Below are 55,201 nucleotides of genomic sequence, written 5' to 3' on the forward strand. Positions count from 1 at the left end.
GGCGAGTCCTCGAACGCCGCGGGCGTTCGAGCCCGACGTGAGGGCGGATCCCGGCCGGGATCCGCCCTCACGTCACGATGTCCGCGGTTGCTGGGAGGATCGACGCATGGGGCGTGGTGACGGAACCGGCCGGGTCGTCTCCCCGGAGGATGCCGACGACACCGGCGCGGGCATCCTGCACGTCGACATGGACGCGTTCTACGCGTCGGTCGAACAGCTCGACGACCCCTCGCTGCGCGGCAAGGCGATCATCGTCGGCGCGCCCGAGAGCCGCTCCGTCGTCTCGAGCGCGTCGTACGAGGCTCGCCGCTTCGGCGTGCGCTCCGCGATGCCGGTCGCCCAGGCGCTGCGTCTGTGCCCGCACGCGATCGTCGTCCGCCCGCACTTCGAACGGTATCTCGAGACGTCGTCGCAGGTCATGCGCATATTCCGGGACGTGACGCCGCTCGTCGAGCCGCTGTCGATCGACGAGGCGTTCCTCGACGTGAGCGGAGCGCGCCGTCTCTGGGGGAGTCCCGGGCGGATCGCACGGATGCTGCGCCACCGGGTCCTCGAGGAGACCGGCCTCACCTGCAGCATCGGCGTCGCCGCGACGAAGCACGTCGCGAAGATGGCCTCCACCTTGAGCAAGCCCGACGGTCTCCTGATCGTCGCGGAGGCGGACACTGCCGCGTTCCTCGCCCCGCGATCGGTGCGCGCCCTGTGGGGCGTCGGACCGAAGGCCTCCGAGGCGCTCGAGGCACGCGGCATCCGTACCATCGCCGACGTGATCGACACGCCGCGCGACCTGCTCGATCGCGCTCTCGGCCCCGCGATGGGGGACCGCATCTGGCACCTTGCGCGGGGGATCGATGCACGCGAGGTCGACACGAGTCGGGTCGAGAAGAGCGTGGGGCACGAAGAGACCTTCCACGAAGACATCGGCGACACGGCGATCCTGCGCTCCGAGCTGCGTCGCCTCGCAGATCGGGTCGGGGCGCGGCTGCGCAGCAGCGGATGGGAGGCGTCGACCGTCGCGATCAAGGTGCGCTACGCGGACTTCACGACCATCTCCCGATCGCAGACGCTTCCCGAGCCCACCGCGGTCGGGCAGCGGATCGGCGACGCCGCCCATGAGCTGTTCGCCTCGGTGGATCGCACGCTGCCCGTTCGGCTCATCGGCGTGCGGGCGGAGAAGCTGCGTCCGGCGGGGGCGGCGATGCCGACGCTGTGGGACGACGACGAAGGATGGCGACGCATCGAGGATGCGCTGGACGGAGCGACGGCGAAGTTCGGGCGAGGAGCGGTCACCCGCGCGACCCTGCTCGGCACCCGCGGCGGCGGCACCCTTCCGTCGAGCCCGCCGGCGCCGCGACTCGACGAGGGCTGACTCGGCGCATCACGGCCGTCATGACCCGTCGGTCTTCGTCGGCGCGCTGTGCCAGGGGCGCGGCGGCGGGTACGTTGGACGCATGCCCAACATCGCACTCGAACTCGGCAAGCAGTCGGCGTCCTTCGGCGTGAAGAGCGCATACGGCGAGCAGCAGGACGTCGACGGCGTCCGCATCATCCCCGTTGCGCTGACGTGGTCCGGTTTCGGCGGGGGATCGGACGAAGCCGGCAACGGCGGTGGTGGCGGAGGCGGTTGGGCCATCCCGGTCGGCGCATACATCCGCCAGGGCGACGGCCTGCGGTTCGAGCCGAACATCATCGCGCTCGTGACGGTCGCGATTCCGCTCGTCTTCTTCGCCGGTCGCGCGCTCAGCCGTGTCATCCGCACCCTCAAGAAGTAGCCCGGACGCCGTCGGCAACTCGCTCGGGATCGCGGTCGACGAGATCATCGCGGCGATCGGGCGGATCGCGGCATCCAATCCGGTCGTCCTCATCGACGGGCGAAGCGGTGCCGGCAAGACGACGCTGGCGCGCACTCTCGTTGCCCGGTGGCCGTTGCGCGGCCGCGTGCAGGTCGTGGCGCTCGATTCGATCTACCCGGGCTGGGACGGTTTGGACGACGGCGTCGAGCTCGCGAAGGAGCTGATCCTGACCCCCCACGCCAAGGGACTCGTAGGGGTATGGCAGCGGTGGGACTGGGCCGTCGGAGAGCACGCCGAGGCGCACGCGGTGGACCCCGCCCTGCCGCTCATCATCGAGGGCGCGGGACTGCTCACTCCCGCGACGGCGCGCCTCGCCGACGTGCGCGTGTGGCTCGAGTCGCCGGCGACGTCGCGCAAACAGCGCGCACTGGCCCGTGATGGCGAAACGTACCGCCCGCACTGGGACCGCTGGGCGCGCCAGGAGCACCGGCACGTCACCCGCGACGATCCCATGAGCCTCGCGACCCTCGTGATCGCCGTACCGTGATCGCGGATCAGTCCTCGCGGTCGAGGGCGGCCACCAGTCCGTCGAGCCGGTAGCCGATCCAGTCGTAGACGCCGAAGCGCGGGTCGTCGTGGTCGTGGTCGTCCTCTTCGACGACCCCCAGCCGCGTCGCCAGCACCAGGCGGACGGCCGCGAGCGTGCGCAGCCACGCCTGCGCCGTTTCGGGGTCGAGCCTGATCTCGACCGGTTCCAGCAGAGCCGGGTCGTCGGGGTCCTCGGGGATCTGAGCCGCGCCCTGGAGGGACGCCAGCACGAGACCCGCGTCGGACTCCCGCCGACCGAGCAGATCGGCCTGTGTGAGCGCCCGGAACTCCCGCGCCGCCTCCTCGTCGTCCGCGTACGCGGATGGCACGAGCCGGGCGATCGCCGGGTCACCGTTGTCGGGCGCGGACTCGCGCAGAAGTTCGGCGAACTGGCCGACGAGTCCGGCGAGATGGGCCGCCTCTAGGCGCGCGACCTCGAGCACGACGATCCGGGCCGTCATCGGGGCTCCTGCCTCACGGTCGCCCACAGGCCGTAGTCGTGCATCGCCTGTGCGTGCATCTCCATCTGCTCGCGCGGGCCCTGCGAGACGACCGCGTGCCCCTCGTTGTGCACGGCGAGCATCAGCCGCTCCGCGTCGGCGCGCGCCAGGCCGAAGTACTCACGGAAGACGTGGGTGACATAGCTCATGAGGTTGACGGGGTCGTCCCAGACGACCGTCTGCCACGGGCGCGCGGGAGCGACGTGCTCCGAGGCCTCGACGTCCTCGTCGACCGATGGTGTCGCGAGCGCGGCCATCATGCCCACCCCAGCTCGTGCAGGCGGTCGTCGTCGATTCCGTAGAAGTGTGCGATCTCGTGCACCAGCGTCGTATGCACCTCTTGGCGCAGCTCGTCCTCGTCGCCGCACACCGCCAGGTGCGGCTCGCGGTACACGAGGATGCGGTCCGGCAGCTCGCCGATCCCGTAGCGCTCCCGCTCGGTCAGCGCCCAGCCGTCGTACAGCCCCAGCAGGTCGAGGCTGCCGTCCTCGGGCCGGTCCTCCACGACGAACACGACGTTGTCGAGGCCCTGGACCATGTCGTCGGGGAGGGCATCCAGCTCGTCGATCACGAGCGTCTCGAAGGTCGCGGCATCCATCTCCATCATGATGCCCCGCTTCTACGCGAATGGGGCGCGTGAGACGCGCCCCATTCGATTGATCTGGGGTGAGTAACGGGACTTGAACCCGCGACCCCCTGGACCACAACCAGGTGCTCTACCAACTGAGCTATACCCACCATGTCTCCCGCTCGCGCGGGCAACCAGACGATTCTCTCACACCTCCGGAGCAAACGACGACACGACGGCGGCAGCAGCTGCGCGCGCGCCGTCGCTCGTCGGCCCGGGCTCCGGAACGAACACCGCCTGACGGTAATACGCGAGTTCGCGGATCGACTCGAGGATGTCGGCGAGGGCGCGATGGCCGCCGTCCTTCGCGGGTGCGTGGATGTACGCGCGGGGGTACCAGCGGCGCGAGAGCTCTTTGATGCTCGACACGTCGACGTTGCGGTAGTGCAGCCAGCGGTCGACGCGCGGCATGTACTTCGCGAGGAACATGCGGTCAGTGCCGATGGTGTTCCCGGCGAGAGGAGCCTTGCCCTCGAGCGGGACGAAGCGCTGGATGTACTCGAGCACCTGGAATTCGGCGTCCGCCAGGCTCACGCCCTGCGGGATCTCGTCGAGCAGCCCGGAGGTCCGATGCATGTTCGTGACGAACTCGTTCATGTTCGCCAGCGCCGAGTCGTCCGGCTTGATCACGACGGAGAAGCCCGGATCGAGCGTGCGCAGCTCGAAGTCGGTGACGACCACTGCGATCTCCACCAGTTCGTCCACGCCGAGGTCGAGCCCGGTCATCTCGCAGTCGATCCACACCAGACGGTCGTTCTCGGATGCCCCCACCATGTGCTCCATCCTTGTCGCAAGTCCAGACATCCCACAGGCCTGAACGCGGGTGCCGACTCCCACGCCGGACCCGTTCGCCCCTCCGGGAGGATTCGAACCCCCGACCTGGCGGGTAGAAACCGCTCGCTCTGTCCCCTGAGCTACGGAGGGAAGGGTTCTTCCACACTACCGGGTCGCACCACGCCGTCGCGGACGCTGGCGGATGACGGAGTCTCGGCGTAGCGTCAGCAGCGGAGGCATCGAAAGGAGTTCACCGATGAGCACCACGGAGACGCACCACCCTCTCTGGGTCGCCTATGGAGCATCCGGCGTCGCCGGAAGCATCCGAAAGGACGAAGACGGCTACACGGTCACCATGGCCGGTGCGAGCGAAGCGACAGGCACGTACCCGACGATGGAGATCGCGAAGAGCGCGTTGCACGCGCACATGACGCCAGGCAGCGACTGGCCCATGTTCCGCGAGCACTGACCCGCGCTGCGCGCCCGGTTCCGGGGGTCACCGGGTGGCGCGCGTCACGCCGATCCTTCGGCCCTGACGCGCGCCGGCGTTGCGCGCGTCGAGCAGGGGCAGCGCGATATGCACCAGCGGGCCGATCAGGACGGCGAAGAGCACCGTGCCGATGCCGACCGTGCCACCGAGCAGCCAGCCCACGAGCAGCACCGAGATCTCGACGAAGGCCCGGCACACCCAGATCGGCCAGCCGAGGCGGGCGTTCATGCCCGTCATGAGTCCGTCGCGCGGGCCCGGGCCGAAGTGGGCGCCGATGTAGAGTCCTGACGCGACCGCGACCAGGACGATGCCGCCGAGGAGTGTCGCGAGCTGGGCGGCGAAGCCCGACACGGGCGGCACGACGGCGAGCACGATCTGCATGCTCGTGCCGACGAGGAGGATGTTGGCGATCGTGCCGATGCCCGGCTTCTGGCGGAGGGGGATCCAGAGCAGCAGCACGAAGAATCCCACGATGTTGGTGATCCAGCCGATCCCGATGCCTGTGCGCACGGACAAGCCCTGCGCGAAGACCGTCCAGGGATCGACGCCCAGTCCGGCTTCGACGGTGAGCGCGCAACCGGCTCCGTAGAGGAAGAGACCGACGAGCAACTGGACGATTCGGCGTGGCATGAAGTCCATCCAATCTCATGATTGGCCCGCTGACTGCAGTCCAATATGGGTACGCTGGCCCTATGGACTCCCGCATTTCCGCGCGCGCCCTCGCCGCTGCACTCGGTGGCTGGCGCACGCGCGAGCCGGCGTACGAGGCGCTGGCCGACGGCATCCGACTGCTCTGTCTCGACAACCGGCTCGCGCCGCGCACCGCGCTGCCGGCCGAGCGAGAGCTCGCGAGCGCGCTGCACGTGAGCCGCAGCACCGTCGCCGCGGCCTACCGGAGCCTGCGCGCGACCGAGCACATCGCGAGTCTGCGCGGATCGGGCAGCGTCACCCTGCCGCTCGGGCGCCGAGATCCGGGACGCACCGACGCCGGGGAGGGGATGATCGACCTTCAGCAGGCGAGCCCACCCGCCTGGCCGGGGCTGGCGGGAATCATGGCCGAGACCGCCGGCGGCGCATCTGCGCTGGTCTCGCGCGTGGGGTACGACGTTCTGGGTCGGATCGAGCTGCGTGAGGTGGTCGCTGAGCGGTACACCGCGCGGGGAATTCCGACGCGTCCGGACGAGGTGCTCGTCACGACCGGAGCGCAGAGCGCGATTCACCTCGTGTCGACGCTGCTCATCGGGCGAGGAGACCGCGTGCTCGTGGAAACGCCCACATATCCGCACGCGGCGGACGCGCTGCGACGGGCTGGGGCGCGTCTCGTGGGTGTGCCAGTGACCACCGAGGACGGCTGGGATCTCGATCGGGCCGAGCAGGCGTTCGCCCGGACTCTCCCGGTGATGGCGTACCTGATGCCCGACTTCCAGAATCCGACGGGCCGGAGCATGAGCGTCGAGGAGCGCGAGGTGATGCTCGCCGCGGGGGAGCGTTCGGGGTCTGTGCTGGTCCTCGACGAGACGACCGCGGATCTCGACATCGACCGCGGATCGTTCGCGCCGGGGTTCACGGCATCCGAGCCCGGCACAGTCGTGCGGATCGGGTCCCTGGGCAAGACCGTGTGGGGTGGGCTGCGGCTCGGGTGGGTGCGCGCCGACGGGGATCTCATCCGCAGACTCGTGGCGGCGCGGCCGGCGCACGACCTAGGCACCCCCGAGTTCGAGCAGGCGATCGCCACCCGCCTGCTGTCGCACTTCGACGACATCGTCGTCCAGCGCTCGGAGTTGCTGCGCTCGGGACGCGACGCGCTCGTACGGGCACTGCGGGAGCGGCTGCCCTCGTGGGATCTGCCGAGTGCTCACGGCGGCGTCTCGCTCTGGATCGAGCTCGGCGCCCCACTCAGCTCGGCTCTGGTCATCGAAGCCCGATCACGCGGTGTGCTGCTGAGTGCAGGCCCGCGGTTCTCCGTCGATGGTGGGCATGAGCGACACCTCCGGGTGCCCTTCACCGCACCCCCCGAGGAGATGGTGCGTGCCGCGGACGTGCTCGCGGACGCCTGGTCGTCGGTGCGGGCCGGAGCGCCGTCGACGATCGTGGAGCAGGTCGGCGCGGTCATCTGAGACCACGGTGAAGATCCTGGCCGGGCGTGTCTCAGCGGGCGGACGTCAGGCTTTCGACCGCATCGTCGGCGCTCCAGAAATCGCCGAGATCGCGGAATGCGTGAGTCGCTGGGTTGTAGCGTCGCGCACGGAAGCGGAGGCCGCCCGCCTGGGCGACCGTTTGGAGATGACCGATCACGCGCCCACCCGGCTCCAGCACCCGCCAGAGAGCGGGCGCCGCGGCGACGAGGCGCATGCGGGTGCGCGGAGCGAGGAGCGGCGTGGCCGATGTGCGGGCTTCGATGACAGCTGACATGTTGCCTCCCTTTCCTTCGAACATACCTACGTGCTCCGACATTCCGGCTTCGCGGTTCTTCCGGCGTTTCCTCCCCAGCGGCGCGGGGGCGACCGCTATCCACAGATCGCTACGCCGGTGCGCGCCGAACACCCGCACGGGGCGACGCTGAATCCACTGCCGGCGTCCTCGGGCACGGGGCGCCGGCAGTACCGGGGACGGTCCTCGGGACGACAGAGAGGATGAGCCATGAGCGACACAGGCGACACGATCACGATCACCGGCAACGTGGCGACACCGCCCGAACTGAAGCAGACGCCGGCCGGAGTCGCGATCGTCACGTTCCGGGTGGCGAGCGGTCAGCGGCGGTACAGCCGGGAAGCCGGAGGCTGGACCGACGCTGGAACGAACTGGTACACCGTCTCGCTGTTCCGCACGCTGGCCGAGCACGCCCACCGATCGCTCCAGAAGGGCGATCGCGTGATCCTCACGGGTCGCCTGCGACTTCGCGAATGGGACAACGGCACCCGCAGGGGCACGGCCATCGAGATCGACGTCGACGCCATCGGGCACGATCTGCGCTGGGGGACGACGACGTTCCAGAAGGACTCGCGGGCCGCGACGACCGACACATCGCAGACCTGGTCGACGGCGCCCGCCGGCGATGTCTGGGCGGCGCCCGGCGTCGACGGAGCGCACGAGCCCGGAGAGGGGGAAGAAGTCGCCAAGCCCGTGCTCGTGGCGGTCGGATCGGGCGACGACCGCGCTGGTGTGGATGCGGAGACGCCGTTCTGAGGCGTTCAGCGTGTGCGGGGGCGGCGGCCCTAAACTCTCCCCGTGGCCCGAGACCTCCCGCCCCGCGCTCGCTCCGATGTCCGTTCGAGGCGCGCCTCGCGGGCGATCGCCGTCATCGCGCTCCTCGGCGCGCTCACCGCCTGCAGCCCTGACGGCCCGGAGCCGACCCCGGCGCCCACGGTCACGACGACGGAAAGTGCACCTCACCCGAGCGCCACGCCGACCGCGCCGGCCGCACCCACGCTCGTGCCCGACGGCACCGCGGAGGACAACCTCCCGCTGTTCTCGTCGGTCACCGCCGCCGTGTGGGCGACCGATGCCCGCGTCACCGGGCGCGCGTACGTCGATGCGCTCACGGCGGCGGGGTTCGACAAGGCCGCGATGCAGGTCACGCAGGACACATCGACGGTGGGCAATCCCGCCGAGAGCATCCAGTTCTCGGTGCGCTGGAACGATCAGTGCCTCATCGGCCAGGTCGGCCCCGCGACGGGAGAACCCGTCACGGTCGTGGTCCCGGTGCTCGCGGAGGGAAACTGCCTCGTGGGGCAGACCCGCCCGATCGACTGGTGAGGTCGGACCACCCGACGCGCGGTGGCGGACGCGGGACGAGCTCACGCCGCTCACCGCGACGCCCGGTAGGCTGGGACGCTGACGTCTGAAGTCCAAGGAGAGCAGAAACCCGCATGGCTGAGTACATCTACTCGATGGTCCGAGCCCGTAAGGCCGTCGGCGAGAAACTGATCCTCGACGACGTCACGATGGCGTTCCTCCCTGGCGCGAAGATCGGCATGGTGGGCCCGAACGGCGCCGGAAAGTCGACGATCCTCAAGATCATGGCCGGTCTCGACACCCCGTCGAACGGCGAGGCGAAGCTCAGCCCGGGCTTCACCGTCGGAATCCTCATGCAGGAGCCGGAGCTCGACGAGACCAAGACGGTTCTCGAGAACATCCAGGACGGCATCGCCATCAAGGCCAAAGTCGACCGGTTCAACGAGATCTCCGGCCTCATGGCCGACCCCGACGCCGACTTCGACGCGCTGCTCGCGGAGATGGGCGTCCTCCAGGAGGAGATCGACGCCGCCGACGCCTGGGACCTCGACTCCCAGCTGGAGCAGGCGATGGACGCTCTGCGCACCCCGCCGGGCGACGCGGAGATCGGGCCCCTCTCGGGTGGTGAGAAGCGCCGCGTCGCGCTCACCAAGCTGCTGCTGCAGAAGCCCGACCTGCTGCTCCTCGACGAGCCCACCAACCACCTCGACGCCGAGAGCGTGCTCTGGCTCGAGCAGCACCTGCAGAAATACCCCGGGGCGGTGATCGCGATCACGCACGACCGGTACTTCCTCGACAACGTGGCCGAGTGGATCGCCGAGGTCGACCGCGGCCGCCTCATCGGATATGAGGGCAACTACTCGACCTACCTCGAGAAGAAGGCGGAGCGTCTGGCGATCCAGGGCAAGAAGGACGCCAAGCTCGCCAAGCGGCTCGCCGAGGAGCTGGACTGGGTCCGCTCGAACCAGAAGGGGCGCCAGGCGAAGTCGAAGGCTCGACTCGCCCGTTACGAGGAGATGGCGGCCGAGGCCGACCGGACCCGGAAGCTCGACTTCGAGGAGATCACGATCCCGCCGGGTCCGCGCCTGGGCAGCGTCGTGATCGAGGCGAAGAAGCTGCAGAAGGGCTTCGACGGCCGGTCGCTGATCGACGGGCTGAGCTTCACGCTCCCGCCGAACGGCATCGTCGGCGTGATCGGCCCGAACGGTGTCGGCAAGACCACGCTCTTCAAGACCATCGTGGGCCTCGAGTCCCTCGACGGCGGCGACCTCAAGGTCGGCGAGACGGTCAAGATCAGCTACGTCGACCAGTCGCGCGCGAACATCGACCCGCAGAAGAGCCTGTGGGAGGTCGTCTCGGACGGGCTCGACATCATCACGGTCGGCAAGACCGAGATCCCCTCGCGCGCGTACGTGTCGAAGTTCGGCTTCAAGGGACCGGACCAGCAGAAGAAGGCCGGCGTGCTCTCCGGTGGTGAGCGCAATCGTCTCAACCTCGCATTGACGCTCAAGGAGGGCGGCAACCTGCTGCTCCTCGACGAGCCCACCAACGACCTGGATGTCGAGACGCTCCAGTCGTTGGAGAACGCGCTGCTCGAGTTCCCCGGCTGCGCGGTGGTCATCACGCACGACCGCTGGTTCCTCGACCGCATCGCGACCCACATCCTCGCGTATGAGGGCACCGACGAGAACCCCGACCAGTGGTACTGGTTCGAGGGCAACTTCGAAGCGTACGAGGCGAACAAGATCGAACGCCTCGGAGCGGAGGCTGCGCGTCCGCACCGCACCGCGTACCGCAAGCTCACGCGTGACTGAGACGGGCGACGTGGCGGTCGCAGCCACGGGAGGCGACCGCCGCGTGCACATCCCCATCCACCTGAGATGGGGGGACCTCGACGCGTTCAACCATGTCAACAACACGTCGATGCTCAAGCTCCTCGAAGAGGCGCGCGTCCGGGCGTTCTGGCTGCCCGAGCCCGGCGAGGATGCGCCAGCCACGGCCGTACTCGATTCGAGCATCTTCAGCGGGATGCTGACGCTCATCGCCCGTCAGGAGATCGAATACCTGGCCCCGGTGCCGTACCAGCGACATCCGCTCGACGTGCAGATGTGGTTCGGGAAACTGGGCGGCTCGAGCATCGAAGTCTGCTACGAGGTGTACAGCCCGGTCGAGTCCGCGGCAGGCGGCCGAACCCTGTACGCACGCGCCACCACGGTGATCGTGAAGGTGGACGCCGAGACCGGTCGTCCGCTTCGACTCACGAGCGAGGAGCGCGCGGCGTGGGGGCCCTACGTCGGCGAGCCGATCTCCTACACCCACCGTCGCTGAAACCGCCCACCGGCGCCCACTCAGCCGACATCGTCGCCTGCACCGGGGACGCGGATCATGATCTCCTGCGCCACACTGGCCATCAGCGTCCCGTCTGCGGCGTAGATCCGTCCTGACGCGAGGCCGCGGCCACCGCGGGCGCTCGGCGATTCCTGGACGTACAGCATCCATTCGTCGACGCGTCCGAAGCGATGCCACCACATCGCGTGGTCGAGGCTCGCGACCTTCAGGCCCGGCGTCGCCCACGAGACTCCGTGGGCACGGAGGATCGACTCCTGGATCGTCAGGTCGCTGAGGTATGCCAGCGCGGAGCGGTGGACCGCAGGATCGTCTGGGATCGGTCGGCGCACGCGCATCCAGACCGCCTGGCGCGGAGCCTTCTCGGCCCCGGCCGTGAGGTAGATGGGCGCCGGTATGTGCCGCAGATCCACCGGCCGGTCGGTGAAGAGCCGCTTCGACATCGGGTGGAGCCCACCGAGATGCGCCTCTATGTCGGGGAGGTCCTCCGGCGCCGGAACGCCTTCGGGCATGGGCTCCTGGTGGTCGAATCCCGGGTCCTCGTCTTGGAACGACGCGATCATCGAGAAGATCGGGACGCCCTCCTGGAACGCCTGCGTGCGCCGGGTCGAGAACGAGCGTCCGTCGTGGATGCGATCCACGGAGAAGGTGATGCCCTCTGTCGAGTCGCCCGGACGCAGGAAGTACCCGTGCATCGAGTGCACGATCCGCTCCTGCGGGATCGTGCGCGACGCGGCGACGATGGACTGCGCGAGCACCTGCCCGCCGTACACGCGGCCGAGCGGCATCGACTGCGATCGGCCGGTGAAGATGTCTTCCGTGGTGCGCGCGTCGGACGCGCTCAGATCGATGACCGACAGCATCGACGCGACCGGATCCTTCTCCGGCGCCGTCTCGGCGTTCGGCTCGGCATCCACGGGTGCTCCTCTCCGGGGCGGCGGCCGCCCGTAGGTCCGCTTGGTAGCTTAGAGGGCGATGTCACCGCGCCTGTTGCTCGCCGATCCCGAGTCCGCCGCCGACGCCCTCACCTTCGCGGGTAGGGCAGCGCGCTTCACCGTCGAAGGCGTCCGGCTGCAAGCGTCGGGCGGGGTGCTGGCGATGACCGCCGCCCCCCTGGCGCCGCGGGGCTTCGGTGATCCGACGCCGACCGTCCTCGCTCTGCGCTCGCTCGGCGCAGACCCCGAGCTCGTATGCGACCTCGTGGTCGAGGCATCCGCTCTCTCCGCCACGACCGACGATCCGCGAGCTCTCATGCTCCCCGAGACCGCCCTGTCGCCGGCGTGGGCCGGGATCACCCCGCCGCGCGGCGGCTGGCATGCACGGCCGGGCATCGAGGCGTCGACGCTCGCCGCCAAGGCGCAGGGCGGGATCGCGCGCGTCGCCGACACGGTGCCGACCGATGCCGGCGAAGACGTGGTGCGCACGGTCCGCGCCGCGGTGTGGGGCGCGCCCGACGAAGAGCTGGGAGGCCTCCCGCTCGGCGTCGCGTTCGCGGCGTTGAGCCTCGGCTTCATCAGCGGCGGCGAGACCGCACGGGTGTTCGCGAGCGGGCCGTGGACGCGTGTGAGCCTGTCCCGAGGGCACGTTCTGGTGCGCGGTCCGGTGGCGACCGGCCTCACGCCCGTGCGGCGGACGGGATCATCGGCGAGCTGAGTCGGCAGCCGGACTGAGCGGACGGTGAACGATTCCGGCCTAGACGGCCGTGGCCGCGGCGCGCCCGGCGACCCGTCCCGAGAAGAGGCATCCGCCTACGAACGTTCCCTCGAGTGCGCGATAGCCGTGGACGCCGCCGCCGCCGAAACCGCTCGCTTCGCCCGCGGCGTACAGTCCGGGCACGGGCTCGCCCGCGGCGCCGAGCGCGCGTGCTGACAGGTCGGTCTCGATGCCACCGAGGGACTTTCGGGTGAGCACGTGCAGCTTCACGGCGATGAGCGGACCCGACTTCGGGTCGAGGATCCGGTGCGGGCTCGCGGTGCGGATGAGCCGATCGCCGCGGAACGCGCGCGCTGAGCGCAGCATGGCGATCTGGGCGTCCTTGGTGAAGTCGTTGTCGATCTCCCGGTCGCGGGATTCGACCTCGAACCGCACCCGGTCGGCGTCGAGCACGTCGCCGCCGGGGAGCGCCTGCATCCCTGCGATCAGGTCGTCGAGGCTGTCGCGCACGACGAAGTCGGCGCCGCGATCCATGAAGGCCTGAACGGGACCGGCGGCGCCCTTGCCGAGGCGGGACTTCGCAAGGAGCTTGACGTCCTTCCCGGTGAGGTCGGGGTTCTGCTCACTGCCCGAGAGTGTGAACTCCTTCTCGATGATCTTCTGCGACAGCACGAACCATGAGTGGTCGTGGCCGGTCGCCCGCAGATGCGCGAGCGTGCCGAGCGTGTCGAAGCCGGGGAACAGCGGCACCGGCAGCCGGCTGCCGGTCGCGTCGAGCCACACCGACGAGGGACCGGGGAGGATGCGGATGCCGTGATCCGGCCAGATCGGATCCCAGTTCTGGATCCCCTCGACGTAGTGCCACATGCGGTCGCCGTTGATCAGCCGAGCACCGGCCGCCGCCAACACCGGCTGCATCGACCCGTCCACGTAGGCGGGCACGCCCGTCACCATCGTCGCCGGGGGAGTGCCGAGGCGCTCCGGCCACCACTGGCGCACGAGGTCGTGGTTGCCGCCGATTCCCCCCGACGACACGATCGTCGCGGCTGCGGTGACGGTGAATGTGTCGACGGCCTCCCGCGAGCTCGCGACGCCGCGTGCGGCTCCGGAGGGCGCCAGGACATCGCCGGCGGCGCCCGTGACGACCCCGCCGTCGACGGTGAGCGACGTGACCCGGTGACGGGGCAGGATCGTCACGCGCCCGTCGGCCTCACCGGCCTCCACCGCCGCCTGGAACGGTGCGACGATCCCCGGGCCGGTTCCCCATGTGATGTGGAAGCGCGGCACCGAGTTGCCCGGTCCGGTCGCGGTGTACCCGCCGCGCTCCGCCCAGCCGACGATCGGGAAGAAGCCGACGCCCTTCTCGCGCAGCCACGCCCGCTTCTCCTCGTGCGCGAACTGCAGGTAGGCCTCGGCCCACCGTCGCGGCCAGAGGTCGTCGTCGCGGTCGAATCCCGCGTTGCCGAACCAGTCCTGTCGCGCCAGCTCGAGCGAATCCCGTATGCCCAGCCGGCGCTGCTCGGGCGAATCGATGAAGAACAGCCCGCCGAACGACCACCACGCCTGCCCACCGAGGTTCGACCGCGGCTCCTGGTCGACGATCGTCACGCGCTTGCCCGCGGCGACCGCCTCCGCGGTGGCGACGAGGCCGGCGAGCCCCCATCCGATGACGAGGATGTCGGTGTGGTGGGAGGGCATGTCGACTCCTTCGTCGGCGGCGGGGTGGAGCCGAGTCGGGTGACTCAGCGAGCGGGGTCGGCGTCGGCCGGCGGTGCCGCCGTGACGGGGAGGGATGCCGCAGCCCTCGCTCCTGCGGCGGGTCCGATGCCCGAGGGCTCGAAGGTGTTCACCATGGCATACGCGGCGCGCTGGAGGTAATCCCAGAGCGTCGCCTCGTGCAGCGGCGGGAGGTGGAGCTCGTCCACGGCGACGCGCATGTGCCCGAGCCACCGGTCGCGCGCGTCGGGGTCGACATGGAACGCCGCGTGCCGCATACGCAGCCGGGGGTGGCCGCGCTCCTGGCTGTACGTCGTCGGACCGCCCCAGTACTGCTCGAGGAACAGCGTGAGGCGCTCCTTCGCGGGCCCGAGGTCCTCCTCGGGATACATGGGCCTCAGCACCTCGTCGTCGGCGACGCCCCGGTAGAACGCGTCGACCAGCCGCACGAACGTGTCGTGGCCGCCGACCTCGTCGTAGAAGCTCAGCGGGGTGGCGGAGTCGGTCATGGGGTTCCTCCGGTGGTGGTGCCGGATTCGTCGCCCGTGGGCGCTGTCGACGGCTTCTTGGGGGTTCGCTTGGGCTTCCACACCGCGCGCTCGGGCGCGGAGGCGACAGGCGTGGGCTTCGTCTTCGGCGGGTTGGCACCGCGCACGCGCTGGGCACCCTCGAGCCCGCTCGGCATGACCGCGGCGAGCGCCGGGAGCGTGATCCCCATCTCGTCGATGGCGTGCTTGAGGCGCATGCGCAGCTCGCGGGCGACGTCGTCCTTGGCGTTCGCGCGGGTCTTCATGACGAGACGGATCACGAGCGCATCGCCCGAGATCGACTCGAGACCCCACACCTCGGGCTGCTCGAGGATGCGTGTGCGCCACTTCGGATCCTTCGCGAGCGCCTTCGCGGTGTCGAGCATCACCCTCTCGACCTCGCCGATGTCGGAGTCGGTCGCCACCGAGAGGTCGAGGATGACGCGCGACCAGCCCTGCGACAGGTTGCCGATGCGCAGGATCTCGCCGTTGCGCACGTACCAGAGGGTGCCGTTGACGTCGCGCACGTGCGTGACGCGGACGCTCACGTACTCGACGATGCCGGTCGCCAGGCCGAGGTCGACCACGTCGCCGATCCCCACCTGGTCCTCCGCGACGATGAAGATGCCGTTGAGCACGTCTTTCACGATGTTCTGCGCGCCGAAGCCGAGGCCCGCGCCGATGGCGGCGGTCAGGAGCGTGAGCGAGCCGAGCGCGGTCGGCGCCAGCACGTTGATGATCAGCAGCAGCGCGATGATCACGACGGTCACGTTGACGATGTTGCTGAGGATCGACCCGAGGGTGCGCGTGCGCTGGACGAGCCGCACCGACGCCAGCGGCGACCTCTCGAGCGCCTGTGTGTCGTCGACATTCGCCTTGTTCTTGGCTCCGTTGACGATGCGCCCGACGACGCGGTGGATGACGAAGCGCAGGATCCACACGACGAGCACCGCGCCGACGATGATGCCGGCCACCGCCAAGAGGTTCCAGCCTGCCATGACGAAGAAGTCGCCGACGTCCCGCCAGAGCCCGACGTCGGTGAGGTCGGGGGCTTGCGGGGCGGGAGTGGGTTCGAGGGGGACGCGGATCATCGTCACGATCCTAACGACGTCGAGCTGCGCTCAGCCTGGGCGGCGCTCAGGGCGTGGGTGACTCGTCACCAACCGAAGGCAGGGGCACGGACGCATCCACGAGTCGGTGCCGGTGGGCGAGGATCACCGCGTGCACGCGGTCGCGTGCCCTGATCTTGCCCAGCACCCGGCCGACATGCGTCTTCACCGTCGATTCGCTCAGGAACAGGTGCCGCGCGATCTCGGCGTTGTTCATCCCCTGGGCGATCGCGATGAAGACGTCCCGTTCGCGTTCGGTGAGCTCCGTCGTCGGGTCGGACGCTGACGACGCATGCGGTGCCGCCGCCGGGGGCGCCGCATGGAGCCTGTCGATGAGTCGCCGTGTGACCGAGGGCGCCAGCACGGCATCGCCGCGATGCAGCGCGCGGATCGCGGCGGTCAGCTCGGAGCGCTGCGCATCCTTGAGGAGGAACCCGCTCGCGCCGGCATCGAGGGCCCCCAGCGCGTACTCGTCGAGGTCGAACGTGGTCAGGATGAGCACGCGCGTCCGCGGGTGAGCGGCGACGATCGACCGGGTGGCGGCGATGCCGTCGGTACGCGGCATCCGTATGTCCATCAGCACCACGTCGGGGGCGTGCGCGGCGGCGGCGCGCACCGCCTCGTCGCCGTCGGCCGCTTCGCCCACGACGGCGACGTCCGGCTCTGCCTCGAGCACGAGGCGGAACCCGAGCCGGATCAGCTCCTGATCGTCGACCAGGAGGACGCGGATGGGGGTGGTCATGGTCGGTTCTCCTTTGCTGCGGTCGTCGCGCTCGCGTGCGCGGGCAGTGGCAGCGAGGCCCGCACCGCCCACCTCCTGCCGGCGACCGCTCCCGCCTCCAGCGTCCCTCCCACGTGGGCCGCGCGCTCGCGGAGTCCGGGGAGACCGAACCCGGCGCGTGCCGGCGGGTCCGCAGCATCCGTGCGGGGCCGCACCCCGTCGTTGACGATGGCGAGGTCGACGGCGTCCGCCCGAGCGGCGATCCGCACCTCGATCGCGGTGGCGAGCGGTGCGTGCCGCATCGCGTTCGTGAGCGACTCCTGCACGATGCGCGCCACCGCGAACCGCACTTCCGCCGGCACGTCGTCGAGGCGACCCTCCACCTGCAGCATGACGGGGAACCCCGCCCGCTGGGCGGATTCGACCGCATCGGCGACGGACGCCGACTCGATCGGCGCGAGCGGCGCGTCGGGGGAGAGATCGGGGTCGCGCAGCACCCCGAGCATCGCGCGCATCTCGGTCAGCGCACCTCGAGCCGTGGCGGCGATCTGCTCGGTGGCGGCGCGGGCGCGCCTGATGTCGGATGTCGCGGTCGCCCCCTCCGCGAGGGCGACGACGACGGTCAGGTTGTGCGAGACGATGTCGTGCATCTCGCGCGCGATGCGCGTGCGCTCGGCCGCGGCGCCCAGGCGCGCCTGCTGGTCCCGTTCGACCAGCAGTTGCCGCGAGCGGTCGATGAGCGCTTCCAGATACCGGCGGCGGTTTCCGACGTTGATCCCGATCAGGGCGCCGATCAGCAGCGCGATCGCCCCCGATACCAGCGAGGTGAGGAGGTAGCTCCACGTTGCGGGATCCGCGAAGCCGGCGATGAGCGTGTACACCGCCATCAGCGCGGTCACCGAGGCGAACGCGATCCAGCACGACCGCACCGATCGATAGACGGCGACCGCATAGATCGCGAAGGCGGGAAGGACATGCGATATGGGGACCAGGCTCGGCGGCAGGATCACCAAGGGCAGGGCGGCCACGGCGAAGACGAGGAGCGGCCGAGAGCGCCGGAACAGCAGCGCGACGCACGCGCCGGTCACGACGACGATCGCGAACACGGTCTGCGCCCCCGTCGGAGGCACGGGGTATTCGGAGCGGATCGCCGCGGTGGGCACCGACAGCAGGAACGCGACGACGGCGACGACCACGTCGGCGAACCGCGGATGCCGCGCCCAGAAGCGCCGGAAGACGCCCGGAGGGCGGGGCAGCAGGAGGCCGTCGTCGGCGCCGGGAGCGGCGCCGACGACGGCCTGGCTGGCGGATCGCGGCATTCGGTCGACTCTACGCGTCGCGGCCGCGCAGCACCGCCCAGCCGCCGACGAGGGGGACGAGGCCCCAGACCGCCAGGGTCAGCAGCGGGACGGCGAGGTCCTCGGCGCCCGGTGCGGTCACCTCGGTCGCGGCGTTCATCGGGAGGTACTCTGCGAGGTCGGCGATCCAGCTCCAGCTCTCACCGAACATCGCGAACAGGCTGAACACGATGGGCAGCACGAACAGCACGCCCACCGTCACCGCGATGGCTCCGGCGCCGTTGCGCAGGATGAATCCGAACCCGAGACCGATGAGGGTGAAGACCACCATCGAGAGAACACCCAGCGCGAGCGGCACGATGGACTGGTCCGGCTCCGACCAGTCGATCCCCTCGGCGACCAAGGGGGCGGTCGCCGCGATCGCCACGGCGTAGATCACGACTGTCGTCACCGCGATGAGCGCGCCGACGACGATCGCCTTGGCGGCGACGACGGCACCGCGACGCGGCTCGGCGGTGAGCGTGGAGCGGATCATCCCGGTCGAGTACTCGCCGGTGATGACGATCGCGCCGAGGATGCCCGCGACGAGCATCGTGAACTGCGTGGGCGAGAGGATCGCGCTGACCGCGGGGAAGCCGCCACCGAACTGGGCGGACGCCGACGCGATCATCATCGCGATGCCGATGGACAGCAGGGCGGTGATCCCGAGCGACCACCACGTCGAGCGGAGCGTCGTGATCTTGATCCATTCGCTGTGCAGCAGGTGGGCGAAGCTCAGGCGGTACGGCGAGACGGCGCGGGCGCCGGCGTCGGCACGCGTGGCGGAAGCGAGGGCGGTCATGCGATCTCCTTGGAGGTGTACTCGACGGCGTCGCCGGTGAGGGCGAGGTAGGCGTCTTCCAGCGATCCGGTGCGGGAGGTGAGCTCGTGGACGGGGATGCCGAGCGAGGCGGCGAGATCGCCGATGGATGCGGCGGTGACGCCGGAGATCTCGGCGACCCCGGGTGCTGAGGCGGTCACGGTGACATCGGGCCCCGCGAGGGCGGCGACGAGCTCCGACAGGCGGGGCGAGCGCACCACGACGTTGTTGGTGGTCCACGCCCGGACGAGCTCCGACAGCTCGGCATCCGCGAGCACCTCACCACGGCCGAGGACGATCACGTGATCGGCGGTCTGCGCCATCTCGCTCATGAGATGGCTGGACAGGAGCACGGTGCGCCCCTCCGCCGCGAGGTGCCGCACGAACTGGCGCACCCACCTCACGCCTTCGGGGTCGAGGCCGTTCACCGGCTCGTCGAGGGTGAGGGTGCGCGGGTCGCCGAGCAGCGCCGCGGCGATGCCGAGCCGCTGACCCATGCCGAGCGAGAACTTGCCGGCCCGCTTGCCCGCGACCGACTGGATGCCGGTGAGCTCGATCACCTCGTCGACGCGGGCGCGGCCGATGCCGTGCGTCGCCGCCATCGCTCGCAGGTGGCTGCGCGCCGAGCGGCCGGTGTGCACCGCCTTGGCGTCGAGCAGCACGCCGACCTCGGTCAGCGGCGAGCGCAGGTGCGCGTAATTCTGGCCCGCGACGGTGACGGTTCCGGACGTGGGCCGGTCGAGGCCGACGATCATCCGCATCGTGGTCGACTTGCCGGCTCCGTTCGGGCCGAGGAACCCGGTGACCTTCCCCGCCTGCACGGTGAACGACACATCGGACACCGCGGTCTTGTCTCCGAAGCGCTTCGTGAGCTGTTCTGCAACGATCATGCCCACACGCTATGAGTCAGCTGTGCCCGTGCGCGTCAGCCTTCGGGATGAAACCATGGGCGACCGAGTGGTACCACGGTGCCGCAAACGACGGATGCCTCGACCCGGCCGGGTCGAGGCATCCGTCGCGGCCGATTACTGAGCGTCGCGGTCCTGCACCGACAGCGCGCGCTCGACGCCGGCGAGGTTCTCGGCGACCAGGCGGCGCAGGGCCGGAGCCGCATCGGCGTTCGCCTCGAGCCACGCGCGCGTGGCGTCGCGGAGCGCGATGTCGGCGAGCGGAGCAGGGTAGAGGCCGACGATGAGGTACTGCGCGATCTGATAGGTGCGCGAGTCCCAGATGGGCAGCAGCGACTCGAAGTAGCGCGCGACGAAGCCGCTGAGGAGGTCGCGGCCCGCCGGGTGCACGAACCCGAGCGCCGCGGCGCGGACGATGGTGTTCGGCTGGTCGTCGCTGTCGACGAGCGACGACCAGGCCGCAGCCTTGGCCTCGACCGACGGCAGTGCCGCCTTGGCCTGCGCCGCGAACTCGCCGCCCTTGGCGGTGTTGTCGGCTTCGAGGGCCTCGTCGATGTCGGCCGCCGTGACGACGCCGCCCGCGGCGAGCGACACCAGCAGCTGCCACGACAGGTCGGTGTCGATCGCGAGTCCCTCGAAGGCGACCTCGCCATCGCGCACCTGACGGACCTTCTCCCACTGGCCGGGGGTCGCTGCGGCCGATGCGAACGCGGTGACGAACTGCAGCTGATTGTCGCTTCCGGCCTCCGCCTCCTGGGCGAGGCCCCACAGCGCGTCAGCGACCTTCGCACGGGTGACGTCCCGCTTCTCGGGCGCGACGTACGAGTTCGCCGCGAGCTGCAGTTGCGCGAGGGTCGTGCGGACCGTGGTCGACTCCGTCTCGGCGCCGATGTTGCGCAGGACCAGATCCACGTAGTCGGAGGCGGATGCCTCGGCATCGCGCGTCTGGTCCCACGCGGCTCCCCAGACCAACGAGCGGGCGAGCGGGTCGCTGATCTTGCCCAGATGGTCGATCGCCGTCTCGAGCGACTGGTCGTCGAGGCGGATCTTCGCGTACGCGAGGTCCTCGTCGTTCAGGAGCACGAGCGCGGGTCGCTTCAGACCCTTGAGCTCGGGCACCTCGGTGAGGTCGCCGTCCACGTCGAGCTCGACGTGGTGCACGCGCACGAGGGCGCCGCCGTCGAGGTCGTAGAAGCCGACGCCGAGGCGGTGCGGGCGGATCGTGGGGTAGTCGGCCGGCGCCGTCTGCACGATCGCGAAGCGCGTGATGGCGCCGTCGACATCCGTCACGATCTCGGGCGACAGGGTGTTGACGCCCGCCGTCTCGAGCCACTTCTTCGACCACGTCGACAGTTCACGGCCGCTGGTGACCTCGAGCTCGGTGAGCAGGTCCGAAAGCTCGGTGTTCGACCACTCGTGCTTCTTGAAGTACGCGGCGACGCCGGCGAAGAACGCCTCGATGCCGACCCATGCGGCGAGCTGCTTGAGCACCGAGCCGCCCTTGGCGTACGTGATTCCGTCGAAGTTGACCTGCACGTCCTCGAGGTCGTTGATCTGCGCGACGACGGGGTGCGTCGACGGGAGCTGGTCCTGGCGGTACGCCCAGGTCTTCTCCATCGCGTTGAACGTGGTCCACGCCTCGGTCCACTCGGTGGCCTCGGCGGTGGCGATGGTCGACGCCCACTCGGCGAACGACTCGTTGAGCCACAGGTCGTTCCACCACTTCATCGTGACGAGGTCGCCGAACCACATGTGGGCGAGCTCGTGCAGGATCGTGACGACGCGGCGCTCCTTGACGGCATCGGTCACCTTGGAGCGGAAGACGTACGTCTCGGTGAAGGTGACCGCGCCCGCGTTCTCCATCGCACCCGCGTTGAATTCCGGAACGAAGAGCTGGTCGTACTTGGCGAACGGGTAGGCGTAGTCGAACTTCTCCTCGAAGTAGGAGAAGCCCTGGCGCGTCTTGTCGAAGATGTAGTCGGCGTCGAGGAACTGCCAGAGGCTCTTGCGGCCGTAGACCCCGAGTGGGATGACCCGGCCCGACGCGCTGGTCAGCTCCGAGAACGTGGCCTCGTAGGGTCCTGCGATGAGGGCCGTGATGTACGACGAGATGCGCGGCGTGGGCTCGAAGCGCCAGGTCGCCGTGCCGTCGCCGTGCTTCTTCGGCTCGGGGGTGGGGGAGTTCGAGACGACCTTCCACGGCTCGGGGGCCGTCACCGTGAAGGCGAACGTGGCCTTCAGGTCGGGCTGCTCGAACACCGCGAAGACGCGGCGCGAGTCGGGCACCTCGAACTGCGAGTAGAGGTACACCTCGCCGTCGACAGGGTCGACGAAACGGTGCAGGCCCTCGCCGGTGTTCGTGTACAGGCAGTCCGCGTCGATCACGAGCTCGTTGTCGGCGGCGAGGTCGTCCAGCGCGATGCGCGAGTCCGCGAACGCCGTCGCGGTGTCGATCGAGCGGCCGTTGAGCGTGATCTCGCGCACCTCGCGCGCGATCAGGTCGATGAACGTCGAGGCACCGGGCGTCGCCGTGAAGCGGACGACGGAGCGGGATCCGAAGACCTCGGCGCCCTTCGTCAGGTCGAGCGCGACTTCGTACGACTGCGTGTCGACGATCGCGCGGCGCTCCTGCGCCTCGATGCGGGTGAGGTTCTCTCCAGGCACTGCTGTGGCTCCCATGGGTGAGGATGACGGAGGTGGTCGATCGGCTCGTCGCGCGAGCGTTCGATCCGGCGGCCGCCACCAGCGCTGCTGGCACCGATGACAACCGTCCCAGCCTATGTGCTGTGGGTGCTGGATTGTCGTCTGACATGGCTGCGGGCGTGCTCCAGCGCAGAGGGGAGATCGGCGAACAGGTGGTTCTGGTGCCGGAGCGAGCCGAGCACGCCGACGGTTCGGAAGAGCTCCTCGTGTCCGGGCTGGACGCCCTTGATGAGCACCGTGACGCCTCGACGCTCCATGGTCTGCACGATCTCGGTGAGCACGCGCGCACCGGTCGCGTCGACCAGTTCGAGCCGGGACATGCGCAGGATCACGACCGAGATGCCCGTGAGCCCGGTGACCGCCTCGAACACCCGGTCTGCCGCCGCGAAGAAGAGTGGACCGTCCAGACTCACGATCGCGATGTGCACGTCTTCCGGCGCGGGTTCGCCCGAGGGTGGTTCGCGGTGCACCGACGTCGCCCGCGAGAGGCTGCGCAGTGCGAAGAAGCCCGCGCAGGCGACCCCGATAACGACGGCGACGATCAGATCGAAAGACACCGTCACGACGGCTGTCAGAACGAACGCGGCGGCGTCCGAGCGCGTGGAGCCCAGGATCGAGCGCACGGTCGCGGCGTGGACCATCCGCACCGCGGTGAGGGTCAGCACGCCGGCGAGCGCCGCCAGCGGGATCGCGCTCACCGGACCCGCGGCGATCACGACGAAGCCGAGCAGGACGATGGCGTGCACCATTGCCGCCAGCCGCGAGCGTCCGCCTGAGCGAACGTTGACCGCGGTGCGTGCGATCGCGCCGGTGGCGGGCATGCCTGCGAACAGGCCGGAGCCGATGGACGCGATCCCCTGACCGATCAGCTCGCGATCGGGGTCGTAGCTGCCGGTGTCGGCGAGCGAGGCGGCGACGCGCGCCGAGAGCAGCGACTCGATGGCCGCCAGAGCGGCCACGGTCACCGCGGGGAGGGCCAGGGACCAGAGTTCGGCGGGGTCGAGTGACGGAAGCGCGGGTGCGGGCAGCGTCGCGGGGAGCGGACCGATCACCGCCAGCGGATCGGGCACCACCAGAGCGAGCACCGTGACGACGGCGATCCCGATCAGCGATCCGGGGATCGCGGGATGGATGCGCGGAGCCGCGAGCATGCAGGCGGCCACCGTGCCGGCGGCCGCGAGCGCCCACGGCACATAGGCCCAGTCGGCCTCCGCGATCGCCTGCGCCGCTGCGATGACCGCGTTCGAGCTGTGCTCGCCCGCGGGGCTGAGGGTCGGCGAGACGAGCAGGGGCACCTGCTGCAGGAAGATGATCACGGCGATGCCGAGCGTGAACCCCTCGATGACCGGCCACGGGATGAACGACACCGCGCGGCCGAGCCGCAGCAGTCCGGCGACGAGCACGAGGATCCCTGCGAGCATGCTGACGACCGCGACCGCGCCCGGTCCCTGCGAGGCGACGATGGGCACGAGGACGACGACCATCGCGCCCGTCGGCCCCGACACCTGCACATGCGATCCGCCGAACACGGCCGCGAGCACACCCGCGACGATCGCGGTCACGAGCCCTGCCTCCGCTGTCAGCCCCGAACTCACCCCGAACCCGAGCGCGAGGGGGAGAGCCACGATCCCGACCGTGACCCCGGCGACGAGGTCCCCCCGCCACGTGCGGCGCAGTCCGCGGTAGTCCTCGGGCGAGGGGAGGAGATTCCGCGTGTACGACATCGCACGCCGGGTCCGGCTCGCCCGCGCGGCGGCATCCCTCCCGCTCATCGCGGGGGCAGCGCCGGAAGCGAGTCAGCGCCGGCGAGAAGGTCGCGATCGGACGACAGGACGCCGAGCAGCAGCGCGCGCGCAACGGCGAGCAGTTCGGCCACCTTGGCGTCGGCGAGCCGGTAGTACACATGGCTCGCGCGCCGCTCAGAGGCCACCAGGCGGTGCCGGCGCAGCACGGCGAGGTGCTGGGAGAGGTGGGATGCCTCCAGGCCGGTCTCCGTCTGGAGCTCGGCGACGCTCAGCTCGTCGGCGGCCGAGAGCAGCTCCAGGATGCGGATCCGGAACGGATGCGACAGCCCCTTGAAGAGGCCGGCCTTGACTTCGTACAGCGGTCGCTGAGCTCGTGTTAGTGGCATGATGAAATCATCATATCGCGGGTTCCGGCGGCGACGCGGTGTCAGGATGGAGGGGTGACCTCCCCCGAGCAGCACGTCGTCCCGTTCGCCTCTACCGCCGCCGCTCCCGGCGCACCGTACGTCGACGAGCCCGTCGCGTACGACGGCATCCTCCTCGCGGGCTTCGGCGGGCCAGAGGGCCAGGACGACGTCATCCCGTTCCTCCGCAACGTCACGCGCGGCCGCGGGATCCCCGACGAGCGCCTCGAAGAGGTCGCGCACCACTATCGTCACTTCGGCGGCGTGAGCCCGATCAACGCACAGAACCGCGCACTCAAAGCGGCTCTGGAGGCCGAGCTCGCGCACCGGGGCATCGGTCTGCCCGTGTACTGGGGCAACCGCAACTGGGCACCGTACCTCGGGGAGGCGGTGACGGATGCCGCAGCCGCCGGTCACACGAACCTGCTGGCGCTCGCGACCAGCGCCTATTCGTCATTCTCGAGCTGCCGTCAGTACCGCGAGGACTTCGCCCGTGTTCTCACCGAGACCGGACTCGCCGGCACTGTGACGATCGACAAGGTGCGGCAGTTCTTCGACCATCCGGGCTTCGTGCAGCCCTTCGTCGACGGGGTGCGCGATGCCGTGGCCGGGTTCCTCGCCGACGGCATCGCCCCCGAGGGCGTGCGGGTGCTGTTCTCGACACACAGCATCCCGACGGCGGATGCTGAGCGCTCCGGTCCGCGCGAGGGCGACGAGCTGCACCGCGCATTGGGCGAGGGCGGCGCGTACGCTGCACAGCACATGGCCGTCGCCGAGGTCGTCATGGCGACCGTCGCCGCGGAGATCGCCGGCGCCGACCGCGTCGCGTGGGACCTCGTCTACCAGTCGCGTTCCGGCCCGCCCAGCCAGCCGTGGCTCGAGCCCGACATCAACGATGTCATCGCGGAGCTTCCGGGCGCCGGCGTGAAGGCCGTCGCGATCGTGCCGGTCGGCTTCATGAGCGACCACATGGAGGTCCTGTGGGACCTCGACACCGAGGCGATGGAGGCCGCCGCCGAGGTGGGCATCCGCGCGGTGCGCACGCCGACGCCCGGCGTCGACCCGGTCTTCGTGTCGGGACTCGTCGACCTCGTCGAAGAGCGCCTGGACGGCACGCCGGCGGGCGAGCGGCCCCACGCCACCGACCTCGGACCCTGGTTCGACGTCTGCCGCCCCGCCTGCTGCGAGAACGTGCGCGCAGGCTTCAAGCCGGCCGCCGCCGGCATCGCCCCCTGAGCCCGCCACCCGCCTGATCCGACGGTCGCCGCAGGGCGCAGCATCCGTCGTCCTTCGTCCACCCCCTCTCTCTAGGATTGAGCCCATGCGCATCCACATCGCGACCGACCACGCCGGCCTCGAGTTCTCGACGCAGCTGCAGCACCATCTCGCGGCCGCCGGCCACGAGGTCGTCGACCACGGCCCGATCGAGTACGACCCGCTCGACGACTACCCGGCGTTCTGCATCCGCGCGGCCGAGGCTGTCGTGCGCGACCAGGCCGCCGGCATCGAGGCGCTCGGCGTCGTCTTCGGCGGCTCGGGCAACGGCGAGCAGATCGCCGCGAACAAGGTCGTGGGCGTCCGCGCCGCACTCGCGTGGAGCATCGCCACGGCGGAGCTCGCTCGCGAGCACAACGACGCGAACGTCATCGCGATCGGCGCACGCCAGCACACGTTCGAAGAGGCCGCGAGCTTCATCGACCGCTTCATCGCGACGCCCTTCTCAGGCGAGGAGCGCCACGCGCGCCGCATCGCCCAGCTCGCCGCGTATGAGGAGGACGGCACGCTCGAGCCCGACCCGCGAGCTGTCGCCGGGCAGCCCGACGTCCTCGCCGCCGACGACAGCTCGTTCGATCCCGAAGCCGGCTGAGCAGTGCCGGAGGGGCATTCCGTCCATCGCATCGCCCGCCAGTTCGACCGCAACTTCGTCGGCCGCTCCGTCGCGGCGTCGAGCCCGCAGGGACGCTTCGTCGAGGGCTCCGAGATCCTGAGCGGGCGCACCGCGACGTCGGTACGGGCCGTCGGCAAGCAGATGTTCCTCGAGTTCGACGACGACCTGTGGCTGCGCGTGCACCTCGGCATGTACGGTGCGTGGGACTTCGCGGGCGAGATCCTCGTGGATCCGACCATCGCGTCGGCCAACGGGCGCATGGGCCAGACGAACCAGCGGGGCACGGACCTCGATGACCCGATCCTCGACACGGCCGGCGAGAACTCGCTGACCTCGATCGGAGCCCCGCGCCGCACGCGCGTCCACGTGCGCATGTCGGAGCAGACCACCGGGCTCGCCGACGAGGGGGACGAGTGGCCGCCGCCCGTGGTCGGTCAGGTGCGGCTCCGCCTGCTCACGGAGGTGACGTGCGCCGATCTGCGCGGGCCGACGGCCTGCGAGCTGCAGACGCCGGAAGAGGTTGCTGCGACCATCTCGAAGCTCGGACCGGACCCGCTGGTCGACGACATCGCGGAGGGGGAGGAGCGGTTCACGTCGGTCGTGCGGCGCAAGCCGACCTCCATCGGCCTGCTGCTCATGGACCAGAACGTGGTGAGCGGCATCGGCAACGTGTATCGCGCCGAGCTGCTGTTCCGGGCGCGCCAGAACCCGCACACGCCGGGGCGCGACGTCCCCGAGGAGGTCGTCCGCGACATCTGGCGGGACTGGGTGCGGCTCCTGGCGATCGGCGTCGAAACCGGCCAGATGATGACGATGGACGACCTCGACCCCGAGGCGTATCGTGCGGCGATGGCGAGTCGCGACGACCGCCACTGGGTCTACCACCGCGCGGGTCTCCCGTGCCGGGTGTGCGGCACCGCGATCGTGGTCGAGGAGGCCGCGGGGCGGAAGCTCTACTGGTGCCCGTTCTGCCAGGCCTGACTGTGACGCCGGGGGCCCGACCCCGCGAATAGGCTGGGCGCATGCGTCAGAACCCGAGCTTCGCGATGTCGGATGCCGGCGAGATCCGCCGGCTCATCGAACAGAATCCGTGGGTCACGATCGTCTCGTCGACCGACACCGGGCTGGTCGCCTCGCACTACGCCGTGCTGCTGGACGGCGACGTCGACGACGGGGATCACGACGCTCTCACGATCGTGGGCCACGTCGGCAAGCCCGACGACCTCATCCACGGTCTCGGAGAGCGTGAGCTGCTGGTGGTGGTTCAGGGCCCGCACGGATACATCTCGCCGGGGTGGTACGGCGACGTGCCCAGCGTGCCGACGTGGAACTTCGTGTCGGCGCACCTGACCGGCGTCCCTGAGCTGCTGAGCCCGGAGGAGAACCTCCGGGTGCTCGAGCGCCTCGTCACGCGCTTCGAGAGCGGCCTGCCGCAGCCGCGCCTCATGTGGGAGCCGCCGAACGATCCGGAGTACGTGCGCAGGCTGGAGCAGGGCACGGTCGGCTTCCGGCTCACGCCGACCAAGGTCGTCGGCAAGCGCAAGCTGAGCCAGAACAAGCCCGACGAGACGGTCGAGACCGTCATCGTGGAACTCGAGTCCGGCGCGAGCCCGTACGCCGATCCGCGGCTGGCGGCCGAGATGCGCCGCGATCTCGAGACCCGGAAGGCGGCCCGATGACGGCCGCGCGCGGCGAAGCCATAGACGTCATCGCGAACGCGCATCTGACCGGCTCCGACCGCACCGATCCGTTCGGCGCGGACCCGGTCGACGTGCACCTCGCCGAAGGGCTCGTGGTCGACATCGCGCCCGCGGGGGCCCTGCCACGTCACGGGCACGTGCTCGACGCCGACGGCGGCTGGGTCATCCCCGGTCTCTGGGACCACCACGTCCACACCGTGCAATGGGCGCTCTCCGCCCAGCGGGTCGCCCTCGGAGGGGCGGCGACCGCCGCACACGCGGCGGCGCTCATGGCCGCGGCCGAGACCCTTCCCGACGGACGCCGCGTGGGCACCGGCTTCCGCGACGCCTTCTGGGCCGACACGCCCGACCTCGCGCTCCTGGATGCGGTGACGGGCGAGATTCCGACCTACCTCATCAACGCCGACGTGCACAGCGTGTGGCTGAACTCGGCGGCCCTGCGCCGCGAGGGGTTCGAGCCGGAGGGGTCCGGCTTCCTCCGCGAGGAGCCGGCGTTCGAGATCTCGCGCCGCCTCAACGCCGTCGACGCGTCGGTGTCCGATCCGCTCGTGACGCGCATGGCGCAGGATGCGGCGTCCCGCGGCGTCGTCGGACTCGTCGATCTCGACATGTCGTGGAACGAGGACGCGTGGGCGCGGCGGCTCGCCACCGGGTTCGACGCGCTGCGGGTCTCCTTCGGGATCTACCCCCAGTTCCTCGAGCGGGCCATCGCCGACGGACTCCAGACGGGGGACGCGGCCAGGGGCGCAGCATCCGATCTCGTCCGCGTCGGCCCGCTCAAGGTGATCACCGATGGCTCGCTCGGCACCCGCACCGCCGCGTGCTCCCACGCATACCCGGACGATCCGCACAACCACGGCATGATCACGGTCGACCTCGCGACGCTCGTCGAGCTCATGACGCGAGCCACGGCCGCGGGCATCGCGTCGGCGATCCACGCGATCGGCGACGTCGCGAACTCGCACGCACTGGACGCCTTCGCCGCGACGGGCGCCTGGGGCACCATCGAGCACGCGCAGCTCGTCGCCCATGCCGACATCCCGCGGTTCGCGCGGCTGGGGGTCGGCGCGAGCGTCCAGCCCGAGCACGCCCTCGACGACCGCGAACTGACCGACAGCGTATGGGCGGGTCAGACCGCGCAGCCGTATCCGCTGCGGGCTCTCGCCGATACGGGTGCGAACCTGCTCTTCGGCTCCGATGCGCCCGTCTCGCCGCTCGATCCGTGGGCAGCGATGGCGGCCGCTGTGTTCCGCACACGCGAGGGCCGCGAGCCGTGGCAGCCGGCGCAGCGCGTCGACGCCGCGACGGCGCTGGCCGCCTCGACGCGCGGCGGCTCCGCCGAGCCCGCGCGCATCGATCCCGGTGACGCCGCCGACCTCGCGGTCTGCGAGCACGACCCCCTCGCCGTCGGCGAGCCGACGCTGCGCAGGATGAAGGTGGCTGCGACGCTGCTGGCGGGACGCCTCACCCACGTGGACTGAGCCGCGGGCCCATGCGGGGGTCTTCCCCCGTATCGGTCTGGGAGCACATCGGATGCCGCCCCGTCGTCGGCGTCGCGAAGCTGGGAACATGAGTTCCGAGGGAGACATCGATGACCGCCGCCACCACTGAGCCGGCTCCGCTCCAACCCGTCGCTTCCCGCCCCGTCTCGGGGTTCTGGGCGTCCTACGGGCAGGCGTGGGTCCGCACCCCCGGCAGTGCGTTGTACCTGCTCGCGGTGTTCGTACTCGCGATGGTCTCGGTGAGCCTGCTCGCCTCCCTGTTCTGGACGGGCGTCGGGCTGCTGATCCTCGTGATCGGGCTGCCGCTCATCGTGCTGACGCTGCTGATCGCGCGGGGCTTCGGCATCGCCGACAGGTTCCTCCTCCTGCTGACCGCACAGCCCGAGATCCCCGAGCCGGAGTGGAATCGCGACAGGCCGGAGGCGACGGGCTTCTGGATGACGCTGACCCGCCCGATCCGCAACGCGCACTATTGGCTGTATCTCGTGCACGGCATGATCGTGAACCCGATCATCAGCACCATCTCGTTCACCCTCACGGTCGTATGGCTGAGCGCCGGCCTCGGCGGTCTCACGTACTGGTTCTGGGGCCTCTTCCTCCCGCGCAGCTGGAACGCCGACGGCTCGGGTGGGGAGTGGGGGCACTACGTCGCAGACTTCATGCCGTGGCTCTTCGGCGGCTGGTCGAGCTGGGCAGTCGAGGTCGCGCTCTATCTCATCGCCGGCATCGTCTTCACCTTCACGATGCCGTGGGTGCTCGGCGGCCTTGCGCGCGGCCACCACGCGATCGCGAAGGGCATGCTCGGCCGGTGGCAGTCGGACGAGCTCGCCGCCGAGGTCCGCGCCGAAGCCGCGGCGCGCGGCGCCGCGGTGCACGCCGAGGACCTCGCACTGCGTCGCCTCGAGCGCGACATCCACGACGGCCCGCAGCAGCGCCTGGTGCGGCTGCAGATGGACCTCGCCGCGCTGGAGCGGCGCGCCGAGTCGGGAGACACGGATGCTGCCGCCGACCTCGCGCGGGAGGCACGAGGTCACGCGAAGGCGGCGCTGGATGAGCTGCGGGCGCTGTCCAGCGGCGTCGCACCGCCGCTCCTGCAGGACCGCGGGCTTGCTGCCGCCCTGGGCGCCGTCGCGACCGCATCGCCGCTGTGGGTGCAGGTCGACGTCGACCCCTCGATCGACCTCGCCGTCAGTCAGGAGGCGGCGCGCACCGTCTACTTCGTCGTCGCCGAGCTGATGACGAACGCGGTCAAGCACTCCGGAGCCACCGGGGTGACCCTTCGCGCCTCGTTGCGACGAAGCGCAGCCGGGACTCCGACGCACCTCGACGTCTGGGTCGTGGACAACGGCCGCGGCGGCGCGGCCATCACGTCGGGCCACGGGCTCGAGGGCCTGCGCGAACGGGTCGCCGGGCTCCGCGGCGTGCTGGTCGTGACGAGCCCGGTCGGCGGGCCGACGTCGGTCGGCGCCCATATCCCTCTCACGGTCGCGCCATGACGCGTGCCTATCCTGAGGGGATGGCCGCATCGTCCGACTCCGCACCGCTGCGCGTCGTCCTGTTCGAGGACTCGGTCCTGCTGCGGGAGGGGCTCGTCCGGCTGTTCGACGAGGCCGGGTACACGACGGCGGGCGCCTGGGGCGACGCCGAGGATGTGGTGGGCCGCGTTCGCGAGGCGCGGGCGGACGTCGCGATCCTCGACGTCCGCCTGCCCCCGGGCTTCCGCGACGAGGGCATCCGCGCGGCCCTGGCGGTGCGCGCCGCGCTTCCCGCCGTCGGCATCCTCGTGCTCAGCCAGTACGTCGAGGGCGTCTACGCGAAGGAGCTTCTCGCGGGCGGCGAGGGTGGCGTCGGCTACCTCCTGAAGGACCGCGTCACGTCCCTGGATGAATTCACGGATGCCGTGCGCCGTGTCCGCGAGCGTGGGACGGTGCTCGATCCGCTCGTCGTGCAGGGACTGCTCTCAGCGCGACCCGATCCGCTCTCCACGCTCACGCCGCGCGAACGCGACGTGCTCACCCTCATGGCGGAGGGACGCAGCAACGCGAGCATCGCGCAACGGCTGTTCATCGGCGTCGGAGCGGTGGAGAAGAACATCAGCGCCATCTTCGCGAAGCTCGGTCTCGAGGAGTCCGGCACCGAGCACCGCAGGGTCCTGGCGGCGCTCGCCTTTCTGCAGCATCCATGACGTGACGAAGGCCTCCGGGGATCCCGGAGGCCTTCGTCACGCCGTTGCGATCACTCGGCGAGGTGCGCGAAGAGGAACCAGCGGTCCTTCTCGAGCGACTCCTTGATGCCGATCGCGATGTCCTGGCTCGTGAGGTCGAACTCGTCGAGCCCGTCGATCGCGGCCTGCGTGTCGGCGATGACGGTGTCCATGTCGGAGATCACGTTGCGGATCAGCGCGTCCCACTGGGTGAAGCCCGCAGGGACCGCCGTAGAGGTCTTCTGCGCGACCGTTCCGACGCGGGCGTCGATCGGGAGACCGAGGGCCACGATGCGCTCGGCGGCCTGGTCGGCGCCGGCCTGTGCGTGGAGCACCACCGAGTCCAGCAGTTCGTGGATGGCGATGAAGTTCGCGCCGCGCACGTTCCAGTGCGCCTGCTTTCCGTTCACGGCCAGGGCCTGCAGGCCCAGGACAACGGGGGTGAGGAACTGCGCCGTCGCGGCGGCGACGTCGGGGTTCGCTGCGGTTGCGGGGGTGGTCTGGGTGTTCGTCATGTCTCTGGCCTCCATCGTTCGGAGGGTCGCTCAGCTCAGCGGTCTTCCTCCGGTGACTGCAACGCTACTCACGAGAAGTCATTCCGCAAGCAAGAGAAGGCTGGGCTAAACCGGGGAATCCGCGCCGTCGGTGCGGGCGCGTCGTGCGACAGCGGCTAACGTCGATTCGTGCCTTCCGCCGATCACGACCTCGGACCGCAGCATCTGGGCGCTCCCGCCACGACCGTGACCCGGGAGCCCCGCGATCGCTCGCCCGAACACGCCGAGCCCTCGCGCTTCATCCCGCACGTGCAGGGCCTGCGCGCGATCGCCGTCCTGTGCGTCGTGCTTTACCACTTCTGGCCCGGCCGGCTCACCGGCGGCTACATCGGCGTCGACATCTTCTTCGTGATCTCGGGCTTCCTCATCACGGCGCACCTGATGCGCGAGCTCACAGCGACCGGCACGGTGCGGCTCGGTCAGTTCTGGGCGCGCCGCGCACGACGCCTGCTCCCCGCATCCCTTCTCGTCCTGCTCTTCTGCGCGCTCGTCGTGATGTCGCCCTACCTCATGCCCACGTCGGCATTGCCGAACGAGGTGCGCGAGATCCTGGCGTCGACGTTCTACGTCGAGAACTGGTACCTGGCCCTCAATTCCGCCGACTACCTCAACCACTCCGGTTCGCCCACCACGGTGCAGCACTACTGGTCGTTGTCGCTGGAAGAGCAGTTCTACGTGATGTGGCCCCTCATCATGCTGCTGGCCGCGTGGATCGGCGTGAAGTTCTTCCGCGGCGCGCGCCGGCGCGCGATCATCACGGCCCTCGGCACCGTGACCGTGGTCTCCTTCGTGTTCTGCGTCGTCTTCACGATCACGAATCCGGCACCCGCCTACTTCGTCACATTCGGCCGAATGTGGCAGTTCGGAGTGGGAGCGCTCATCGCGTTGGTGCCGATGCTGCGCGTACGCAACGCGATCGGCAGCTTCGTGCTCGGCTGGGGCGGCATCCTGCTGCTCCTCTACGTCGCCTTCACGTTCGACGGTCAGACGCCGTTCCCCGGTCACATGGCGGCGCTGCCGACCTTGGGCGCGGCCGCGGTCATCGCTGCGTCGAACACCGCACGCTGGTGGTACCCGACGCGCATCCTCGCGATCCGTCCGGCGCAGTTCGTCGGAGACATCTCGTACTCGCTCTATCTCTGGCACTGGCCGCTGATCGTCATCGCGCCCTCGGTGCCGTTCTGGGGCCTCACGATCTACCATCGCGTAGCGCTCCTGGTGCTCTGCTTCGTGCTCGCGTGGCTCACGAAGCGGTTCGTGGAGGACCCGGCCCGTGGCTGGAAGGTGCTCACCTCGCGCCCCGCCCGCGTGACGCTGTGGTCGTCGCTCGCGGCGATGGTCGTGGTGGGCCTCGTCGCGGCCTCCGCGTGGTTCGTCAACGCGCCGTTGTACAACCAGGGCACGCGCGACATCGCCGAGCTGCAGCAGAACCCGCCGGAGTGCTTCGGCGCGGCATCCGTGCTCGACTCCGCCTGCGCCGGCGCCGACTTCGGCGATACGATCCTGCCTGCCCCCGGCTTCGCCGGCATCGACCGGCCCGAGAACCCGGACTGCTTCGTGCAGCTCACCGATTCGCGACCCGTCTCGTGCACCTTCGGCTCGGATGACCCCGACGCTCCCCGCATCGCGCTCATCGGCGACAGCCACGCCTACCAGCTACTGTCGACGTTCCAGCGCATGGCCGACGAGAACGGCTGGCAGCTGGTGACCTGGTTCAAGGGCGCATGCCCCTGGAACACCACGCCGCTGTCGACGCCGGGGGCCTTCGGCGCCGCCTGCACCGAATGGCGCGGCCGCGTGCAGAACGCCATCGACGACGCCGACCTCGACGCCGTGTTCACGGCGGCGATCGCGACCACGCCGTACTCGTCCGCCGGGTACGACTCCTCGTACGACGCGGCCGTGGCCGGCTACCGTGATGCGTGGAGCACGGTCACGGAGCGCGGCATCCCCGTCATCACCGTGGTCGACAACCCGGTGTGGGAGACGGATCCGAACAAGTGCCTGCGCACGCGCGACGTCTCGGAGTGCGACGGCGCCCGGTCGGACGTGCTCGTGGAGGACGATCCGCTGCGGGCCGCAGCATCCGGTCTCGATTCGGTCACTCTGCTCGATTTCACCGACGTGTTCTGCGGCACCGAGACGTGCGCGCCGGTCGTGGGCGGGGCGAACATCTATCGCGACCAGGACCACCTGACGGTCACCTTCGCCGACACGCTGGCCCCGTGGTACACCGAAGCCATCGAGGTGGCGCTGGCCAATAGAGTCGCCTCATGACAGTCGCACCCGGAGCATCGGTCCTCACCGCGGCGGGCAGGACGCCCTCGCTCGACCCCACGTCGTTCGTCGCGGCCGGCGCGCGCGTCGTCGGGGGAGTGACCCTCGGCCCCGGCGCCAGCGTCTGGTACAACGCGGTGCTCCGCGCCGACGGCGACACCATCACGGTCGGGGCGAACAGCAACCTGCAGGACAACGTCTCCGTCCACGTCGACGCGGGCCGGCCCGTCGTCATCGGCGAGAACGTCTCGGTCGGGCACAACGCCGTCGTGCACGGCTGCACGATCGGCGACGGCTCGCTCATCGGCATGGGCGCCGTCGTGCTCAACGGCGCGAAGATCGGATCCGGATGCCTCGTCGCCGGCGGCGCGGTAGTGCTCGAGGGGTCCGAGATCCCGGACGGCTCCCTGGTCGCCGGCGTGCCCGCGAAGGTGCGCCGCGAGCTCACCGATGAGGAACGCGCCGGACTGCTGCGCAACGCCGAGCACTACCTCGCGCACATCGGCGAGCATCGCGACGCAGCGCCCCTCGGCTGAGCCGCCGTTCGGTGGCCTCAGCTCCGCGGCTGCGCCGGAGGGTGATGCTTGCCACGGTGCACCTCGTACAGACGCACGTGGCCTGGCCACGCCGGGTCGTTCTCGATCGGCAGGTCGTCCATGAAGTGACGGATGACGTGGGCCAGCTGCCCCGGATGGCTGAAGTTGATCGCGTGGGCGGCGCCCTCCAGCATGACGACCAGCACATGGCTGTCGGTCTGGCTGGCGATCTCATCGACGCGGTGCGCGTGGGGGAGCAGCGGGTCGCGCTGGCCGAGCACCACGAGCGTGGGGATGCGCATCTCGAGCAGTCGCTGCAGTGACGGGTACTGCGTGAGGGAGCGGAACATGCGCATCGTGCTCGGCACGCCGAAGCGCACGTAGTCGGGCACGGCGACGCGTGCCATCTTGACGGGCTCGCGTGGCGCGTCCTGCGAGAGCTGCTTGATGGCGCGGCGCAGCGGCTGGTTGAACAGGCCGCCCGCGGGGGATACCAGCACCGCGCGGTCGATGCGCTCCGGGTAGCGGTGCGCGAACTCGATGATGACCGGGCAGCCCATCGAGTTGCCGACGAGCGTCGCCTTCTCGACGCCGCGGTCGTCGAAGAAGTCGACCGCGGCGCGCGCGAGGTCGGGAATGTCGAGCATGTCTCTGCGCTTGCCGCTGCGCCCGAAGCCGGGAAGGTCGGGCACATAGGTGTGGAACTCGTCCGCGAGTCGCTCGGCCGTCGGCAGGAGGTAACGACCGGAGAGCCCGAATCCGTGCACGTGCGCCATGACGCGCTCGTCCTTCGTCGGGTTCGGCGACTCCCGATAGAAGACGTCGACGCCGTCGATGCGCGTCCACTTCTCGGCGAGCGTCGACGCGGGCCGGCGAGGGACCTTGCGCTCGCCCGGCTCAGGGGTGGGCTTACTGCTGCTCATCGCGGGCTCCTGCAGGGCATGGAACTGTTCCACACTCAGTCTGCCGCGACAGTGCGACCCGCGAACAGTGGGGCACGCGGCAGAACATCGCGCGATCTGAACGAAATTCGCCGTCGGGAGGCGGCACTCGTCTCAGACGAACCGCACCCAGTTCGCCCCGCCGCCCGTCTCGACCCGCTGCAGCAGCTCGAGCCGATCCTCGTCCACCGCGTAGAGGGCGACATCGCTCGACCGCTCACCCGCCGCGACGAGGTATGCGCCGTCCGGGCTGATCGCGAATCCGCGCGGCTGCGTCTCTGTCACCGTGAAGCTCGTCGCCGCCGACACCGACCCATCGGCCGACACGGATGCCGCACCCAGCGTGCTCTCCGTGCGCTCGGTGGCCCACAGCCACCGGCCACCCGCGCCGAAGTGCACGTCCGCACCCCAGATGAGGTGCTCGGCGCGCGGATCCGCGCCGAATCGGCTGTGCGTGAGTCCCTTCGACGGATCGAACACGGATGCTGCGCCCACGAGCTCCAGGGTTCCGTCGGAGGTGTCGCGGGCGTAGCGCAGCACTTCGCCCGAGAACTCCGTCAGGACGTACACCGCGTCCTGGGCGTCGTTGAGCACGAGATGCCTGGGGCCGCTGCCTTCCGGCGCGGCGACCGTCGCCGGCTCGAGCGGTTCCAGCGAGAGATCGTCGCCGATGGCGTACTGCCCCACCAGGTCGGCGCCGAGCGAGACGAAATACGCGAACCGGCCGTCGGCGCTCGGCAGCACCGAGTGCAGGTTGGGAAACTCGATCCGCGACACGGGCTCGCCGACGGCTCCGTCGGTCACCGGCGCGATGATCCCGTACCCGCCGCCGTACGACGCGCCGAGCAGACCTGAACCGTCGCGCGTGAGCGCGAGATAGTTCATGCCGCCTCCGACCAGATCTGCGCGCGAGACCGGCGAAAGCCGCCCCGTCTCGCGATCGAGCCGGAGCGTGACGATCGCGGCGGGCTCACCCTTGACGCCGGCGTAGACGAGGTCGCGCCCCGCGTCCACCACGAACGTGGAGCATCCGTCGAGTCCTTCCGTCACCGCGAGCCGTTCGAGGGATCCGTCCGAGAGCCGGAAGGTGCTGATGCTGCCATCGCCGGCATTGGCCACGAGTACGAGAAGCGATTCGGTCACCCTTCGATCGTAGGCGCGGCGGCGGGGCGGCGCGGCGGCTCCTGGACATGAAGAAAGCCCCGATTCGTCGGGGCTTTCTCGTATGGAGGGGATGACGGGAATCGAACCCGCACCATCAGTTTGGAAGACTGAGGCTCTACCATTGAGCTACATCCCCGTGCGCCCGCGGACGGGTACCGACCAATCGTATTACATCGCGAAGGTCTTCCCGTTCCGACCCGCGGTCCGGACGCGCGGCCGAGCGAAGGAGCCGGCGATGGAACGCACGGGCAGGCAGGTCGTGGAGGCGCTGGTCGCCACGCTGAATGCGGGCGAGGTGGCCGGCATGGACGACGTCTTCCGCGACGACGCCGTCATCGAGTGGCCGCAGTCGGGGGAGCGCATCGTCGGCGCCGACAACCGGCGCGCGATCTACGGAGCGTTCCCGCAGCTTCCTGCGATCTCGCCGCGGCGTCTCACGGGTGATGGAGACCTGTGGGTGCTGGAGGCTGACCTCGACTACGGCGACGGCGATCCCTACCAGACCGTGTTCGTGTTCGAGCTGCGCGACGGACTCATCTCCAAAGAGACCGCGTATTGGACGAAGCCGTTCCCGGCGCCCGACTGGCGCGCGGGCTGGGTCGAGCGGATATAGCTCGGCGCAGGAACGTCTCGGGCAGGTCGGCTAGACTTCTCGGGGCCGAAAGGCGCACGCACGCGTGCGAACCCGCCCGGGGCGTAGCTCAGCTTGGTAGAGCGCCCGCTTTGGGAGCGGGAGGCCGCAGGTTCAAATCCTGTCGCCCCGACATCACGGCCATCGGAATTCCGAACCCAGACCTTCAACCGCCGCGGCCTCGCGCGGTCCGAAAGAGGAGAAGTACAGGCATGGTGAACAGCACCGTCGAGAAGCTCAGCCCGACCCGGGTGAAGCTGCACATCACGGTCAGCCCCGACGAGCTCAAGCCGTCGATCAAGCACGCGTACGAGCACATCGCGCAGGACGTGCAGATCCCCGGCTTCCGCAAGGGCAAGGTGCCCGCGCCGATCATCGACCAGCGCATCGGCCGTGTCGCGGTGCTCGAGCACGCCGTCAGCGAGGGCCTCGACACGTTCTACCGCGAGGCCGCAGCCGCTCACGAGCTGCGTGTGCTCGGCCGCCCGTCGGCCGAGGTCACCGAGTGGCCGAACGAGAAGGACTTCTCAGGTGACCTCGAGGTCACCGTCGAGGTCGACGTCCGGCCCGAGTTCGACCTGCCGTCCTTCGAGGGCACGACCGTCGAGGTCGACGCCGTCGAGGTCGACGAGGCCGCGATCGACGAGGAGCTGGACCGCCTGCGCGGCCGCTTCGGCACGCTCGTGACGGTCGACCGTCCCGCGGCCAACGGCGACTTCGTCGAGCTCGACCTCGTGGCCGCCATCGACGGCGCCGAGATCGATCGTGCGGAGGGCGTCTCGTACGAGGTCGGCTCGGGCGAGCTCCTCGAGGGCATCGACGAGGCCATCGACTCGCTCACCGCCGGCGAGGACACCACCTTCCGCTCGAAGCTCGTCGGCGGTGACCACGCCGGCGAGGAGGCCGAGGTCTCGGTGACCGTCAAGGCCGTCAAGGAGCGCGAGCTCCCCGAGGCCGACGATGACTTCGCTCAGATCGCGAGCGAGTTCGACACCATCGCGGAGCTGCGCGACAGCCTCAAGGAGCGGGTCGGCCAGCAGGGCGCCTTCACCCAGGGCTCCGCCGCGCGCGACAAGCTGATCGAGACGCTGCTCGAGCAGGTCGAGATCCCCGTCCCGCCGCAGCTCATCGAGGACGAGGTGCACAACCACCTCGAGGGTGAAGGCCGTCTCGAGGACGACGTCCACCGCGCCGAAGTGGCCGAGGCCAGCGAGAAGCAGTTCAAGACCCAGATGCTGCTGGACAAGATCGCCGAGACGGTCAATGTGCAGGTCTCGCAGGACGAGCTCACGCAGTACCTCGTCCAGTCGGCCGCCCAGTACGGCATGGCCCCGCAGGACTTCGTGAACGCGCTGCAGGAGGGCAACCAGCTCCCCGCCATGATCGGCGAGGTCGCGCGCAACAAGGCCCTCGCCGTCGCGCTCGGCAAGGTCAACGTCGTCGACACCAACGGCAAGCCCGTCGACCTCAGCGGCTTCGTGGCCACCGAGGACGAGGAAGAGGTCGTCCAGGAGGCGGAGGAGATCGCGGATGCAGCGGCCGACGCCGACGCCGTGATCGAGGCCGAGGAGGCCGCGGCGGCCGAGAAGCCCGCCAAGAAGGCCCCCGCGCGCAAGCCCGCCGCGAAGAAGGCTGCCGCCGAAGACGAGGCCGCCGCGAAGAAGGCTCCCGCCAAGAAGCCGGCAGCCAAGAAGGCTCCGGCAAAGAAGGCGGCCGACGCCGAGTGACGCCCGTCACGGCCGGCACTCGCGCAGTGACCGATTGAGAGAAGAGGACGGATGCCGCGGCATCCGTCCTCTTCTCTCATGTGTGCGCTCTGCCCAGGGCGAACACGGGCGGGTCGTTCGCGGGGCGCCGGTAGATTCGATGGCGACCCAAGGAAACAGGAGTACACATGGCCGAACCACTTGTCGCGACCAGCGTCTTCGACCGGCTGCTGAAGGACCGCATCATCTGGCTGGGGTCGGAGGTGCGTGACGACAACGCCAACGAGATCTGCGCGAAGATCCTGCTTCTCGCCGCCGAGGACTCCGAGAAGGACATCTACCTCTACATCAACTCGCCCGGTGGCTCGATCACGGCCGGCATGGCGATCTACGACACCATGCAGTTCGTCCCCAACGACATCGTCACGGTCGGAATCGGCATGGCCGCCTCGATGGGCCAGCTCCTGCTGACGGCGGGCACGAAGGGCAAGCGCTACATCACGCCCAACGCCCGCGTGCTCCTGCACCAGCCCCACGGCGGGTTCGGCGGCACCGCGAGCGACATCCAGACGCAGGCGCAGCTCATCCTCGACATGAAGAAGCGTCTGGCCGAGATCACGGCCAAGCAGACGGGCAAGAGTGTCGAGCAGATCAACGCCGACGGCGACCGGGACCGCTGGTTCGGCGCCGAGGAGGCGCTCGAGTACGGCTTCGTCGACCACATCCGCGAGTCCGCGACGGACGTCATCGGCGGCGGCGGCACCGCCTCCGACAGCTGAGACCGAAGGCGAAAGAGAGAGAACCCGGAATGCAGACCCCCACCTTCGGAGCAGCGGCGCCTCAGGCGCTCCAGATGCCCGGAAGCCGCTACATCCTGCCGCAGTTCGAGGAGCGCACCGCGTACGGCTACAAGCGCCAGGACCCGTACAACAAGCTGTTCGAGGACCGCGTCATCTTCCTGGGCGTCCAGGTCGACGATGCCTCGGCGGATGACGTCATGGCCCAGTTGCTCGTGCTCGAGTCGCAGGACCCCGACCGCGACATCATCATGTACATCAACTCGCCCGGCGGCTCATTCACGGCGATGACGGCGATCTACGACACCATGCAGTACGTGTCGCCGCAGATCCAGACCGTGGTGCTCGGCCAGGCCGCGTCGGCGGCCGCCGTGCTGCTGGCAGCCGGCGCGCCCGGCAAGCGCCTGGCGCTTCCGAACGCGCGCATCCTGATCCACCAGCCCGCCGTCGGCGAGGCCGGCCACGGTCAGGCGTCGGACATCGAGATCCAGGCGGCCGAGATCCTGCGCATGCGAACCTGGCTCGAGGAGACGCTCGCGAAGCACTCGAACAAGACGCAGGCAGAGGTCAACAAGGACATCGACCGAGACAAGATCCTCTCCGCTGAGGAGGCGGTCACGTACGGCCTCGTCGACCAGGTGCTCACCACGCGCAAGCGCGGTCAGCAGGCCCTGACGAAGTAGTCTGTCCGCACGACTGCGGACAGACCAGCGCCCCGCCCCCGGCCAGCCGGGTGGCGGGGCGCCGGCGTGCGGGGCGGGTTCTCTCTCCGCGAACCGCGGGTCGTCCACAACGTGCGTCGCAATGCCGCCGCATGTCGGCCCCAGCTATTAGGCTCGGAGAACAGCTGGGGGGCTCGCCCCCGACGTACGAGGAGGAGCGGCATGGCACGCATCGGTGAGAGCGCCGACTTGTTCAAGTGCTCCTTCTGCGGCAAGAGTCAGAAGCAGGTCCAGCAGTTGATCGCCGGGCCCGGCGTGTACATCTGCGACGAGTGCGTCGAGCTGTGCAACGAGATCATCGAAGAGCGCATGGCGGAGTCGTCGTCCGGCGTCGTCGCCGACTTCGACCTGCCGAAGCCCCGCGAGATCTTCGCGTTCCTCGAGGAGTACGTCGTCGGGCAGACCGACGCCAAGCGCGCGCTCTCCGTCGCCGTGTACAACCACTACAAGCGCGTGCGCGCCCACGGCACGATCCAGTCGGCCGAGCAGCGAGCCGACGAGATCGAGATCGCCAAGAGCAACATCCTCCTCCTCGGCCCGACAGGCTGCGGCAAGACCTATCTCGCGCAGACCCTCGCAAAACGCCTCAACGTGCCGTTCGCCGTCGCGGACGCCACCGCCCTCACCGAGGCCGGCTATGTCGGTGAAGACGTGGAGAACATCCTCCTCAAGCTGCTGCAGGCCGCCGACTTCGACACGAAGCGCGCAGAGACCGGCATCATCTACATCGACGAGGTCGACAAGATCGCGCGCAAGGCGGAGAACCCGTCGATCACGCGCGACGTCTCGGGCGAGGGCGTCCAGCAGGCTTTGCTGAAGATCCTGGAAGGCACCGTCGCCTCGGTTCCCCCGCAGGGCGGCCGCAAGCATCCCCATCAGGAGTTCATCCAGATCGACACGACGAACGTGCTGTTCATCGTGGCCGGCGCGTTCGCCGGGCTGGAGGACATCATCTCCTCCCGCGTCGGCAAGCACGGCGTCGGCTTCGGCGCCTCGCTGCACCGCAAGGACGAGGACCTCAACCTCTTCGGCGACGTGCAGCCCGAAGACCTGCACAAGTTCGGCCTGATCCCGGAGTTCATCGGCCGTCTGCCGGTCGTCGCCTCGGTCTCGCCGCTCGACCGCGAGGCGCTCATGGAGATCCTCACCGAGCCGAAGAACGCTCTGGTGAAGCAGTACCACCGCATGTTCGAGCTCGACGGTGTGACGCTCGAGTTCGACCGCGAGGCGCTCGAGGCGATCGCCGACCTGGCGGTGGCGCGCAAGACCGGTGCGCGCGGCCTCCGAGCGATCCTCGAGGACGTCCTCGGTCCGATCATGTTCGAGATCCCCTCGACGGACGACGTCGACAAGGTCATCGTCACCCGCGCGGCCGTCGACGAAGGCGCTCCGCCGACGCTCGTGCTGCGGGAGAAGCGCAAGAGCGCCTGACCAGGGTCCCCACTCCCACCGCGGGATTCCACATGGCCGACGTCGTACCGGACCTCGAGGGCTTCTCGGGTGTCGTCAGCGCGCGGCGCGGCGATGAGGTGCTCGGAGAGTGGGCGGTCGGGTTCGCAGACCGCACCGCGGGTGCGCCGAACACACCCCGGACGCGCTTCGGACTCGCCAGCGGCACGAAGACCTTCACTGCGCTCACCACGCTCTCCCTCATCGGCGACGGCTTGCTGCATCAGGACACCCGCGCGAGAGAGATCCTCCACGACGACCTGCCGCTCATCGCCGACGATGTCACCGTCGACCACCTGCTGACACACACCTCCGGCATCGGGGACTATCTCGACGAAGAGGTCGACGCGTTGGCCCCGTTGAGCGTCCCCGTGCAGCGGTTGGACTCCACGCCCGCATACCTGCCGATGCTCGAGGGCTTCCCGACGAAGTTCCGCGCCGGTCAGCGATTCTCCTACTGCAACGGCGGCTACGTCGTGCTGGCGATCATCGCTGAAAGGGTCGCGGGTGAGCCGTTCGCCGACCTCGTACGCACGCGGGTGTTCGAACCGGCCGACATGGAAGCGTCGGGCTTCCCGCGCTCCGACCTGCTGCCGGCGGGGACGGCTACCGGCTACAAGCAGGACGGCCGAACCAACGTCTTCGAGCTCCCGGTGGTCGGGTCGGGGGACGGGGGAGCGCACTCCACGGCGCGCGACCTCCACCGCTTCTGGCAGGCGCTCCTGGCGGGGCGCATCGTGCATCCGTCGCTCGTCGCGCTGCTCACCGAGAGGGTCACGGCCGACGCCGGTGACGGACTCGGCTACGGCCGAGGGGTGTGGCTCGACGCCGAAGATCTCATCATCGCGGGCGGCGACCACGGCGTCGTGGCCGTGAGTCGGCATCACCCGCCGACCGCGACCACCGTCACCGGTCTCGCGAACGTCGAGGTGCCGACATTCGCGCGCGTCCGCGAGTTGATGCGCGCGGTCACCGCGGACGGTGTCGTACCCGCCGAGTAGTTTCGGCGCATGCCCAGCCTCCGTCCGTTCCAGATCCACGTGTCCGAAGCCGACCTCGCGGATCTGCGGGCGCGCCTCAACCGGTTCCGACCCCTCCCGGATTCGCCTCGGCGACCGCCTTCCGGCATGACCGCCGACTACCTCGACGACCTCGTCGAGGCATGGCGCCACTGGGACTGGCGAGCCCGCGAGGCGTGGCTGAACGGGCACGCGCAGTTCCTCGCAGACATCGGCGACACCACGATCCACTTCGCGCATCTTCGGTCTGCGCGCGACGACGCCCCCGCGCTCCTGGTGATGCACGGCTGGCCGCACACCTTCGCCCTGCAGCTCGACTTCGCGGATCTGCTGCCCGACTTCCACGTCGTCGTGCCGAGCTTCCCGGGCTTCGCGTACTCGACCGCGTACACCGACGGCCCGATGACCGAGACGCGGCTGGCCGAGACGATGCATTCGCTGATGACCGAGGTGCTCGGGTACACCTCCTACCTCACGTACGGGGAGGACGTCTCCGCGAACGTCAACGATCTGATCGCGGGAACACATCCGGAGACCGTCGCGGGAGTCGTGGTCACCCACTCGCATTTCCCGTCTATGGCGGAGCGTCCCGGGCTCACCGCCACCGACGAGGTCGCCTTCTTCACGAGGCTCGAGCAGTGGGGCGGTGCCAACGGTGCGTACGGGCATGTACAGGCAACGCGCCCCGACACGCTTGCGGCCGCGCTGAACGATTCGCCGGCGGGTCTGCTCGCCTGGCTGGCTGAGAAGCTCGTGGAGTGGAGTGACACGCCCGCGGGAGACCCCAGCGCCGTCGAGGGCAGGATCTCTCGGGAGCGCATCCTGACCGAAGCGATGATCTACTGGACGACCGAGAGCATCGGCACGTCGTTCCGCCCGTACTACGAAGGGGCCGACCAGCCGGATGAGATGCCGCCCGTCGTGATCCCGGCATCCGTCCATATTCAGCGCCACGAAGGCGACTACCCCGAATCCCTGGCTCGACGCTTCTACCGCGACCTGCGCGTGTTCGAGCGGCTCGACGAGGGCGGGCACTTCGCGATCGCCGAAGTGCCCGCCGTCATGGCCGAGCGGGTGCGCGCGTTCGCGCGTGAGCTCGACCTGGTGTGACGGGCTAGTCCGCGAGGCCGCGGCGTGCGAGGAGCGGCTCGATCTCGGCGTCCCGCCCGCGGAAGTCGCGGTAGGCCTCGAGCGGGTCCTTCGATCCACCCACCCCGAGCAGTCGTCCGCGGAAGCGGTCGCCATTCTCGCGACGCAGGCCGCCGTTCTCGCGGAACCACTCCACCGTGTCGGCGTCGAGCACCTCGCTCCAGATGTACGAGTAGTAGCCGGCGCTGTAGCCGCCCGAGAACACGTGGGCGAAGTACGTCGACGAGTACCGGGTCGGCACGGCCGGGTTGTCGAGGCCGATGTCGGCGAGGGCGGCCGCCTCGAAGTCGGCGACGTCGATGTCCGCCGCGGCGCCGGCCACCGAGAGGGAGTGCCACGCCTGGTCGAGCCACGCTGCCGCGAGGTACTCGCTGGTCGCGAAGCCCTGGTTGAACGCCTCCGACGCGTGGAGCTTCTCGACGATCTCGGCGGGCAGCGGCTCGCCGGTGTCGATGTGGCGGGCATACGACGCGAGGATCTCCGGCCAGTAGATCCACATCTCGTTGACCTGGCTCGGGAACTCGACGAAGTCGCGGTAGACGTTGGTGCCCGCGAAGTGCGGGTACGTGACGGTCGCGAAGAGGCCATGCAGGGCGTGGCCGAACTCGTGGAACAGAGTGGTGACCTCGTCGAGGCTGAGCAGCGTCGGGCGCCCCTCGGCCGGCTTCGGCACATTGAGGTTGTTGACCACGATCGGCTGGGTGCCGCGCAGGCGCGACTGCAGCACGATCGAGTTCATCCACGCGCCGCCGCGCTTCGTGTCGCGCGTGTAGAGGTCGAGGATGTACAGCCCGAGTGTCGAACCGTCTGCGTTGCGGACCTCGAAGATGCGCGTGTCGGGGTGGTAGCCGCCGAGGTCCGTGCGCTCGGTGAAGGTGATGCCGTACAGGTCGGTCGCGGCGCGGAACACGCCGTCCTTGAGCACCCGCTCCGCCTCGAACCAGGGCCGCAGCGCCGCGCGGTCGAGGTCGTACTCGGCGGCGCGAACCTTCTCGGTGTAGAACGCCCAGTCGTGTGCTTCGAGGGCGAACGGCGCGGGGCCGGCGTCGATGATGGCCTGCAGCTTCGCCTGCTCGCGTCGCGCATTCCGCGCCGCCGGTGCGGCGAGCTGGCGCAGCAGGTCGTGGACTGCCGCGGGAGAGCCGGCGGTCTCGTCCGACGTGATGTACGCGGCGTGCGAGTCGTAGCCGAGCAGGGCGGCGCGCTCTGCGCGCAGACGCACGATCTCGAGCAGGGTCGCGCGGTTGTCGTGGTCGTTGCCTCGGGAGCCGCGGGAGCGGGATGCCGCGAGCAGGCGCGCACGCGAATGCCGATCGGTGAGGCTCGCCAGGTAGGGGTGGCCGGTGAAGAGGGTGAGGGTCACGACCCACTTGCCCTCCAGTCCTCGATCCGCCGCGGCCTGCGCCGCCGCGGAGAGCTCGCCCTCGGAGAGGCCGTCGAGCTCGGCGGCGTCGTCGAAGACGATCGCCAGGTCGTTGGTGTCGGCGAGCAGATTCTTCTCGAACTGCGTCGTGAGGGTCGAAAGCCGCTGGTTGAGCTCGGTGAGCCGCTTCTTCGACTCATCGTCGAGGCCCGCACCGGCGTGGGCCATCTCGGTGTGGTGGCGCTCGACGAGGTAGCGCTGCTCGGGGGTCAGGTCGAGTTCGTCGAGCTGATCGTGGATCGTCTTGATGCGCCAGAACAGGGCGGAGTCCAGCTGGATCGAGTCCTGGTGCGCCGCCATGAGCGGCGCGAGCTGCTCCTCGATCTCCTGGATCTCGGCCGTCGCGTCTGCCGAGGACACCGTGTAGAAGGTCCGCGCGATGTCACCGAGCACTCGTCCGCTCTCCTCCAGCGGCACCAGCGTGTTCTCGAACGTGGGCATCGATCGGGCGCGCGTGATCGCGGAAACCTCGGCGGTGTGGGCGGCGAAGGCCTGCTCGAACGCCGGCAGATAGTGCTCGGGGCGAATGGCTGCGTAGTCGGGCAGCCCGTACGGCAGCGTGCTGGGGGACAGAAGCGGGTTGTCGTGCGGCATGGCGTCCAGCCTAGTCACGCTGTCGGCCCATGCCGAGAGTCTTTTGCAAAGACCAGCTTGCAAACAACTGATTGCAAAGAAGCCCTTGCAAAGAATGCTTTGCATCGCTAATCTGGGGTCATGGCTGAGAACGAGACTCCGCGGGGGCAAGACGCCGCCCGCACCGAGCAGCGCCACAACCAGGACCGCGTCCTGGACTCGGGCGCCCTCAGGGCGCTTGCGCACCCGCTTCGCGTGAAGATCTACGACATCCTCAGCCAGTACGGTCCGCAGACGGCGAGTTCGCTCGCCGAGCGACTGGAGGAGTCCAGTGGATCGACGAGCTACCACCTTCGCGCCCTCGCCAAGCAGGACCTCATCCGGGAGGCCGAGGATCGCGGCACCGGCCGCGAGCGCTGGTGGGAGCGTCCGGTCGGGGGCGTGTCGTTCGCGAACCCCGACGCGATGACGACGCCCGCGGGCCGCGCGGCGACGCAGGTCGTGATGAACGAGTTCCTGCGCAACCGCAACGACCAGCTGCTCGACTTCGTCAACAGGGGGATCGGCGGCGAGGACGAGATGTGGCAGGAAGGGACGCTGATCTCCACCGCGACCGCCCGCCTCACGCCGGAGCAGAGCAAGGAACTGGCGCTGAAGATCATGGCGCTCATCGACGAGACCGTCGACAACTACCGCAATCAGACCGGAGAGGACGTCCGGCCCGTCACCATCCGGGCCGACCTGTTCCCGCTCCCGCAACTTGGAGGACAGTCATGACCGCCATCACGGCAGACGAACTGGCAGCACGTGGGTTCCGGGCATCCGCCACCCGATTCGACCGCGCGCTGCTGCGCGCAGCATCCGCTCTCGACGCGTACGTCGTCGCACGTGTCGAGAAGCGAGACGACGCCCAGGAGCGTCGCGCGCTGGCCGTACAGGCCGCCGCGAGCGTTGCGCGGCGCGAAGCCGAGGCGCGCGCGGCGATGGGGTTGCTTCCGCGATGAGCGAGAGCGTCGACACGGCGGAGCGGACCGGATCGCCGGCCGGGCGGGAAGGCAGGGTCCCGCTCGGCCGCGATTTCGGCAAGCTGTGGACGGCGGCCGCCTTCAGCAACCTGGCCGACGGCCTCGGGCGAGTGGCAGTTCCGCTCATCGCCACCACCCTCACCCGTGATCCGCTGGCCATCTCGGCGATCGGGGCGCTGGCGTTCCTCCCGTGGCTCGTCTTCGGCCTGCCCGCGGGCATGATCGTCGACCGCTTCGACCGACGATGGATCATGGCGATCGCGAACGGCATCCGCGGCCTTGCCGCTGTCGGGCTCGCCGTCCTCACCGTCGCGGGGGCGCTCGACATCTGGTGGCTGTTCGCCGGCGTGCTGGTGTTCGGCCTGGGCGAGACGCTGTTCGACAACGCGACCAATGCGATCGTGCCGAGCGTGGTGAAGCGCCCCGCCCTCGACCGCGCCAACGGCTGGCTGCAGGCTGCGCAGATCACGATCGACAGCTTCATCTCTTCGCCGATCGGCGGCGTGCTGTTCGCGATCTCGCTCGCGCTCCCGCTCTGGGTGGGCGCGGCGGGCTACCTGATCCCCATCGTGCTCGCGGTGATGCTTCCCCTGTCCGCCGCTCGTCCACTGCACGGTGCGCCCGCCGCGTCGGTGCGAGCCGACGCGGCGGTGGCGGCGGGCGACCCGCTGGCAGCTTCCGAGGAGGCTTCCGAGAAGAGTGTCGGGACGGGTGCCGCCACGGCAGCCCGCCCGAACGTCTCGGCCCGCGACGCCTTCGCTTACCTGTGGAACCACCGGTTCCTGCGCTCGATGGTGATCTTCACGTCCATCGTCGGCTCGGCGTTCGCGTTCGCCCAGGCACCCGTGTTCTTGTACTTCCTCGACGTGCAGCACGTTCCGGCGGCTGCGATCGGCGTGGTCACCGCCGGGATCGGGCTCGGCGGACTCGGCGGCTCGCTCGTCGCCTCCTCGCTCGTTGCGAAGTTCGGCCGTGGCGCTGTCATGCTGGGCGCCAACGTCGTTGCAGCGCTCAGCCTCGCTGCCGTCTGGGCGGCACCCGAGGCGATCACTGGGACGATCGCCTACGGCCTCATGGCGGCCGCCGTGTCGGTGTGGAACGTGCCCTGGGGTGCGCTGCGCCAGACGATCGTGCCCGGCCACCTGTTCGGCCGCGTGCTGGGCATCAGCCGCACGTTCACGTGGGGCATCTTCCCGTTCGCGACGCTCCTCGGCGGGTGGGTCGCCCGCATCGACCTGCGGCTGCCGTTCCTCATCGCAGCGGGGGTCACAATCGTCGCGACCCTCTTCGCCGTTCGGCTGCTCCTCTCGGCGTCGCAGCACGACGCACCGGAGGAATGAGTCGCGGAGGCCTACCCGAAGCCGTCGTCCGGATCGTGCCGGACGACGGCTTCGCCGTCGGCGTCCAGCGACACGATCACGCCCGTGTCGAGCTCCGCGATGGGCTTGCCCTCGAGCCACGTGAGCGTCCAGCGCGGACGCGGCTGACCCAACTGGTCGCCCGGGATCGTCTCGTCGACGGAACGGATGCCGCGCACCAGCGCTGCCGGGACGGCCTTCGGCGGTTCGTCGCCCGAGGTCCAGCGTGTTCCGAGCTGCATGTCACACCTCCTGAGGAGCGAGCTCGACGCCCTCGATGACGAGCTCGTCCGACCCGTCGATCAGCTCGAGCGTCTCGATGCGGCCGACGGCCCGCAGATCGCCCTCCGCGAGGCGCAGGTTCGCGATGGTGAGATCGTCGGAGCGAAGCGTGAGGGACGCGACCGGGGTCTTCTGCGAGGCCTTCGCCTCCGTCTTCGCACGGCGGATGCCGATCAGCGCGGCACTCACCGCCGTGAGCACGGCCGGGTCGCCCCACTCCTCTTCCGGCGCGACAGGCCAGTCCGCGGTGTGCACCGAGCCGTCGTTGAACCACGACCACGCCTCTTCGGTCGCGAACGCGAGCACGGGAGCCAACAGCCGCAGCAGCGCCGACAGCGCCAGACGCAGGGCGAGTGCCGCGGAGGCCTGCCCGGAGTCCGTCTGGTTGTAGGCGCGCTCCTTGACGAGCTCGAGGTAGTCGTCGCAGAACGTCCAGAAGAACGACTCGGTCAGCTCCAGCGCACGCGCGTGGTCGTAGTTGTCGAGCGCCTTGGTGGCATCCCGCACCACACCGTGGAGGGTGGCGAGCATCGACGCGTCCAGCGCGTGCGTCACCTCGGCGCCTTCGGGCACGGGGAACGACAGTACGAACTTCGCGGCGTTGAGCACCTTGATCGCAAGGCGACGGCCGATCTTCACCTGCGTGGGGTTCTGCGGGTCGAACGCGGCGTCCGTGCCGAGGCGGCTCGAGGCCGCCCAGTACCGTACCGCGTCCGAACCGTGCTGCGAGAGGATGTCGGCGGGCGTGACGACGTTGCCCTTCGACTTCGACATCTTCTTGCGGTCCGGGTCCACGATGAAGCCGGAGATCGCCGCATCCGTCCACGGCGCACGATCGTCCTCGAGGGCGCTGCGCAGCATCGTGGAGAACAGCCACGTGCGGATGATGTCCTGGCCCTGCGGGCGCACGTCGAACGGGGCGACGAGGTTCCAGAGCTCCGGGTCGCGCTCCCAGCCGCCCGCGAGCTGCGGCGTGAGCGACGAGGTCGCCCAGGTGTCGAAGATGTCGTTCTCGCCCTCGAAGCCGCCCGGCACGCCGCGCTGGTCGGCCGTGTAGCCTTCCGGCACGTCGGTGGACGGGTCGATCGGCAGCGACGCGTGGTCAGGGGTGAGCACGCGGTCGTAGTCTCGCTCCCCGTTCTCGTCGAGCGCGTACCAGACCGGGATCGGCACGCCGAAGAAGCGCTGGCGCGAGACGAGCCAGTCGCCGGTGAGGCCGTTGGTCCAGTTCTCGTAGCGCACCCGCATGAAGTCCGGGTGCCACGACATGTCCTTGCCGAGCGCGATGAGCTTGTCGCGCAGAGCTTCGTCGCGGGCGCCGTTGCGGATGTACCACTGGCGCGTCGAGACGATCTCCATCGGGCGGTCGCCCTTCTCGTAGAACTTCACGACGTGCGTGAAGGGCTTCGGGTCGCCGACCAGCTCGCCCGACTCCTGCAGCAGCTCCACGACGCGCTTCTTGGCGCTGAACACCGTCTTGCCCGCCAGCTCCGCGTACGCCGCCTGCCCGGCATCCGTCGTGATCGCGTCCGGGGCTTCGGTGATCACGCGGCCGTCGAGACCGAGGATCGTGCGGTTGGGCAGGTTCAGCTCGCGCCACCAGATGATGTCGGTCACGTCGCCGAAGGTGCAGATCATCGCGATGCCCGAGCCCTTGTCGGGCTGCGCCAGCGGGTGCGCCAGCACCGGCACCTCGACATCGAAGAGCGGCGTGCGCACCGTCGTGCCGAAGAGGGGCTGGTAGCGATCGTCGTCGGGGTGGGCGACCAGCGCGACGCAGGCGGGCAGCAGCTCAGGGCGGGTGGTCTCGATGTGAACGTCGCCGGCGCCGTCGGTGCGGTGGAAGGCGACCCGGTGGAACGCGGCGGGCTGCTCGCGCTCCTCGAGTTCAGCTTGGGCGATCGCGGTGCGGAAGTCGATGTCCCACATCGTCGGCGCGAGGTCCTGGTAGGCCTCGCCGCGCTCGAGGTTGCGCAGGAACGCGAGCTGGCTGGTGCGGATCGTGTCGTCGGAGATGGTGCGGTAGGTCTGCGTCCAGTCGACACTCAGGCCCAGCTGGCGAAAGAGCGCCTCGAAGTGCTTCTCATCCTCGACGGTGAGTCTCTCGCAGAGCTCGATGAAGTTGCGGCGGCTGACAGGCACCTGGTCGGCGGCGCGGCTCGACTTGTTGTCGCCGCCCTCGAACGGCGGCGTGAAGTCGGCGTCGTACGGCAGCGACGGGTCGCACCGCACGCCGTAGTAGTTCTGCACGCGGCGTTCGGTCGGCAGGCCGTTGTCGTCCCAGCCCATCGGATAGAACACGGCCTTGCCGCGCATGCGCTCGTAGCGCACCTTGAGGTCGGTGTGCGTGAACGAGAAGACGTGCCCGATGTGCAGGCTCCCCGACGCCGTCGGCGGGGGAGTGTCGACCGAGTACACGCCCTGACGGCCGACCTCGGCGGCGCGGGCGCGGTCGAACAGGTACGTGCCCTGCCCCGACCACGCGGCATCCCACTTCTGCTCGAGTCCCTCCAGCGCGGGCTTGTCCGGGATCTGACCCTGTGCGGGGCGGGCGTCGGTCATGGCGTCTCCTCGAGGCGATATGTGCGGCACTGTGTGAGCGTGCCTGAATGTGGGATGTCGCTCGATTCTACCCGGGCGACACACACCCGAAGGGCGCAACGGATGCCGCGGGCCGCGGCATCCGTTCCCGTTCAGGCGTTCGCGGTCGCGGTGGCGGGGTCCGTCGCGAGCTCGGGTTCCACGGCGCGGCGCGAGGCGAACCACGCCGAGACGAGCGTGATGACGGACATGATCGCGAGGATCACCCCCGGGTGCCACCACGCGAAGCCCGTGGCCACGCCGAGCTCGAACGTGAGGTACGGGACGAAGCCGCTGATGGTCGCCGCCAGAGCATACGAGACCGACAGTGCGGAGTAGCGGAAGCGGTCGGGGAAGAGGTCGTTCATCAGACCCCCGAGCGCGGCCCACGCCATCGTCGGCAGGATGCCGCCGACGAGCATGGTCGCGACGAGGATCGGGAACGTGGCGAACTGGAGCAGGAAGTACATCGGGAAGGTGATGAGGAGCGTGCCCAGCGCGCCCCACACCACGACGTTCGCGGAGCCGACCCGGCTCGCCCACGCGCCGAACAGCGGGATGGTGACGAGCTGCAGCAGACCGCCGATCGTGGTGGCGATGAGCAGATCCTGGAAGCTGAAGCCGAGTCGCTCCACGCCGTAGTTGACCGTGTAGGTGTTCATCAGCGAGTACGACCCGATGCCGAGGAGGGCCGCGCCGATGGCGATGGCCATGGCGCCGGGGCGCTGCGCGAACATCGTGAGGAACGGGACGCGGTCGCGGCGCCCCTCTGCGACCACACGCTCGAACACCGGCGTCTCGCTGATCGACCACCGCAGGTACAGCGACACGAGCAGCAGGGGGATCGCAAGGAGGAACGGGATGCGCCATCCCCACTCGGCGATCTGCTCCGCCGGAAGGACGGCCGTCAGCACGATGAACACGGTGGCGGAGAGGATCGAGCCCACGGGCGAGACGAGCTGGGGGACGGCGGCGTAGAAGGCGCGCTTGACCGGCCCGGAGTTCTCGGTCGCGATGAGGATGGAGCCGCCCCATTCGCCGCCGAGCGACAGGCCCTGCACGATGCGCAGGAGGATCAGCAGGACGGCGCCGAGCCAGCCCGCCTGGGCGTAGGTCGGGAGGACGCCGATGAGGCCGGTCGCGACGCCCATGATGGCGACCGTCCACAGCAGTGTCGCGCGCCGGCCCAGGCGGTCACCCATGTAGCCGAAGATCACGGCGCCGATCGGGCGCACGACGAAAGCGAGTGCGATGGTGAGGAACGCCGCGCTGGTCGCGCCGAACTCGCCCAGCGGGTCGAAGAACAGCGGCCCGACGAAGAACGCCGAGAAGTATGCGAACAGGTAGAAGTCGAAGGATTCGAGGGAGGTTCCCACCATCGACGCCCACGCGACGCGACGCGTCGGGGCGGTCTCGAGGGCGAGCGCGGTATCGGGTGCTGCTGCGGTCACGGGAGTCGATCTTGGCACGAGTCCAGAAACCTCGGCAGCCGCTTCCGCATTCCCTCTTGCACGGCCACGGTAGAATCGTCGGACCAGCGCGGATCCGGCCATCACCGGGGAGCTCTCGGAAGAACAGGACGCCACCACCGTGGCTTCCTCATTAGAACCGAGCGGGTCAGGCCCGTCACAGCCGCAGTGAGAGAGGGCGGTCGCCTCGGCGCCGTCAATGCAGGGTGGTACCGCGGTACGTCTGGTCACGGATCCAGGCAGTGTCGTCCCCGCAGGAAGCACACGAGCGAGCACCTGCGAGAGAAGATGACCTACCCCCGCCCCTCCGCCTTCGGGCCTGCGGCCGACGCCGCGCCGGCCCCCGTCGTTCCGAGCCCGCGCTTGCCCGAGATCGAGCAGCAGACGCTCGCGTTCTGGGAGGCCGACCGCACCTTCCGCGCGTCGATCGACCAGCGCGAGGGCGCCGAGGAGTGGGTCTTCTACGACGGCCCGCCCTTCGCGAACGGCCTGCCGCATTACGGTCACCTCCTCACCGGCTACGCCAAGGATGTCTTCCCCCGCTTCCAGACGATGCGCGGCAAGAAGGTCGACCGCGTCTTCGGCTGGGACACCCACGGGCTTCCCGCCGAGCTCGAGGCGATGAAGCAGCTCGGGATCACCGAGAAGAGCGAGATCGAGGCGATGGGCATGGCCACGTTCAACGCGAAGTCGCGCGAGTCCGTCCTGGCGTACACGCGCGAGTGGGAGGACTACGTCACCCGCCAGGCGCGGTGGGTCGACTTCGAGCGCGGCTACAAGACGCTCGACCTCACGTACATGGAATCCGTGCTGTGGGCGTTCAAGACGATCTACGACAAGGGCCTCGCCTACGAGGGGCACCGCGTCCTGCCGTACTGCTGGCGCGACGAGACCCCGCTGTCGGCGCACGAGCTGCGGATGGACGACGACGTCTACAAGATGCGCCAGGACCCGTCGGTCACGATCACCTTCCCGCTGGTCGGCGCCAAGGCCGAGGCGCTCGGTCTCACTGCGGTGCGCGCCCTCGCGTGGACGACCACCCCGTGGACCCTGCCGACGAACTTCGCCCTGGCCGTCGGACCCGACATCCGCTATGTCGTCGTGCCCGGCGGCCCGAACGGCGCTGCGGACGTGCACCGCGACGACGAGCACGCCGAAGCCGAATCGCACCGCTACCTCCTCGCCGAAGAGCTGCTGGCCGGCTACGCCAAGGACCTGGGCTACGACTCGGCCGAGGCCGCGCGGGAGGCCGTCGAGCAGACGGTCTTCGGCGCCGAACTCGAGGACGTCGCCTACGACCGCCTCTTCGACTACTACGCGGATGCGGCGATCTGGGGCACGCAGAGCGCCTGGCGCATCCTCGTCGACGACTACGTCACCACCGGCGACGGCACCGGCATCGTCCACCAGGCCCCGGCCTTCGGTGAGGACGACCAGCGCGTGACCGAGGCCGCCGGCATCCCGCTCATCATGAGCCTCGACGACGGCGGACGCTTCCTCCCGCAGGTGACCGATGTCGCCGGCGAGCTGTGGATGGACGCCAACCGCCCGCTCATCCGCCTCCTGAAGCAGGAGGGGCGCCTCCTGCGCGAAGCGAGCTACGAGCACTCGTACCCGCACTGCTGGCGCTGCCGGAACCCCCTCATCTACCGCGCCGTGTCGAGCTGGTTCGTGCGCGTCACCGACATCAAGGACCGCATGCTCGCGGGCAACGAGCAGATCACGTGGGTTCCCGAGAACGTCAAGCACGGCCAGT

General features: G+C 69.7%; 55 protein-coding genes and 4 tRNA genes (2 of these 59 running past the window's edge). 32 read left to right on the top strand and 27 right to left on the bottom strand.

What is annotated here, in order from left to right; genetic code table 11:
• From gatB to MRBLWH7_RS03205, 4 genes are all read left to right on the top strand, one after another.
• Position 1, top strand: partial view of an Asp-tRNA(Asn)/Glu-tRNA(Gln) amidotransferase subunit GatB gene (gene gatB, locus MRBLWH7_RS03190; RefSeq protein WP_341999080.1) — a 1-nt sliver only. The gene continues 1,523 nt to the left of window position 1, outside the view; a 1-nt sliver of its 1,524-nt coding sequence is all that appears in the window; its start codon lies off the left edge, out of view; the stop codon is cut by the window's left edge — 1 of its three bases falls inside, at position 1.
• 105 nt (positions 2–106) lie between these two features.
• Positions 107–1,369: a DNA polymerase IV gene (locus MRBLWH7_RS03195; protein WP_341999082.1), complete on the top strand. Its 1,263-nt coding sequence runs from the start codon at positions 107–109 to the stop codon at positions 1,367–1,369.
• An 82-nt stretch (positions 1,370–1,451) separates the two neighbouring features.
• A complete protein-coding gene (locus MRBLWH7_RS03200) occupies positions 1,452–1,772 on the top strand; it encodes a hypothetical protein (protein ID WP_341999084.1) in 321 nt (106 codons plus the stop codon).
• 43 nt (positions 1,773–1,815) lie between these two features.
• Entirely contained in the window at positions 1,816–2,340 is a 525-nt protein-coding gene (locus MRBLWH7_RS03205) for a hypothetical protein (RefSeq protein ID WP_342001895.1), read from the top strand.
• 7 nt (positions 2,341–2,347) lie between these two features.
• On the opposite strand, the gene MRBLWH7_RS03210 is transcribed toward MRBLWH7_RS03205, so the two are convergent.
• The 6 genes from MRBLWH7_RS03210 to MRBLWH7_RS03235 form a co-directional block, all read right to left on the bottom strand.
• The gene (locus tag MRBLWH7_RS03210; RefSeq protein ID WP_341999086.1) at positions 2,348–2,842 is read right to left on the bottom strand and encodes a DUF2017 family protein; all 495 of its coding nucleotides are present in this window, start codon (positions 2,840–2,842) and stop codon (positions 2,348–2,350) included.
• A complete protein-coding gene (gene clpS / locus MRBLWH7_RS03215; protein ID WP_341999088.1) occupies positions 2,839–3,147 on the bottom strand; it encodes an ATP-dependent Clp protease adapter ClpS in 309 nt (102 codons plus the stop codon). Before clpS ends, MRBLWH7_RS03210 begins: the two co-directional genes overlap by 4 nt.
• On the bottom strand, positions 3,138–3,488 hold the full coding sequence (locus MRBLWH7_RS03220) for a metallopeptidase family protein (protein WP_341999090.1): 351 nt from the start codon (positions 3,486–3,488) through the stop codon (positions 3,138–3,140). Before MRBLWH7_RS03220 ends, clpS begins: the two co-directional genes overlap by 10 nt.
• Before the next feature lie 55 nt (positions 3,489–3,543).
• A tRNA-His gene (locus tag MRBLWH7_RS03225) sits at positions 3,544–3,619 on the bottom strand.
• Positions 3,620–3,656: 37 nt separating this feature from the next.
• Positions 3,657–4,283, bottom strand: coding sequence for an oligoribonuclease (gene orn / locus MRBLWH7_RS03230; protein WP_159843840.1), 627 nt, complete (start codon positions 4,281–4,283; stop codon positions 3,657–3,659).
• Between the two features lie 77 nt (positions 4,284–4,360).
• Positions 4,361–4,433 (bottom strand) — tRNA-Arg (locus MRBLWH7_RS03235).
• A gap of 106 nt (positions 4,434–4,539) precedes the next feature.
• On the opposite strand from MRBLWH7_RS03235, the gene MRBLWH7_RS03240 reads away from it, so the two are divergent.
• Positions 4,540–4,752 (top strand): methyltransferase, encoded by a 213-nt coding sequence (locus MRBLWH7_RS03240; protein ID WP_341999091.1) that lies wholly within the window; start codon positions 4,540–4,542, stop codon positions 4,750–4,752.
• Between the two features lie 27 nt (positions 4,753–4,779).
• Here MRBLWH7_RS03240 and MRBLWH7_RS03245 read toward each other — a convergent pair whose 3' ends face one another.
• Complete coding sequence (locus tag MRBLWH7_RS03245; RefSeq protein WP_341999092.1) at positions 4,780–5,403, bottom strand: hypothetical protein; 624 nt, start codon at positions 5,401–5,403, stop codon at positions 4,780–4,782.
• 62 nt (positions 5,404–5,465) lie between these two features.
• Between MRBLWH7_RS03245 and MRBLWH7_RS03250 the strand changes: the two genes are divergently transcribed.
• Positions 5,466–6,890, top strand: a complete 1,425-nt coding sequence (locus MRBLWH7_RS03250; RefSeq protein WP_341999093.1) for a PLP-dependent aminotransferase family protein — start codon at positions 5,466–5,468, stop codon at positions 6,888–6,890.
• A gap of 31 nt (positions 6,891–6,921) precedes the next feature.
• On the opposite strand, the gene MRBLWH7_RS03255 is transcribed toward MRBLWH7_RS03250, so the two are convergent.
• Entirely contained in the window at positions 6,922–7,323 is a 402-nt protein-coding gene (locus MRBLWH7_RS03255; RefSeq protein WP_341999094.1) for a hypothetical protein, read from the bottom strand.
• A gap of 90 nt (positions 7,324–7,413) precedes the next feature.
• Between MRBLWH7_RS03255 and ssb the strand changes: the two genes are divergently transcribed.
• From ssb to MRBLWH7_RS03275, 4 genes are all read left to right on the top strand, one after another.
• Positions 7,414–7,959, top strand: coding sequence for a single-stranded DNA-binding protein (gene ssb / locus MRBLWH7_RS03260; protein ID WP_341999096.1), 546 nt, complete (start codon positions 7,414–7,416; stop codon positions 7,957–7,959).
• Positions 7,960–8,001: 42 nt separating this feature from the next.
• The gene (locus MRBLWH7_RS03265; RefSeq protein WP_341999098.1) at positions 8,002–8,529 is read left to right on the top strand and encodes a hypothetical protein; all 528 of its coding nucleotides are present in this window, start codon (positions 8,002–8,004) and stop codon (positions 8,527–8,529) included.
• 113 nt (positions 8,530–8,642) lie between these two features.
• Complete coding sequence (gene ettA, locus MRBLWH7_RS03270) at positions 8,643–10,322, top strand: energy-dependent translational throttle protein EttA (protein WP_341999099.1); 1,680 nt, start codon at positions 8,643–8,645, stop codon at positions 10,320–10,322.
• Positions 10,315–10,836, top strand: a complete 522-nt coding sequence (locus MRBLWH7_RS03275) for a thioesterase family protein (RefSeq protein ID WP_341999101.1) — start codon at positions 10,315–10,317, stop codon at positions 10,834–10,836. The genes ettA and MRBLWH7_RS03275 overlap by 8 nt, the downstream gene beginning before the upstream one ends.
• Before the next feature lie 20 nt (positions 10,837–10,856).
• Here MRBLWH7_RS03275 and MRBLWH7_RS03280 read toward each other — a convergent pair whose 3' ends face one another.
• Positions 10,857–11,717: an acyl-CoA thioesterase II gene (locus tag MRBLWH7_RS03280; RefSeq protein ID WP_342001897.1), complete on the bottom strand. Its 861-nt coding sequence runs from the start codon at positions 11,715–11,717 to the stop codon at positions 10,857–10,859.
• 112 nt (positions 11,718–11,829) lie between these two features.
• Here MRBLWH7_RS03280 and MRBLWH7_RS03285 point away from each other — a divergent pair, with 112 nt between their 5' ends.
• On the top strand, positions 11,830–12,507 hold the full coding sequence (locus MRBLWH7_RS03285) for a hypothetical protein (protein ID WP_341999103.1): 678 nt from the start codon (positions 11,830–11,832) through the stop codon (positions 12,505–12,507).
• Between the two features lie 39 nt (positions 12,508–12,546).
• Here MRBLWH7_RS03285 and MRBLWH7_RS03290 read toward each other — a convergent pair whose 3' ends face one another.
• The 10 genes from MRBLWH7_RS03290 to MRBLWH7_RS03335 all read right to left on the bottom strand — a co-directional run bounded on the left by MRBLWH7_RS03290 (position 12,547) and on the right by MRBLWH7_RS03335 (position 24,479).
• Entirely contained in the window at positions 12,547–14,205 is a 1,659-nt protein-coding gene (locus MRBLWH7_RS03290) for an FAD-binding dehydrogenase (protein WP_341999105.1), read from the bottom strand.
• Positions 14,206–14,249: 44 nt separating this feature from the next.
• Positions 14,250–14,732 carry a globin gene (locus MRBLWH7_RS03295; protein WP_341999107.1) on the bottom strand — a complete coding sequence of 161 codons (483 nt, stop codon included), beginning with the start codon at positions 14,730–14,732 and terminating at the stop codon, positions 14,250–14,252.
• Entirely contained in the window at positions 14,729–15,841 is a 1,113-nt protein-coding gene (locus tag MRBLWH7_RS03300) for a mechanosensitive ion channel family protein (protein WP_341999109.1), read from the bottom strand. The genes MRBLWH7_RS03295 and MRBLWH7_RS03300 overlap by 4 nt, the downstream gene beginning before the upstream one ends.
• A gap of 46 nt (positions 15,842–15,887) precedes the next feature.
• Positions 15,888–16,601 (bottom strand): response regulator transcription factor, encoded by a 714-nt coding sequence (locus MRBLWH7_RS03305; RefSeq protein ID WP_341999111.1) that lies wholly within the window; start codon positions 16,599–16,601, stop codon positions 15,888–15,890.
• Positions 16,598–17,899, bottom strand: coding sequence for a histidine kinase (locus MRBLWH7_RS03310; protein WP_341999113.1), 1,302 nt, complete (start codon positions 17,897–17,899; stop codon positions 16,598–16,600). The genes MRBLWH7_RS03305 and MRBLWH7_RS03310 overlap by 4 nt, the downstream gene beginning before the upstream one ends.
• A 10-nt stretch (positions 17,900–17,909) precedes the next feature.
• Positions 17,910–18,719, bottom strand: a complete 810-nt coding sequence (locus MRBLWH7_RS03315; protein ID WP_341999115.1) for an ABC transporter permease subunit — start codon at positions 18,717–18,719, stop codon at positions 17,910–17,912.
• A complete protein-coding gene (locus MRBLWH7_RS03320; RefSeq protein WP_341999117.1) occupies positions 18,716–19,627 on the bottom strand; it encodes an ATP-binding cassette domain-containing protein in 912 nt (303 codons plus the stop codon). Before MRBLWH7_RS03320 ends, MRBLWH7_RS03315 begins: the two co-directional genes overlap by 4 nt.
• 135 nt (positions 19,628–19,762) lie before the next feature.
• Positions 19,763–22,309 (bottom strand): aminopeptidase N, encoded by a 2,547-nt coding sequence (gene pepN / locus MRBLWH7_RS03325; protein WP_342001899.1) that lies wholly within the window; start codon positions 22,307–22,309, stop codon positions 19,763–19,765.
• 113 nt (positions 22,310–22,422) lie between these two features.
• Complete coding sequence (locus MRBLWH7_RS03330) at positions 22,423–24,072, bottom strand: SulP family inorganic anion transporter (protein WP_341999119.1); 1,650 nt, start codon at positions 24,070–24,072, stop codon at positions 22,423–22,425.
• Between the two features lie 44 nt (positions 24,073–24,116).
• Positions 24,117–24,479, bottom strand: coding sequence for a metalloregulator ArsR/SmtB family transcription factor (locus MRBLWH7_RS03335; protein WP_341999121.1), 363 nt, complete (start codon positions 24,477–24,479; stop codon positions 24,117–24,119).
• 54 nt (positions 24,480–24,533) lie between these two features.
• Between MRBLWH7_RS03335 and MRBLWH7_RS03340 the strand changes: the two genes are divergently transcribed.
• From MRBLWH7_RS03340 to MRBLWH7_RS03370, 7 genes are all read left to right on the top strand, one after another.
• On the top strand, positions 24,534–25,733 hold the full coding sequence (locus MRBLWH7_RS03340; protein ID WP_341999123.1) for a ferrochelatase: 1,200 nt from the start codon (positions 24,534–24,536) through the stop codon (positions 25,731–25,733).
• Positions 25,734–25,818: 85 nt separating this feature from the next.
• Positions 25,819–26,364 carry a ribose-5-phosphate isomerase gene (locus tag MRBLWH7_RS03345; protein WP_341999125.1) on the top strand — a complete coding sequence of 182 codons (546 nt, stop codon included), beginning with the start codon at positions 25,819–25,821 and terminating at the stop codon, positions 26,362–26,364.
• A gap of 3 nt (positions 26,365–26,367) precedes the next feature.
• Positions 26,368–27,366, top strand: a complete 999-nt coding sequence (locus MRBLWH7_RS03350; protein WP_341999127.1) for a DNA-formamidopyrimidine glycosylase family protein — start codon at positions 26,368–26,370, stop codon at positions 27,364–27,366.
• A 41-nt stretch (positions 27,367–27,407) separates the two neighbouring features.
• Positions 27,408–28,064 carry an FMN-binding negative transcriptional regulator gene (locus MRBLWH7_RS03355; RefSeq protein WP_341999129.1) on the top strand — a complete coding sequence of 219 codons (657 nt, stop codon included), beginning with the start codon at positions 27,408–27,410 and terminating at the stop codon, positions 28,062–28,064.
• Positions 28,061–29,566 carry an amidohydrolase family protein gene (locus MRBLWH7_RS03360; RefSeq protein ID WP_341999131.1) on the top strand — a complete coding sequence of 502 codons (1,506 nt, stop codon included), beginning with the start codon at positions 28,061–28,063 and terminating at the stop codon, positions 29,564–29,566. The genes MRBLWH7_RS03355 and MRBLWH7_RS03360 overlap by 4 nt, the downstream gene beginning before the upstream one ends.
• Before the next feature lie 110 nt (positions 29,567–29,676).
• Positions 29,677–31,083: a sensor domain-containing protein gene (locus MRBLWH7_RS03365; protein ID WP_341999133.1), complete on the top strand. Its 1,407-nt coding sequence runs from the start codon at positions 29,677–29,679 to the stop codon at positions 31,081–31,083.
• 20 nt (positions 31,084–31,103) lie between these two features.
• Positions 31,104–31,772: a response regulator transcription factor gene (locus MRBLWH7_RS03370; RefSeq protein WP_341999135.1), complete on the top strand. Its 669-nt coding sequence runs from the start codon at positions 31,104–31,106 to the stop codon at positions 31,770–31,772.
• 50 nt (positions 31,773–31,822) lie between these two features.
• Here the strand turns inward: MRBLWH7_RS03370 and MRBLWH7_RS03375 are convergent, their stop codons facing one another.
• Complete coding sequence (locus MRBLWH7_RS03375; protein WP_341999137.1) at positions 31,823–32,305, bottom strand: DNA starvation/stationary phase protection protein; 483 nt, start codon at positions 32,303–32,305, stop codon at positions 31,823–31,825.
• 168 nt (positions 32,306–32,473) lie between these two features.
• On the opposite strand from MRBLWH7_RS03375, the gene MRBLWH7_RS03380 reads away from it, so the two are divergent.
• Together MRBLWH7_RS03380 and MRBLWH7_RS03385 are read left to right on the top strand one after the other, a co-directional pair.
• Positions 32,474–34,621 carry an acyltransferase family protein gene (locus MRBLWH7_RS03380; RefSeq protein WP_341999138.1) on the top strand — a complete coding sequence of 716 codons (2,148 nt, stop codon included), beginning with the start codon at positions 32,474–32,476 and terminating at the stop codon, positions 34,619–34,621.
• Positions 34,618–35,157 (top strand): gamma carbonic anhydrase family protein, encoded by a 540-nt coding sequence (locus MRBLWH7_RS03385; protein ID WP_341999139.1) that lies wholly within the window; start codon positions 34,618–34,620, stop codon positions 35,155–35,157. Before MRBLWH7_RS03380 ends, MRBLWH7_RS03385 begins: the two co-directional genes overlap by 4 nt.
• Positions 35,158–35,174: 17 nt before the next feature.
• Here MRBLWH7_RS03385 and MRBLWH7_RS03390 read toward each other — a convergent pair whose 3' ends face one another.
• The 3 genes from MRBLWH7_RS03390 to MRBLWH7_RS03400 form a co-directional block, all read right to left on the bottom strand.
• Entirely contained in the window at positions 35,175–36,080 is a 906-nt protein-coding gene (locus tag MRBLWH7_RS03390; RefSeq protein ID WP_341999141.1) for an alpha/beta fold hydrolase, read from the bottom strand.
• A gap of 132 nt (positions 36,081–36,212) precedes the next feature.
• The gene (locus MRBLWH7_RS03395; protein WP_341999143.1) at positions 36,213–37,241 is read right to left on the bottom strand and encodes a beta-propeller fold lactonase family protein; all 1,029 of its coding nucleotides are present in this window, start codon (positions 37,239–37,241) and stop codon (positions 36,213–36,215) included.
• A gap of 83 nt (positions 37,242–37,324) precedes the next feature.
• Positions 37,325–37,398, bottom strand: a tRNA-Gly gene (locus MRBLWH7_RS03400).
• Positions 37,399–37,497: 99 nt separating this feature from the next.
• Between MRBLWH7_RS03400 and MRBLWH7_RS03405 the strand changes: the two genes are divergently transcribed.
• From MRBLWH7_RS03405 to MRBLWH7_RS03440, 8 genes are all read left to right on the top strand, one after another.
• The gene (locus MRBLWH7_RS03405; RefSeq protein ID WP_341999145.1) at positions 37,498–37,875 is read left to right on the top strand and encodes a nuclear transport factor 2 family protein; all 378 of its coding nucleotides are present in this window, start codon (positions 37,498–37,500) and stop codon (positions 37,873–37,875) included.
• Between the two features lie 77 nt (positions 37,876–37,952).
• Positions 37,953–38,026 (top strand) — tRNA-Pro (locus tag MRBLWH7_RS03410).
• A gap of 79 nt (positions 38,027–38,105) precedes the next feature.
• A complete protein-coding gene (tig, locus tag MRBLWH7_RS03415) occupies positions 38,106–39,620 on the top strand; it encodes a trigger factor (protein WP_341999147.1) in 1,515 nt (504 codons plus the stop codon).
• A gap of 167 nt (positions 39,621–39,787) precedes the next feature.
• The gene (locus tag MRBLWH7_RS03420; protein WP_341999149.1) at positions 39,788–40,378 is read left to right on the top strand and encodes an ATP-dependent Clp protease proteolytic subunit; all 591 of its coding nucleotides are present in this window, start codon (positions 39,788–39,790) and stop codon (positions 40,376–40,378) included.
• Between the two features lie 29 nt (positions 40,379–40,407).
• Positions 40,408–41,079, top strand: a complete 672-nt coding sequence (locus MRBLWH7_RS03425; protein ID WP_310291089.1) for an ATP-dependent Clp protease proteolytic subunit — start codon at positions 40,408–40,410, stop codon at positions 41,077–41,079.
• Positions 41,080–41,280: 201 nt separating this feature from the next.
• Complete coding sequence (clpX, locus tag MRBLWH7_RS03430; RefSeq protein WP_116193219.1) at positions 41,281–42,549, top strand: ATP-dependent Clp protease ATP-binding subunit ClpX; 1,269 nt, start codon at positions 41,281–41,283, stop codon at positions 42,547–42,549.
• Between the two features lie 32 nt (positions 42,550–42,581).
• Positions 42,582–43,568: a serine hydrolase domain-containing protein gene (locus tag MRBLWH7_RS03435; protein WP_341999156.1), complete on the top strand. Its 987-nt coding sequence runs from the start codon at positions 42,582–42,584 to the stop codon at positions 43,566–43,568.
• 9 nt (positions 43,569–43,577) lie between these two features.
• Positions 43,578–44,696 carry an epoxide hydrolase N-terminal domain-containing protein gene (locus MRBLWH7_RS03440; RefSeq protein WP_341999158.1) on the top strand — a complete coding sequence of 373 codons (1,119 nt, stop codon included), beginning with the start codon at positions 43,578–43,580 and terminating at the stop codon, positions 44,694–44,696.
• Positions 44,697–44,700: 4 nt separating this feature from the next.
• Here MRBLWH7_RS03440 and MRBLWH7_RS03445 read toward each other — a convergent pair whose 3' ends face one another.
• Positions 44,701–46,752 (bottom strand): M3 family metallopeptidase, encoded by a 2,052-nt coding sequence (locus tag MRBLWH7_RS03445; protein ID WP_341999160.1) that lies wholly within the window; start codon positions 46,750–46,752, stop codon positions 44,701–44,703.
• Between the two features lie 120 nt (positions 46,753–46,872).
• On the opposite strand from MRBLWH7_RS03445, the gene MRBLWH7_RS03450 reads away from it, so the two are divergent.
• From MRBLWH7_RS03450 to MRBLWH7_RS03460, 3 genes are read left to right on the top strand one after another with little or no spacing between them, the layout of a single operon-like run.
• Positions 46,873–47,508 (top strand): helix-turn-helix domain-containing protein, encoded by a 636-nt coding sequence (locus MRBLWH7_RS03450; protein WP_341999162.1) that lies wholly within the window; start codon positions 46,873–46,875, stop codon positions 47,506–47,508.
• Positions 47,505–47,735: a hypothetical protein gene (locus MRBLWH7_RS03455; protein ID WP_341999164.1), complete on the top strand. Its 231-nt coding sequence runs from the start codon at positions 47,505–47,507 to the stop codon at positions 47,733–47,735. Before MRBLWH7_RS03450 ends, MRBLWH7_RS03455 begins: the two co-directional genes overlap by 4 nt.
• Positions 47,732–49,096 (top strand): MFS transporter, encoded by a 1,365-nt coding sequence (locus tag MRBLWH7_RS03460; RefSeq protein ID WP_341999166.1) that lies wholly within the window; start codon positions 47,732–47,734, stop codon positions 49,094–49,096. The genes MRBLWH7_RS03455 and MRBLWH7_RS03460 overlap by 4 nt, the downstream gene beginning before the upstream one ends.
• A gap of 11 nt (positions 49,097–49,107) precedes the next feature.
• Here the strand turns inward: MRBLWH7_RS03460 and MRBLWH7_RS03465 are convergent, their stop codons facing one another.
• From MRBLWH7_RS03465 to MRBLWH7_RS03475, 3 genes are all read right to left on the bottom strand, one after another.
• Entirely contained in the window at positions 49,108–49,356 is a 249-nt protein-coding gene (locus MRBLWH7_RS03465; RefSeq protein ID WP_341999168.1) for a hypothetical protein, read from the bottom strand.
• Between the two features lies 1 nt (position 49,357).
• On the bottom strand, positions 49,358–51,958 hold the full coding sequence (gene valS, locus MRBLWH7_RS03470; protein WP_341999169.1) for a valine--tRNA ligase: 2,601 nt from the start codon (positions 51,956–51,958) through the stop codon (positions 49,358–49,360).
• A gap of 131 nt (positions 51,959–52,089) precedes the next feature.
• A complete protein-coding gene (locus MRBLWH7_RS03475) occupies positions 52,090–53,427 on the bottom strand; it encodes an MFS transporter (RefSeq protein ID WP_341999171.1) in 1,338 nt (445 codons plus the stop codon).
• A 306-nt stretch (positions 53,428–53,733) separates the two neighbouring features.
• Between MRBLWH7_RS03475 and ileS the strand changes: the two genes are divergently transcribed.
• A protein-coding gene (gene ileS / locus MRBLWH7_RS03480) for an isoleucine--tRNA ligase (protein WP_341999173.1) crosses the window boundary here: on the top strand, positions 53,734–55,201 show its 5' portion. The gene runs 1,916 nt beyond the window's last position; the window shows 1,468 of its 3,384 coding nt (coding positions 1–1,468); its start codon is at positions 53,734–53,736; its stop codon lies off the right edge, out of view.

The organism is Microbacterium sp. LWH7-1.2 (assembly GCF_038397755.1).
Taxonomy (GTDB): Bacteria; Actinomycetota; Actinomycetes; order Actinomycetales; family Microbacteriaceae; genus Microbacterium.

Bases quoted from the DNA above. Each gene is read 5' to 3' on its own strand.
- MRBLWH7_RS03195 (WP_341999082.1), top strand. From the start codon at position 107: ATGGGGCGTGGTGACGGAACCGGCCGGGTCGTCTCCCCGGAGGATGCC.
- MRBLWH7_RS03200 (WP_341999084.1), top strand. From the start codon at position 1,452: ATGCCCAACATCGCACTCGAACTCGGCAAGCAGTCGGCGTCCTTCGGC.
- MRBLWH7_RS03210 (WP_341999086.1), bottom strand. From the start codon at position 2,842: ATGACGGCCCGGATCGTCGTGCTCGAGGTCGCGCGCCTAGAGGCGGCC.
- MRBLWH7_RS03220 (WP_341999090.1), bottom strand. From the start codon at position 3,488: ATGATGGAGATGGATGCCGCGACCTTCGAGACGCTCGTGATCGACGAG.
- orn (WP_159843840.1), bottom strand. From the start codon at position 4,283: ATGGTGGGGGCATCCGAGAACGACCGTCTGGTGTGGATCGACTGCGAG.
- MRBLWH7_RS03240 (WP_341999091.1), top strand. From the start codon at position 4,540: ATGAGCACCACGGAGACGCACCACCCTCTCTGGGTCGCCTATGGAGCA.
- MRBLWH7_RS03245 (WP_341999092.1), bottom strand. From the start codon at position 5,403: ATGCCACGCCGAATCGTCCAGTTGCTCGTCGGTCTCTTCCTCTACGGA.
- MRBLWH7_RS03250 (WP_341999093.1), top strand. From the start codon at position 5,466: ATGGACTCCCGCATTTCCGCGCGCGCCCTCGCCGCTGCACTCGGTGGC.
- ssb (WP_341999096.1), top strand. From the start codon at position 7,414: ATGAGCGACACAGGCGACACGATCACGATCACCGGCAACGTGGCGACA.
- ettA (WP_341999099.1), top strand. From the start codon at position 8,643: ATGGCTGAGTACATCTACTCGATGGTCCGAGCCCGTAAGGCCGTCGGC.
- MRBLWH7_RS03280 (WP_342001897.1), bottom strand. From the start codon at position 11,717: ATGCTGTCGGTCATCGATCTGAGCGCGTCCGACGCGCGCACCACGGAA.
- MRBLWH7_RS03285 (WP_341999103.1), top strand. From the start codon at position 11,830: ATGTCACCGCGCCTGTTGCTCGCCGATCCCGAGTCCGCCGCCGACGCC.
- MRBLWH7_RS03290 (WP_341999105.1), bottom strand. From the start codon at position 14,205: ATGCCCTCCCACCACACCGACATCCTCGTCATCGGATGGGGGCTCGCC.
- MRBLWH7_RS03295 (WP_341999107.1), bottom strand. From the start codon at position 14,732: ATGACCGACTCCGCCACCCCGCTGAGCTTCTACGACGAGGTCGGCGGC.
- MRBLWH7_RS03300 (WP_341999109.1), bottom strand. From the start codon at position 15,841: ATGATCCGCGTCCCCCTCGAACCCACTCCCGCCCCGCAAGCCCCCGAC.
- MRBLWH7_RS03305 (WP_341999111.1), bottom strand. From the start codon at position 16,601: ATGACCACCCCCATCCGCGTCCTCCTGGTCGACGATCAGGAGCTGATC.
- MRBLWH7_RS03310 (WP_341999113.1), bottom strand. From the start codon at position 17,899: ATGCCGCGATCCGCCAGCCAGGCCGTCGTCGGCGCCGCTCCCGGCGCC.
- MRBLWH7_RS03315 (WP_341999115.1), bottom strand. From the start codon at position 18,719: ATGACCGCCCTCGCTTCCGCCACGCGTGCCGACGCCGGCGCCCGCGCC.
- MRBLWH7_RS03320 (WP_341999117.1), bottom strand. From the start codon at position 19,627: ATGATCGTTGCAGAACAGCTCACGAAGCGCTTCGGAGACAAGACCGCG.
- MRBLWH7_RS03330 (WP_341999119.1), bottom strand. From the start codon at position 24,072: ATGTCGTACACGCGGAATCTCCTCCCCTCGCCCGAGGACTACCGCGGA.
- MRBLWH7_RS03335 (WP_341999121.1), bottom strand. From the start codon at position 24,479: ATGCCACTAACACGAGCTCAGCGACCGCTGTACGAAGTCAAGGCCGGC.
- MRBLWH7_RS03345 (WP_341999125.1), top strand. From the start codon at position 25,819: ATGCGCATCCACATCGCGACCGACCACGCCGGCCTCGAGTTCTCGACG.
- MRBLWH7_RS03355 (WP_341999129.1), top strand. From the start codon at position 27,408: ATGCGTCAGAACCCGAGCTTCGCGATGTCGGATGCCGGCGAGATCCGC.
- MRBLWH7_RS03360 (WP_341999131.1), top strand. From the start codon at position 28,061: ATGACGGCCGCGCGCGGCGAAGCCATAGACGTCATCGCGAACGCGCAT.
- MRBLWH7_RS03365 (WP_341999133.1), top strand. From the start codon at position 29,677: ATGACCGCCGCCACCACTGAGCCGGCTCCGCTCCAACCCGTCGCTTCC.
- MRBLWH7_RS03370 (WP_341999135.1), top strand. From the start codon at position 31,104: ATGGCCGCATCGTCCGACTCCGCACCGCTGCGCGTCGTCCTGTTCGAG.
- MRBLWH7_RS03375 (WP_341999137.1), bottom strand. From the start codon at position 32,305: ATGACGAACACCCAGACCACCCCCGCAACCGCAGCGAACCCCGACGTC.
- MRBLWH7_RS03385 (WP_341999139.1), top strand. From the start codon at position 34,618: ATGACAGTCGCACCCGGAGCATCGGTCCTCACCGCGGCGGGCAGGACG.
- MRBLWH7_RS03390 (WP_341999141.1), bottom strand. From the start codon at position 36,080: ATGAGCAGCAGTAAGCCCACCCCTGAGCCGGGCGAGCGCAAGGTCCCT.
- MRBLWH7_RS03405 (WP_341999145.1), top strand. From the start codon at position 37,498: ATGGAACGCACGGGCAGGCAGGTCGTGGAGGCGCTGGTCGCCACGCTG.
- tig (WP_341999147.1), top strand. From the start codon at position 38,106: ATGGTGAACAGCACCGTCGAGAAGCTCAGCCCGACCCGGGTGAAGCTG.
- MRBLWH7_RS03420 (WP_341999149.1), top strand. From the start codon at position 39,788: ATGGCCGAACCACTTGTCGCGACCAGCGTCTTCGACCGGCTGCTGAAG.
- MRBLWH7_RS03425 (WP_310291089.1), top strand. From the start codon at position 40,408: ATGCAGACCCCCACCTTCGGAGCAGCGGCGCCTCAGGCGCTCCAGATG.
- clpX (WP_116193219.1), top strand. From the start codon at position 41,281: ATGGCACGCATCGGTGAGAGCGCCGACTTGTTCAAGTGCTCCTTCTGC.
- MRBLWH7_RS03435 (WP_341999156.1), top strand. From the start codon at position 42,582: ATGGCCGACGTCGTACCGGACCTCGAGGGCTTCTCGGGTGTCGTCAGC.
- MRBLWH7_RS03440 (WP_341999158.1), top strand. From the start codon at position 43,578: ATGCCCAGCCTCCGTCCGTTCCAGATCCACGTGTCCGAAGCCGACCTC.
- MRBLWH7_RS03445 (WP_341999160.1), bottom strand. From the start codon at position 46,752: ATGCCGCACGACAACCCGCTTCTGTCCCCCAGCACGCTGCCGTACGGG.
- MRBLWH7_RS03450 (WP_341999162.1), top strand. From the start codon at position 46,873: ATGGCTGAGAACGAGACTCCGCGGGGGCAAGACGCCGCCCGCACCGAG.
- MRBLWH7_RS03455 (WP_341999164.1), top strand. From the start codon at position 47,505: ATGACCGCCATCACGGCAGACGAACTGGCAGCACGTGGGTTCCGGGCA.
- MRBLWH7_RS03460 (WP_341999166.1), top strand. From the start codon at position 47,732: ATGAGCGAGAGCGTCGACACGGCGGAGCGGACCGGATCGCCGGCCGGG.
- MRBLWH7_RS03465 (WP_341999168.1), bottom strand. From the start codon at position 49,356: ATGCAGCTCGGAACACGCTGGACCTCGGGCGACGAACCGCCGAAGGCC.
- valS (WP_341999169.1), bottom strand. From the start codon at position 51,958: ATGACCGACGCCCGCCCCGCACAGGGTCAGATCCCGGACAAGCCCGCG.